The 57,671-nt window shown below is 50.3% G+C and carries 51 protein-coding genes, 3 pseudogenes and 1 CRISPR repeat array (2 of these 55 cut by a window edge); of the genes and pseudogenes, 33 read left to right on the top strand and 21 right to left on the bottom strand.

Features of this window, described 5'->3' with window-relative positions; genetic code table 11:
• Together MKFW12EY_RS22320 and MKFW12EY_RS22315 are read left to right on the top strand one after the other, a co-directional pair.
• On the top strand, window positions 1-267 hold the final stretch of the coding sequence (locus MKFW12EY_RS22320) for a hypothetical protein (RefSeq protein ID WP_157199149.1). It extends 828 nt beyond the left edge of the window; 267 of the gene's 1,095 nt are visible here — the last part of the coding sequence; its start codon lies beyond the left edge, outside the window; the stop codon is at window positions 265-267.
• A 3,020-nt stretch (window positions 268-3,287) separates the two neighbouring features.
• Window positions 3,288-4,652 (top strand): IS1380 family transposase, encoded by a 1,365-nt coding sequence (locus MKFW12EY_RS22315; protein ID WP_221053570.1) that lies wholly within the window; start codon window positions 3,288-3,290, stop codon window positions 4,650-4,652.
• 808 nt (window positions 4,653-5,460) lie between these two features.
• On the opposite strand, the pseudogene MKFW12EY_RS23370 reads toward MKFW12EY_RS22315, so the two are convergent.
• The 3 genes and pseudogenes from MKFW12EY_RS23370 to MKFW12EY_RS22305 all read right to left on the bottom strand — a co-directional run.
• Window positions 5,461-5,609: pseudogene (locus MKFW12EY_RS23370) on the bottom strand (IS5/IS1182 family transposase); the annotation flags it as partial.
• Window positions 5,610-5,721: 112 nt separating this feature from the next.
• Window positions 5,722-6,045 (bottom strand): hypothetical protein, encoded by a 324-nt coding sequence (locus MKFW12EY_RS22310; protein ID WP_221054695.1) that lies wholly within the window; start codon window positions 6,043-6,045, stop codon window positions 5,722-5,724.
• Window positions 6,046-6,121: 76 nt separating this feature from the next.
• Window positions 6,122-6,778, bottom strand: coding sequence for an SOS response-associated peptidase (locus tag MKFW12EY_RS22305; RefSeq protein WP_054759532.1), 657 nt, complete (start codon window positions 6,776-6,778; stop codon window positions 6,122-6,124).
• Between the two features lie 84 nt (window positions 6,779-6,862).
• Between MKFW12EY_RS22305 and MKFW12EY_RS22300 the strand changes: the two genes are divergently transcribed.
• Both MKFW12EY_RS22300 and MKFW12EY_RS22295 read left to right on the top strand, forming a co-directional pair.
• A complete protein-coding gene (locus MKFW12EY_RS22300) occupies window positions 6,863-7,351 on the top strand; it encodes a LexA family protein (RefSeq protein ID WP_245006539.1) in 489 nt (162 codons plus the stop codon).
• Entirely contained in the window at window positions 7,348-8,649 is a 1,302-nt protein-coding gene (locus tag MKFW12EY_RS22295; RefSeq protein WP_054759534.1) for a Y-family DNA polymerase, read from the top strand. Before MKFW12EY_RS22300 ends, MKFW12EY_RS22295 begins: the two co-directional genes overlap by 4 nt.
• 231 nt (window positions 8,650-8,880) lie before the next feature.
• On the opposite strand, the gene MKFW12EY_RS22290 is transcribed toward MKFW12EY_RS22295, so the two are convergent.
• Window positions 8,881-9,312, bottom strand: a complete 432-nt coding sequence (locus MKFW12EY_RS22290) for a DUF6933 domain-containing protein (RefSeq protein WP_054759535.1) — start codon at window positions 9,310-9,312, stop codon at window positions 8,881-8,883.
• Complete coding sequence (locus MKFW12EY_RS22285; RefSeq protein WP_054759537.1) at window positions 9,312-9,938, bottom strand: plasmid pRiA4b ORF-3 family protein; 627 nt, start codon at window positions 9,936-9,938, stop codon at window positions 9,312-9,314. Before MKFW12EY_RS22285 ends, MKFW12EY_RS22290 begins: the two co-directional genes overlap by 1 nt.
• 137 nt (window positions 9,939-10,075) lie before the next feature.
• Between MKFW12EY_RS22285 and MKFW12EY_RS22280 the strand changes: the two genes are divergently transcribed.
• Both MKFW12EY_RS22280 and MKFW12EY_RS22275 read left to right on the top strand, forming a co-directional pair.
• On the top strand, window positions 10,076-10,585 hold the full coding sequence (locus MKFW12EY_RS22280) for a DUF1993 domain-containing protein (RefSeq protein ID WP_054759539.1): 510 nt from the start codon (window positions 10,076-10,078) through the stop codon (window positions 10,583-10,585).
• A 390-nt stretch (window positions 10,586-10,975) separates the two neighbouring features.
• The gene (locus MKFW12EY_RS22275) at window positions 10,976-11,968 is read left to right on the top strand and encodes a helix-turn-helix transcriptional regulator (RefSeq protein WP_064040634.1); all 993 of its coding nucleotides are present in this window, start codon (window positions 10,976-10,978) and stop codon (window positions 11,966-11,968) included.
• 107 nt (window positions 11,969-12,075) lie between these two features.
• Here the strand turns inward: MKFW12EY_RS22275 and MKFW12EY_RS22270 are convergent, their stop codons facing one another.
• On the bottom strand, window positions 12,076-12,339 hold the full coding sequence (locus MKFW12EY_RS22270) for a helix-turn-helix domain-containing protein (RefSeq protein ID WP_054759546.1): 264 nt from the start codon (window positions 12,337-12,339) through the stop codon (window positions 12,076-12,078).
• 74 nt (window positions 12,340-12,413) lie between these two features.
• On the opposite strand from MKFW12EY_RS22270, the gene MKFW12EY_RS22265 reads away from it, so the two are divergent.
• From MKFW12EY_RS22265 to MKFW12EY_RS22250, 4 genes are read left to right on the top strand one after another with little or no spacing between them, the layout of a single operon-like run.
• Window positions 12,414-13,193: a PD-(D/E)XK nuclease family protein gene (locus MKFW12EY_RS22265; RefSeq protein ID WP_054759548.1), complete on the top strand. Its 780-nt coding sequence runs from the start codon at window positions 12,414-12,416 to the stop codon at window positions 13,191-13,193.
• A 2-nt stretch (window positions 13,194-13,195) separates the two neighbouring features.
• Window positions 13,196-13,777, top strand: coding sequence for a hypothetical protein (locus MKFW12EY_RS22260; RefSeq protein ID WP_054759550.1), 582 nt, complete (start codon window positions 13,196-13,198; stop codon window positions 13,775-13,777).
• A 47-nt stretch (window positions 13,778-13,824) separates the two neighbouring features.
• Window positions 13,825-14,019 (top strand): hypothetical protein, encoded by a 195-nt coding sequence (locus MKFW12EY_RS22255; RefSeq protein WP_157199208.1) that lies wholly within the window; start codon window positions 13,825-13,827, stop codon window positions 14,017-14,019.
• Window positions 14,020-14,077: 58 nt separating this feature from the next.
• The gene (locus tag MKFW12EY_RS22250; protein WP_064040635.1) at window positions 14,078-14,530 is read left to right on the top strand and encodes a hypothetical protein; all 453 of its coding nucleotides are present in this window, start codon (window positions 14,078-14,080) and stop codon (window positions 14,528-14,530) included.
• Window positions 14,531-14,584: 54 nt separating this feature from the next.
• On the opposite strand, the gene MKFW12EY_RS22245 is transcribed toward MKFW12EY_RS22250, so the two are convergent.
• The 4 genes and pseudogenes from MKFW12EY_RS22245 to MKFW12EY_RS22230 all read right to left on the bottom strand — a co-directional run bounded on the left by MKFW12EY_RS22245 (window position 14,585) and on the right by MKFW12EY_RS22230 (window position 19,324).
• Window positions 14,585-15,781, bottom strand: coding sequence for an RtcB family protein (locus tag MKFW12EY_RS22245; protein ID WP_054759554.1), 1,197 nt, complete (start codon window positions 15,779-15,781; stop codon window positions 14,585-14,587).
• A gap of 121 nt (window positions 15,782-15,902) precedes the next feature.
• Window positions 15,903-16,037, bottom strand: a pseudogene (locus tag MKFW12EY_RS22240) (NAD-dependent deacylase); the annotation flags it as partial.
• Between the two features lie 56 nt (window positions 16,038-16,093).
• A complete protein-coding gene (locus MKFW12EY_RS22235; protein WP_064040637.1) occupies window positions 16,094-18,187 on the bottom strand; it encodes an AAA family ATPase in 2,094 nt (697 codons plus the stop codon).
• 513 nt (window positions 18,188-18,700) lie between these two features.
• Complete coding sequence (locus tag MKFW12EY_RS22230) at window positions 18,701-19,324, bottom strand: hypothetical protein (RefSeq protein ID WP_054759562.1); 624 nt, start codon at window positions 19,322-19,324, stop codon at window positions 18,701-18,703.
• A 256-nt stretch (window positions 19,325-19,580) separates the two neighbouring features.
• On the opposite strand from MKFW12EY_RS22230, the gene traL reads away from it, so the two are divergent.
• The 16 genes from traL (at window position 19,581) to MKFW12EY_RS22150 (ending at window position 34,962) form a co-directional block, all read left to right on the top strand.
• Window positions 19,581-19,862 carry a type IV conjugative transfer system protein TraL gene (gene traL / locus MKFW12EY_RS22225; RefSeq protein ID WP_054759564.1) on the top strand — a complete coding sequence of 94 codons (282 nt, stop codon included), beginning with the start codon at window positions 19,581-19,583 and terminating at the stop codon, window positions 19,860-19,862.
• A complete protein-coding gene (locus MKFW12EY_RS22220; RefSeq protein WP_054759565.1) occupies window positions 19,859-20,476 on the top strand; it encodes a TraE/TraK family type IV conjugative transfer system protein in 618 nt (205 codons plus the stop codon). The genes traL and MKFW12EY_RS22220 overlap by 4 nt, the downstream gene beginning before the upstream one ends.
• A complete protein-coding gene (locus tag MKFW12EY_RS22215; protein WP_082881135.1) occupies window positions 20,463-21,341 on the top strand; it encodes a TraK domain-containing protein in 879 nt (292 codons plus the stop codon). The genes MKFW12EY_RS22220 and MKFW12EY_RS22215 overlap by 14 nt, the downstream gene beginning before the upstream one ends.
• 9 nt (window positions 21,342-21,350) lie before the next feature.
• A complete protein-coding gene (locus MKFW12EY_RS22210) occupies window positions 21,351-22,679 on the top strand; it encodes a TraB/VirB10 family protein (RefSeq protein WP_064023757.1) in 1,329 nt (442 codons plus the stop codon).
• An 18-nt stretch (window positions 22,680-22,697) separates the two neighbouring features.
• Window positions 22,698-23,462, top strand: coding sequence for a DsbC family protein (locus tag MKFW12EY_RS22205; protein WP_054759573.1), 765 nt, complete (start codon window positions 22,698-22,700; stop codon window positions 23,460-23,462).
• A 10-nt stretch (window positions 23,463-23,472) separates the two neighbouring features.
• Window positions 23,473-24,027 (top strand): TraV family lipoprotein, encoded by a 555-nt coding sequence (locus MKFW12EY_RS22200; RefSeq protein ID WP_157199213.1) that lies wholly within the window; start codon window positions 23,473-23,475, stop codon window positions 24,025-24,027.
• Window positions 24,028-24,140: 113 nt separating this feature from the next.
• Window positions 24,141-24,452: a TraA family conjugative transfer protein gene (gene traA / locus MKFW12EY_RS22195; protein ID WP_256360532.1), complete on the top strand. Its 312-nt coding sequence runs from the start codon at window positions 24,141-24,143 to the stop codon at window positions 24,450-24,452.
• A gap of 126 nt (window positions 24,453-24,578) precedes the next feature.
• Entirely contained in the window at window positions 24,579-24,767 is a 189-nt protein-coding gene (locus MKFW12EY_RS23365) for an RRXRR domain-containing protein (protein ID WP_054759575.1), read from the top strand.
• The gene (gene traC / locus MKFW12EY_RS22185) at window positions 24,760-27,159 is read left to right on the top strand and encodes a type IV secretion system protein TraC (protein WP_054759577.1); all 2,400 of its coding nucleotides are present in this window, start codon (window positions 24,760-24,762) and stop codon (window positions 27,157-27,159) included. Before MKFW12EY_RS23365 ends, traC begins: the two co-directional genes overlap by 8 nt.
• A complete protein-coding gene (locus MKFW12EY_RS22180; protein ID WP_157199214.1) occupies window positions 27,149-27,454 on the top strand; it encodes a hypothetical protein in 306 nt (101 codons plus the stop codon). Before traC ends, MKFW12EY_RS22180 begins: the two co-directional genes overlap by 11 nt.
• On the top strand, window positions 27,441-27,968 hold the full coding sequence (locus tag MKFW12EY_RS22175; RefSeq protein ID WP_054759578.1) for a S26 family signal peptidase: 528 nt from the start codon (window positions 27,441-27,443) through the stop codon (window positions 27,966-27,968). Before MKFW12EY_RS22180 ends, MKFW12EY_RS22175 begins: the two co-directional genes overlap by 14 nt.
• 43 nt (window positions 27,969-28,011) lie before the next feature.
• On the top strand, window positions 28,012-29,118 hold the full coding sequence (locus MKFW12EY_RS22170; RefSeq protein ID WP_221054694.1) for a TrbC family F-type conjugative pilus assembly protein: 1,107 nt from the start codon (window positions 28,012-28,014) through the stop codon (window positions 29,116-29,118).
• The gene (locus tag MKFW12EY_RS22165) at window positions 29,111-30,175 is read left to right on the top strand and encodes a TraU family protein (RefSeq protein ID WP_140911926.1); all 1,065 of its coding nucleotides are present in this window, start codon (window positions 29,111-29,113) and stop codon (window positions 30,173-30,175) included. Before MKFW12EY_RS22170 ends, MKFW12EY_RS22165 begins: the two co-directional genes overlap by 8 nt.
• 1 nt (window position 30,176) lies before the next feature.
• Window positions 30,177-32,975 (top strand): conjugal transfer mating pair stabilization protein TraN, encoded by a 2,799-nt coding sequence (traN, locus tag MKFW12EY_RS22160; RefSeq protein ID WP_054759582.1) that lies wholly within the window; start codon window positions 30,177-30,179, stop codon window positions 32,973-32,975.
• An 11-nt stretch (window positions 32,976-32,986) separates the two neighbouring features.
• Window positions 32,987-34,006, top strand: a complete 1,020-nt coding sequence (locus MKFW12EY_RS22155) for a hypothetical protein (RefSeq protein ID WP_157199215.1) — start codon at window positions 32,987-32,989, stop codon at window positions 34,004-34,006.
• Window positions 34,007-34,011: 5 nt separating this feature from the next.
• Window positions 34,012-34,962, top strand: coding sequence for a S49 family peptidase (locus MKFW12EY_RS22150; RefSeq protein WP_054759586.1), 951 nt, complete (start codon window positions 34,012-34,014; stop codon window positions 34,960-34,962).
• 133 nt (window positions 34,963-35,095) lie between these two features.
• Here the strand turns inward: MKFW12EY_RS22150 and MKFW12EY_RS22145 are convergent, their stop codons facing one another.
• On the bottom strand, window positions 35,096-35,623 hold the full coding sequence (locus MKFW12EY_RS22145; RefSeq protein WP_064023745.1) for a hypothetical protein: 528 nt from the start codon (window positions 35,621-35,623) through the stop codon (window positions 35,096-35,098).
• Window positions 35,624-35,731: 108 nt separating this feature from the next.
• Here MKFW12EY_RS22145 and traF point away from each other — a divergent pair, with 108 nt between their 5' ends.
• The 3 genes from traF to MKFW12EY_RS22130 are packed head-to-tail and all read left to right on the top strand — an operon-like array spanning window position 35,732 to window position 41,820.
• Window positions 35,732-36,679, top strand: coding sequence for a conjugal transfer protein TraF (gene traF / locus MKFW12EY_RS22140; protein WP_221054693.1), 948 nt, complete (start codon window positions 35,732-35,734; stop codon window positions 36,677-36,679).
• A gap of 33 nt (window positions 36,680-36,712) precedes the next feature.
• The gene (locus tag MKFW12EY_RS22135; RefSeq protein ID WP_054759592.1) at window positions 36,713-38,161 is read left to right on the top strand and encodes a conjugal transfer protein TraH; all 1,449 of its coding nucleotides are present in this window, start codon (window positions 36,713-36,715) and stop codon (window positions 38,159-38,161) included.
• Window positions 38,158-41,820, top strand: coding sequence for a conjugal transfer protein TraG N-terminal domain-containing protein (locus MKFW12EY_RS22130; RefSeq protein WP_221054692.1), 3,663 nt, complete (start codon window positions 38,158-38,160; stop codon window positions 41,818-41,820). The genes MKFW12EY_RS22135 and MKFW12EY_RS22130 overlap by 4 nt, the downstream gene beginning before the upstream one ends.
• Before the next feature lie 553 nt (window positions 41,821-42,373).
• A CRISPR array of direct repeats spans window positions 42,374-43,121; the repeat unit is 28 nt; unit sequence TTTCTAAGCCGCCTGCGCGGCGGTGGAC.
• A gap of 131 nt (window positions 43,122-43,252) precedes the next feature.
• Here the strand turns inward: MKFW12EY_RS22130 and cas6f are convergent.
• The 4 genes and pseudogenes from cas6f to csy1 all read right to left on the bottom strand — a co-directional run bounded on the left by cas6f (window position 43,253) and on the right by csy1 (window position 47,029).
• Window positions 43,253-43,891 carry a type I-F CRISPR-associated endoribonuclease Cas6/Csy4 gene (cas6f, locus tag MKFW12EY_RS22125; protein ID WP_221054691.1) on the bottom strand — a complete coding sequence of 213 codons (639 nt, stop codon included), beginning with the start codon at window positions 43,889-43,891 and terminating at the stop codon, window positions 43,253-43,255.
• Window positions 43,892-43,894: 3 nt separating this feature from the next.
• Window positions 43,895-44,931: pseudogene (csy3, locus tag MKFW12EY_RS22120) on the bottom strand (type I-F CRISPR-associated protein Csy3).
• 17 nt (window positions 44,932-44,948) lie between these two features.
• On the bottom strand, window positions 44,949-45,827 hold the full coding sequence (gene csy2, locus MKFW12EY_RS22115; RefSeq protein WP_221054690.1) for a type I-F CRISPR-associated protein Csy2: 879 nt from the start codon (window positions 45,825-45,827) through the stop codon (window positions 44,949-44,951).
• A complete protein-coding gene (gene csy1, locus MKFW12EY_RS22110) occupies window positions 45,824-47,029 on the bottom strand; it encodes a type I-F CRISPR-associated protein Csy1 (protein WP_221054689.1) in 1,206 nt (401 codons plus the stop codon). The genes csy2 and csy1 overlap by 4 nt, the downstream gene beginning before the upstream one ends.
• A gap of 121 nt (window positions 47,030-47,150) precedes the next feature.
• On the opposite strand from csy1, the gene MKFW12EY_RS22105 reads away from it, so the two are divergent.
• A complete protein-coding gene (locus MKFW12EY_RS22105) occupies window positions 47,151-47,438 on the top strand; it encodes a type II toxin-antitoxin system TacA family antitoxin (RefSeq protein WP_054759603.1) in 288 nt (95 codons plus the stop codon).
• Window positions 47,428-47,913, top strand: coding sequence for a GNAT family N-acetyltransferase (locus tag MKFW12EY_RS22100; RefSeq protein ID WP_054759605.1), 486 nt, complete (start codon window positions 47,428-47,430; stop codon window positions 47,911-47,913). The genes MKFW12EY_RS22105 and MKFW12EY_RS22100 overlap by 11 nt, the downstream gene beginning before the upstream one ends.
• Here MKFW12EY_RS22100 and cas3f read toward each other — a convergent pair.
• From cas3f to MKFW12EY_RS22070, 6 genes are all read right to left on the bottom strand, one after another.
• Entirely contained in the window at window positions 47,910-51,185 is a 3,276-nt protein-coding gene (gene cas3f, locus MKFW12EY_RS22095; RefSeq protein ID WP_221054688.1) for a type I-F CRISPR-associated helicase Cas3f, read from the bottom strand. The two genes, MKFW12EY_RS22100 and cas3f, sit on opposite strands and share 4 nt — an antisense overlap.
• Before the next feature lie 17 nt (window positions 51,186-51,202).
• On the bottom strand, window positions 51,203-52,162 hold the full coding sequence (cas1f, locus tag MKFW12EY_RS22090; protein WP_054759608.1) for a type I-F CRISPR-associated endonuclease Cas1f: 960 nt from the start codon (window positions 52,160-52,162) through the stop codon (window positions 51,203-51,205).
• A 282-nt stretch (window positions 52,163-52,444) separates the two neighbouring features.
• Entirely contained in the window at window positions 52,445-52,948 is a 504-nt protein-coding gene (locus tag MKFW12EY_RS23360; RefSeq protein ID WP_082409681.1) for a FlhC family transcriptional regulator, read from the bottom strand.
• A gap of 6 nt (window positions 52,949-52,954) precedes the next feature.
• Window positions 52,955-53,233, bottom strand: a complete 279-nt coding sequence (locus tag MKFW12EY_RS22080; protein WP_082409682.1) for a flagellar transcriptional regulator FlhD — start codon at window positions 53,231-53,233, stop codon at window positions 52,955-52,957.
• A gap of 2 nt (window positions 53,234-53,235) precedes the next feature.
• Entirely contained in the window at window positions 53,236-53,787 is a 552-nt protein-coding gene (locus MKFW12EY_RS22075; protein ID WP_221054687.1) for a transglycosylase SLT domain-containing protein, read from the bottom strand.
• 294 nt (window positions 53,788-54,081) lie between these two features.
• Complete coding sequence (locus MKFW12EY_RS22070) at window positions 54,082-55,050, bottom strand: ParM/StbA family protein (RefSeq protein WP_054759623.1); 969 nt, start codon at window positions 55,048-55,050, stop codon at window positions 54,082-54,084.
• Window positions 55,051-55,197: 147 nt separating this feature from the next.
• Between MKFW12EY_RS22070 and mobI the strand changes: the two genes are divergently transcribed.
• On the top strand, window positions 55,198-56,205 hold the full coding sequence (gene mobI, locus MKFW12EY_RS22065; RefSeq protein WP_054759612.1) for a conjugative transfer protein MobI(A/C): 1,008 nt from the start codon (window positions 55,198-55,200) through the stop codon (window positions 56,203-56,205).
• 657 nt (window positions 56,206-56,862) lie between these two features.
• A protein-coding gene (locus tag MKFW12EY_RS22060) for a hypothetical protein (protein ID WP_157199219.1) crosses the window boundary here: on the top strand, window positions 56,863-57,671 show its 5' portion. The gene runs 232 nt beyond the window's last position; 809 of the gene's 1,041 nt are visible here — the first part of the coding sequence; its start codon is at window positions 56,863-56,865; its stop codon lies off the right edge, out of view.

Genomic DNA, 57,671 nt, shown 5'->3' with positions numbered 1-57,671 from the left:
AACTGGAAAATGCGCAGGCAGATATCCTCAGCAAACGGTAGGGCACTTTATCGTTTCCTTTGCACCCAAGGTAACTATTATAAAAAAGAGCTTGAGTACATAGCAGATGTGATCCATTGGCATGGCGATCGCTCCCGTTTACGTCCGCGTATGGAAGCAGTATTAAAGCAACTTCGTGACCAGTTTGATTGGTGCGATTTTGTCATACACGGCACAGGAAGAAGTGAACCTTTTGTCCTTGAATTTTCAAGACGACGGAAGAATTAAATTAACGAATATTTACATTTTATCCCACCTAAATAGCATCTCTTTGTAGTGGATATGGCTTAGTCTTTGTCCATCTAGATAAAAACAGGATGAATGGCGATATCCACTCTTCAAGGACTGCTCTAGTCATAAGATTTCTGAATCTGCCAAACATTAAATCCGTCCGTTAACTTCAAACAGATAAGGGCATAGGTTATATGTTATGTGTTTCAAAGCTTTATTGACCATCTATTCGCTACTCGCGGACAATTTTCAATGCACGTAACAAATCTTAATTTATTCGAAATACTGAGTAAGAACGTTATCAACTGTAGAAGTGTCCGGTACCGGACAAAATTTTGACTTAAGAATTTCTTACATTTCTGCCCAAATTTGACCTCGTCACCAGCCTGAAGGAAAGAGCATCCCGTGGCGGTCCGGCTGTAGCAGCCGGAGTACTACTGTGGGTTCTTGGCTTAACAGCCTAATCGCACGAGAAATCTCCGGACTAGCTAATCCGGCATGTCTTACCCGTAGTGCATTGATTGCGCCGACCAGATACCCTCAAATCCTATTTCACATACCTCAATTGCGCTTGAGTTAGCCCATTCTCTTTGGCGACACGGGCCCAACATGAATAATTCCAGCGGATTTTTGGGTGGAACTCTGAACTGTCCGCTATACCAAGCGAGTTTGCTCAATTGTCGCTGGAACTCATATCAGCATTGATCTCGGTTAGCCGTGTCTGGCCCTAACGCGCTTTCCCTGTTCGTTGGGCAGTTTATGAACCTGCAGCCCTTCCATACACACTATCGCGGCATATTAGCTGTCGCTTAAAGTAACTATAAAGATGGCGGAAGCACTCTAATTGGCCACAATTTTCACCAATTTGTCAGGAAAGCAAAGCGAGAGCGAGCGAAGTTAAAGTAAATTCTGAAAGGAATAGCACCGGGCGGACTTTCGGTTGTGAAAACTAGGGGCTCGCCAAACATCGTCGAGTGGTGCGAGATACAATGCTTTAATCCACCTGCGGGGTCAAAGCCAAATTGGCGCTGATGGCTAGGGGTACCGAAGGCAGCCAATATAGACTCCTGATTTTCGATCCTTGTATGGGTGAAAATCTTATCAACTAGAAGAAGTCACTTGCCAATTTTGCTCAGTTGCTTTCTTCGTGTACTGAAACTACGGTGAAATAAAGGTTCGTTAAGTTTGGGTTAGCAGGCTGTTGAATTTGTATCTTTGGCACTTTAGGGAGTCTATATCTAGTAGCATTCTTTGCAACAGTCAGCAATATGTAGTCAATTTTGTCACTGCGCAAACGTATATCAACCATTTTTTCAACAGCCTGCTAATTAAGCATATCCTTCATGTAGCCCTACTACGGAGAAAGAAATTGAAATTTTATACTTCATCGAGCTTTATTGAGTACGTACCTTGTTGATTTTAATTCACATAGGAGCAAATTGAGCTCAATTGAAGGGGTTAGAAAGTATCTTAATGTAGCGACACTACGGAGACAAAGTAGAACTTGGGGCCTACGAAAATTCGATATCTCAAATTCCAGTACTTGTAAAATCAATTGGTTACAAGTTAATTCTTCACGAATAGAGCATTCATCAGAGGTTACCTGAGTTTGAATTTAGAAGATTCAATAATTCTTATGTGTAGCAATACTACGGAGATTTGTTGTGATCCTTAGTTAAAATGTCCGGTGCCGGACAGAAGGTATCTGTATCGATTAAATCGTACCAACAAAAAATTGCGAAGTTAAGAGGATCAAACAGAACGAATTCGATCTCGCCCCAACATTACTTTTATGTCGTTCTACTACGGAGTAAGTAGTTGATATCGCCTAAATTTGCGGGAAATTGTCGTTTGGAGGTTGAAGGTCCTAAAATTTAGCAGGGGTACATCTGAGTTGAAATTGGACATTTTTTATGTAGTGCTACTACGGTAGTAAGACAAGTAGAGGTTACTGTGCGTTATTCACGAGTTCGGCATAACTTTGGTGTCCGGTACCGGATATTGCACCAAATGAAATGTTAGATAAGTAGGGTATTGATCTTCATGTAGCATGACTACGGTAAACAATTGGCTAAACCCTCTGTAAAAAACGCAAGGATACAAATGATCCTTCATGTCGTTATACTACGGAGAAAGCAGTGGGTTTTGTCGACAATTGTTGCGTGCGGCAGGGCAGGGCAGGGCAGGGCAGGGCAGGGCAGGGCAAACATCCTAAACCGCATATAACCTATTGATTTTATTTTGGTGTAATTAAGGGAAACAGGTTTTTCGAGCTTCCCTTCGCATGAACATGGAGCGTAATTAAGGTAAGCTTGATGTCGCGAGACTACGGATGATTCTGGTCCCCAAACATTAAAGAATTTATGTGGAAACTAGAAAGTAGTGCTTTCCTTATGCTTCTGGGATGGAATCACCTTAAATGTCGAATGTGGCGTTTAACTTCATGTCGTTATACTACGGAGTAAGAAATTAGCGGTAGGGCGATTTATTCATACTGCTCAGCAATATATTCATGTCATCTTTGTATTCTCCGAAATGGGTATCAAAGTCAAATCAAATTCAATTTAACGAAATTATTTTGGTTTTATCCGCCGATGACTGCGGCGGTACTTAGAAAGACTAATTTAATACTATAGAAAGACTAAAATCTTAGTCTAGCTGGATTTCTTTATTAATTTCAGTAAGTTAACGATCGAATTCGTTTATTTCATGTTTCTTTAAAACGGAATAAACGAAGCGCTACTACGGTCTTAATGGTTAAAAAAAACGGGATTAGTGTTCGCAAACAACGAAACTAACGCAGTTTGAACACGGAATGTTGTGGATAACTATGGGTGGCTGTTGATAACTGTTGCGCATTTCTCCGCTCCATGAGCAATTTGTATCGGAACTGAATCAATATCACAATAATTCGTTTGATAGATTACTCCTTAGTCCGTGTTCCTGCGCGCCAATTGCTCTGTAATGTAATGATAAATAAGGGATAATTGGCGTTTATTTTTTCACCCTAACTGCTCATGAGTCGCTTCAAACTGAAAGCTTCAAAAAAGGAATTCACCTCGTATGCCGGGCTGGCCTTGGTCGGGCAATGCCTGGACATCATCAATGTTGAAGCGGTGGTTGATGGACGGATACCGGTCTCGCAAGGTATCAAGACTTCGGACGTGGTCAAATCAGCGACCGCCCTGCTCAGCATCGGCAAGAGCGATTTCGAGGCGATCGAGCCGTTTCGGGAAGACCGGTTTTTCAAGCAGGCGCTCAACCTGCGTAAAGTGCCGGGCAGCGTCTGGTTGCGGCAACGACTGGACCGCGTCAGTGATGCGTTGCGGGAGCCGTTGGACGAGATGTCGATGCGCTTGATTGAACGCTCCGACGCGCCGATCACACCGCACAAAGGGTACGTCTGCCTGGACATAGACACCTTTGTGATGGATCAAAGCGGCAGCAAGAAGGAAGAGGTCAGTCGTACCTATCAGGGTGTGGACGGGTATACGCCGGTAGCGGCCTATCTGGGCAACGAAGGCTGGTGCGTGGGTTTGGAGCTACGGCCTGGACGTTGGCATTCGTCACTGGAGATTGAGTATTTTCTGGAACGGCTGTTGCCGCGCGTCGAACGTCTGGTGCCCGTTGATCAAGCCGTGCTGATGCGCAAGGATTCGGGTTTCGATAGCGCCAAGTTATTGTTTGCAGCGGCGGCTGAAAAAGACCGCTGGGCGGCTCTGGGTCGGCAGTTCGAGTATTTGGTGAAATGGAACCCACGTCGCCAGGACAAAGATAGCTGGATTGCGCAAGCCGAGGCGCTCGGCGCCTTCATTGAGAAGCGTCCGGGCAAGCGCGAAGCGCTGTTCTCGATGAACGTCGAACGCCGCTTTGGCAAACAAACCCGCCGCTTCCGCCTAGTGATACGCCTGATCGAACGTACCATCAGCAAACACGGGCAACACCTGCTGTTACCGGACATCGAACTGGAAGGCTGGTGGACCAGTTTGGACGACGAGGAAGCGATGGTCATCGAACGCTATCGCGACCACGGTACCCATGAGCAATTCCACTCCGAGTTCAAAACCGACCTCGATCTGGAACGTCTACCGTCTGGCAAGTTTGACACCAACGACGCCATCCTGCGTCTCGGCATGCTGGCATACAATTGTTTGCGACTGCTCGGACAACTGGGCTTGCTCGGTGACTTGGCGCCGATCCGGCATCCAGCCAAGCGGCGGCGGATCAAAACAGTGTTACAGGAAATCATGTATCGTGCCGGGCAAGTCATACACAAAGCCAGACAGTGGTGGCTGGATTTGGGGCAGGCGTCGCCGGTTGCCCGGTTATTTGAATATCTGCAGCAACGCCTGGTGGTTCAGCCACCTGCCGCGACGGGATAAACGACGCCGCAAACCCGATGTTTCATGAACGCCCCTCCTTGCCGATAAGGCCGGGCCGTCAGGTGTTTGTCCATGCCCTGTCAAAGGGGCAGAAAATGCGCTGATGAAAGGCAACGCTAGATTTTTTTTGAGAAACACATCGCTAGTAGGACGATAAAAACAACGCAAGCCGGATCGGGTATCGAGAAAATGCGCCCCTTGCGCACTCAGGGCCGTTTAAGCTGGCGTGAGCACGGATTCAGGTTACTGATCTGACAATAAGGGCTTGTGGTGGGTGCTCAAAGTTCAAGAACAAATACTTTGCCTACTTGATTGTTATTTTCAATTTCTTATCGAGCCGTTCTGTGCTTTTTTCAAACCAACGATTTCCTATGATACGATGATGATCGGCAGTTTTCCCAAAGGCATCCTTGCTAGATGACGATTACATTAATTAGTCGACTTCAGTTCGGGACTTCGCCAGTCTTCTAAGACAAATTCCACCAATTCGGTAACGCATAAGCGAATTAGCTGAAACCCGGCGATTAGCAGAATCGCCGCAGAAAACAGAACGGTCATAGCAACTAATAATATTTTCACCAGGCCCTCCATCAAACCAGTCGTGTTGGCTGTGGGGGAGCATTGTTTCAGTTTTTATTGATATATCAAGTCGATATGGAGCAACAATCTGTTGCGTGACTGAGGCGATTTGGCACACTTCAATGGGTTGGCTAATAAACTTGATGTGAAATATTTTTGGGTAATGATCTGAGCAAGACGCAGCTTAACAAACGCTAACTTGTAGGTTGTCGATTTTCTAGGCTCGCGTAACCCCTTTGAATCCTAATTTGTCCAGGTTGAGTTGTTCAACAATGACATCAAAGACCCGAATAGGATTGTCCTCGGCGACAAGTCCTCCAGTTGCTCAGGAAATAGGTTTACCTGAGTTCGGTCTGTACTCTGAATGAAGCGCTTCATCTACACTCCCGGTTAATTGGTCGTGAGATTTTTTAATAAAGCTAGCGCTTTTACACAGCCTGGGTCGATAGCGACACAAACTCTGGAAAAAGTTTTGCTCATTCTGAGTCGTTTACAGAACGATATCCCCTTTATTGGTTTGTCCCTCTTGTAAGCGTTTTTGCATCTCGCTTTCCTTTTCGGCATCAAATATATCGATGGCAGTATTTAGCGGAACGATGTTTTTTAATACCAGATTACATAAACCAGAACGCAAGGCTACAAGCTTCACCAATCGCTCATCCTCAGGATGCTCTTTAGCTAAATTTTCGCTTTTGGTCTCCAAGGATGGATCTAGGCAAAAGTTTTTTGGTTTGTCTTCAGGCCAGAGCTTTTCATCACCCTCTGCAAAGGCCACACTGGAAAAAATCCACAGTGCCAATATTATTCTTTCCATGTCTGCTACCCGTTTCTGGCTTGCGTTGACCAAAGTGTAGTGCCAATTGTGATTGACGCCAACATTGCGCGTTAGTCTAAATCGGGGCTATGCAACGCTCATCCTCATGCCGTGGATTATTGACCCAATCGCCGACCGACGTCGCAATCATGTGGGTATAGGCCGGGGCATTGAGCAACCGATAGGCATGGTCCGCATCCGCAGCTTTGTTGAGCCAGTCGTGATAATGCTCCGGTGAAATGATCACCGGCATTCGCTCATGAATGGGTTGCATCAATGCATTGGCAGCGGTGGTAATGATGGTGCAGGAATACAGGGTTTCCGTGTCGTGCTGCCATTGCTCCCATAATCCGGCAAAGGCGAAGGGCTGACGATCATCGCGGTGGATGTGAAACGCTTGTTTGCCATTTCGGCTCTCCCACTCGTAAAAGCCGTCTGCGGGAATCAAGCAGCGTCGATGTTTAAACGCACTGCGAAAAGAGGGCTTTTCCCGTAGGGTTTCCATGCGTGCGTTGATCAGGTGCGAACTGTTTTTGCTGTCTTTCGCCCAGGAGGGCACCAATCCCCAGAACAGATTCACCGCCTTACGTGAGCCATCATCGAGTTCGACGACAGTCAAAATCTTCCGACTCGGCGCAATGTTGTAACCGGGCTGAAATCGAATCTGCCTCAACACCTGAAAATGCTCGGCCAGGGTTGCCGCGTCAGTGGTCAGGCTGTAGCGACCGCACATGGCTGACACTTGAATAAAGAACAAATATAGAACAAATGCATTTTCGACGGTAGACTATGCAGCCCTAGAAGTTGCCATGGAGCGATGATGTCGAATCTGCCGTTACAGTTCAAGTTGAAGCGTCGTGCGTTTGCCGGGTTGCATCTGGATTACCCTGCCATCTTGACGCCCAAGTGGCCGCTGTCTGCATGCCGCTTGCCGTTATTCGCCAGCAAAGTCTCGGCGGGCTTCCCGTCGCCGGCGGCGGATTATGTCGACAAAACCCTTGATCTGAATGAACTGCTGATTCAAAAACCGGCAGCCACTTTTTTTGTCCGTGCTCAAGGCGATTCGATGTTAGGGGCCGGCATTCATCCCAACGACATTCTGGTGGTGGATCGCTCGATAGAACCCGTGTCAGGCAAGATCGTGATTTGCGCGTTGAATGGTGAACTGACGGTCAAACGCTTGGTATTGGACGACGAGCAATGGAAACTACGCGCTGAAAATCCGGCCTATCCGGATTTTCTACTCCACGACGAGCTGGAGCTGGTGGTTTGGGGTGTGGTGACCAACGTCATTCATGCCGTGTGACGGAGTTCGTTACACCTCCAGCCAATCTGATCGGCCTGGTCGATTGCAACAATTTTTACGTCAGCTGTGAGCGGGTGTTTCGGCCAGACCTGATCGGTAAACCGGTGGCCGTACTCAGCAACAATGACGGCTGCATCGTTGCCCGCAGTAATGAAGTCAAAGCGCTGGGCATCAAAATGGGCGTGCCGTTGTTTCAGGTGCGGCAGTTGGTGGATCAGCATCAGATCCAGCTATTCTCGTCCAATTACACGCTGTATGCCGATATGTCGGCACGGGTGATGTCGATACTGGAAACCTTCGCGCCGACAGTGGAAGTCTATTCCATCGACGAAGCCTTTCTCGATTTCACCGAGTTGTATCTTTGTCGCCGAGACCCGATCGCTTATGCCAAACAGATTAAACAAGCCGTGCAGCGTCAGGTCGGGATTCCGGTCTGCGTCGGCCTGGGCCCGACTAAGACCTTGGCCAAACTCGCCAACTTTGCCGCCAAAAAATGGCCGCAAACCCGCGGGATACTGAATCTGTCCGATCCGCTCAGACGGGAAAAGCTGATGAAGATCGTGCCGATCGATGAAGTCTGGGGTATTGGTCGCCAGCTATCCAAACAACTCAATCAGCTGGGCATAAGCACGGTTTGGGATTTAGCCCGGCAATCACCGCAGAAAATGCAACAACGATTCAGCGTAGTCATGGCTCGAACCATCATGGAGCTGAATGGCATTGCCTGTCTGGACCTGGAAGAAATTGCCCCCGACAAGCAGCAAATCGTTTGCTCGCGCAGTTTCAGTCGCAAATTGACCACGTTAGCAGAACTCAGCCCGGCGATAGCAGAATTTGCCTGCCGCGCCACCGAAAAACTCCGCCAGCAACACTCGGTGACCGGCTATGTCACTGCCTTTATTCGCACCAATCCTTTCGCCGAACACGAACCGCAAACCCAACGCGCCGCCAGTCAAAAACTCCAATTCCCCAGCCAGGACAGTCGATTGATTACCGGCATCGTCCAACAACTGCTAAAGGAAATTTACCGCCCCGGCTATAGCTATCAAAAATGCGGCGTGCAACTCAGCCAGATTCAACCGCAAGCCGCACCGGAACAATTCGATTTATTCGGTAGCCAGCAAACCCAGGAAAGCCCTGAGCTAATGCAAACCGTGGATCAGATCAATCGCCGGTTTCCCAAAGGCATTGCCATTGCCAGTACCAAAATCGACCAGACCTGGAAGCCTAAGGCGGAGAGGATTTCACAGCGCTATACAACGAATTGGCTGGAATTGGTTACGGTGAATTGCCGCTAGCAAATCAATTTAACCTTAATGCGTGATACTTTACTATTCGCACGTGCCATATCTCCCCTATAACGTGTTTGATCGCACTGTATAACCCGCGCGACCGCGCGACGTTCAAAGCGGCTAAGAGGTCGCGGCTCGGACTGATTCACCACTGATTTTGCGGACGCTCTAGGCCGAACAAATCATGCACTTCGTTAATGGCGCTGGAGGAAATCATGCCCATAACGAAGCGATTCATTATTTGATAATTTCCGGCAAACGGGGGCTGTGAACGCCTTCATCTTCCAGGTGGCACAGGTAGAAAAAAGCCAGCTCGTTTAACGAGCCCAGCACTCGTCTGCTGTTGGTGTTGGCAAACCTGACTTCGGCAAAGTCGGTCATCAGATTTTGAATAAAGGTCTGCTCGAAACCTTCCTCGGCCAATACACAATGCAGATAGGATTTAAACAGTTGGATCAGTTGGGTAGCGTCAAGCTGGGGTACATCGGCAATCAAGAAATTGAAAAGCGTTTGGTCGTTGGCTACCAACAGACAGGGGCGACCATCGATCTCGATTAGATTGAGGTGCCACGAGCAGAAATTAGAGGTTTCGACACTCGCATCGACCAGGTCGGTTTTTTTCAGCTTGAGTGCAGTTTGCCGCTTTTTGGTACAGCGTAAAACCAGCATTATTTGCCGCCCCAACGGTTAAACAAGATACGCATGATCGCTGCGTTGGCCAATCGCCGGTCAAATCTCTCAGGGTCGAAATCGCCGTCTGCCCATTCGAGCAAATGGGCAGCTTCTTCAGAATTCGGTTCCTCCTGCAGGACTTCCAGAAAATCGGCATAACCCTCCGGGCCGCCGACATCTTCCGGAGGACCAGAGCGTGCGCCATCCAATACCCAGGCGCCGCCTTTGGGATCGTTGTCTAAGTCGTTGCGAATCTCCTCGACGGTCACCAGGTGTTCCCAGTTATCACCCAGATCGTAGCGATAGAGCATACTGTCACCGGTAGCCAGCAAGCGATTCAAATAGGCTTTACGCTCGTCCAGCATATCCAGCTCATCGCCAGGGTCCGGCAAGGCATAAAGCTTGTCTCGAATTTTAAACTGATGCAGGTGATAGTCGCTCCAGCCAAAGGCAGCCTGAATAAAGTGGTGTAACTTCGCCAAGCTGATACGGCCATCGACTTCCAGCCTTCGCCAGATCGGTGGGCGAATTTCATTGGGACGTAGCTCGATATGCAGCGTGTACAAGCACGGTTGACTGGTACTGTTGGTATGTTTCTTACGAACGGGCTTTGGCTCGGCCATCTGCGAATCTCGATAAATTAATGCGCTGTAGTTTAACCCCACGGCAACCGAATTCGAATCGATAAGATTGATCGCGCGATTTGATAAAGCGGCTTACACTACGCGCTTGACCAATTCGCCCTCACAGGAGCCTTCAGATGCCTTTGTCCATGTACGCCATTACCGTTCCTCCGATTGTTCGCAGTCTGACGCAATTACGATCAATCCTGGAAAAAGCGACTGAACATTCAGAAGCCAAAAAGATCGATCCGTGGGTTTTGGTCAATGCAAGACTATATCCAGATATGTACCCGTTGAAACGTCAGGTGCAGATTGCCTGTGATGTTGCCAAGGGTGCTGTTTCCCGTTTAGCCGGACAGGAGCCTCCGAAGTTCGACGATGTTGAAAACTCGTTTGCCGAGTTGATCGAGCGAGTTGATAAAACATTGGCGCATATCAACTCGTTTCCCGCTGAGCAAATCGATGGATCGGAAGCCAAGACAATTTTGCTGCCCTTGCATGACCGAACATTGACTTTTACTGGCTTAACCTACGTGACAGACTTTGTGCTACCCAATGTTTATTTTCACGTGACTACTACTTACGCCATTCTGCGACACAACGGGTTGGAAATCGGCAAGAAGGATTACCTGGGTGACTTAGGTTGATTGTGGATTAATTCGAAAGCTGACATCCATTTTGTTTGGCTGACGGTGACATTTCGACCCCAATTTTACCGGTTGCTTTTCTACATTGCGGCCAGTCGGGGAAATCCAGATTTTGGAAACTGGCGGACTGCAAAGCAGCCGCTGGCGACCTCAACCAAACGGCCAAAACCTGCCGGATAGGAGATTGAAGAGTTGAACCTATGAATGGCAGGTATAAGCCAGTTACCGGACGAAGTGTGGGCCAGTAACTGGCCATGACGTTTGGTGGTCTCAGTCAGTTTTTGACGGCATTGCGAGATAGGCTCGTAAGTCGGGCAATTTCCAATCGACTTTCCCTGTCACATATTCGTGCTTTAATCCGCAGCTATCAGTGAATATCGGACAACCATCATGGATTCCTTACTACGCTATTTCGACATGCTGAGCATGATCCCCAAGGCACCTAATTCCATTTCCACCCCCGATTTGTTGAGCAAGCTTGTTGATGCGGGCTACGAAGTCGATATAAGAACGGTACAGCGCGATTTAGTCAAATTGTCGGTGTCTCGTCTTTTTCCTATATCCAGCACCGCCGATACCAAACCATTACGATGGCAATGGCCCAGCAACACCAAGCGAGTGCAGCTACCGACAATGACCAGTAACGAAGCATTGAGCTTCAAGTTGGTCGAAATGTTTTTGGAGCCGTTGCTTCCACCATCGATAAAATCACTGCTGGCCGATTATTTTGAAGCTGCTGATAGGGTGTTGGCGGTTTCGCCTCTGGCTGGCTGGGTTGATAAAGTGCGACAAATTCCAAGCAGCCTGACATTGCAGCCTCCCGAAATCGACGCAACGGTTTTAGCGGTGGTTTACGAGGCTTTATTGAAAGATTTGCGTATGAAAGCCACGTATCATGCTATCGAACGGGACGCCAAAACCTATGAAGTCAATCCGCTGGGATTGGTATTCCGCCACAACGTGATTTATTTAGTCGCCACCATCAATGATTACATCGACATCAAGCAATTGGCTTTGCATCGCTTTATCGATGCTGAGCTGACCGACAAGGCTGTAAATATCCCCGGCGGCTTTAGTTTGAACAACTACATTGAACAGGGCGAATTCGATTATCCCACCAACGACATCGATCAAACTATTCCCATCACCTTCAAAATCAGTGCATTCATGAAGCAACTTCTGCTGGAAACCCCCATAAGCTCGGACCAGCAAATCAGCATTCTGGACGATGATCGTTATCTACTGCATGCTACCGTCAAAAACACCGAACAATTGCGTTGGTGGATCAGAAGCTTCTCCACCAACATTGAAGTCTTGGAGCCTCCAGCATTACGCGCTGAAATGGCGACGGAAGCACGAGCATTAATTAAATTGTATCGATAATTTTTAAAGGCCAGAATTTGTCGCTTACGTCTGGAGAATGACCTGCAACTTCTGATAACGACACCGCCCAATAACATAGTCGAGCGCAACGTCACCGATCAGAAATGTTAGGGCTTTTTGTCTGCCACTTTGGCTTGATAGGCTTCTTCGACGTGTTGGATGATAGTTGAAGCAGGTATTTTCAGCTTTTCGGCAAGGGCAAAAAGCGTGGTTAATGTGGGCTGTCGTAGCCCTCTTTCCAGCAGGCTGATAAATGTCCGATCTAAATCGCATTCAAATCCCAACTGCTCTTGAGTCAGCCCAACTTGAGTACGCAACTCTCGCAGCACACTACCAAACACGCCATGTAATTCTTTATCTCGCCCCTCCATGGACGAATAGCTTGACCGCTGCTAGACTCAGGGGCGACGGATTATAGTCTTCATTCTTTATGGAATTTTATTAGATGGCCACAGCTCTCGATGAAATAAATTTGCTGGCAAACCCTATTCCACCGTTTTACGTCTTTTCACAACAGGCAGTTCAAGACACGGCTCACCTGTTACTAGCTGAGCATAAAAAGGCTGCCAGGCGAATTTGTGAGTCATTGAAACCCATTCAACTAAACCGAGAAAATTTAAAGAGTAATTTTGAAAGGTTTTTCGGATCGCTTAATCAAAATCATGGAATTTATCCAGGGCATCGACTTGGATTCGATGCCACAGAGCCGCAAATAACTAAAGGAATTGCATCATTCCTCGACCCAGTAACTCATGGTAAAAAAGGAGAAGCAAGGCTAAAGGCCTTCTTAATAGCCTTGTTGAATTACTCATCTAAAAATAGGTTATTAGTTTCTAGCTTAAATGAAACTAATGCTCGTTCTTTTATCGTTGAATCTGAGAAATTTGTACCCAAAGCCAATCGGCGTATTGATCTTTTTATCGCATGGAATCCTATCGATTCGCATAAATATGAATATGGCGTACTAATTGAAGCTAAATTTGGCCACAAAGTGACTGCCGGGCAATTGCTGACTTATAGGCAATATGCAAAAGCGGTATTTGAAAATATTGATAACTCAGCATTGATTTTACTTACCCTTAATGGGAAACGATCAAAGAAAAACAAGGATTGGCAGGCTGTGCAATGGCTAACCTTTATGTCCCGCTGGGAACGAATACTAGATGATACCGACATCGATTTTGCACAGTTCAGACGTTTTATTTGGAAAAAACTAGGAAGTTAATTATGTCAACCTTAATAGAAATTCCCGAGTCACTTCAATTCTATTTCAGCAACGATCAAAATGCATCAGCCATTAACCAAATTCTTGAGTCTGAATCGGTTCCCCTTGGACTTTCCTGGCAGGAAATTGAACAGTATAACAAGGCTAAGGTCTCTGCCCAAGTTACGCAGCTAGACTATTGGTTGCTTTTGAAGAAAATTTGGGAGTTAACCTGGGGTATTTCGATTAACGAACTGAATATTAATGAAGTTGACCCCGATTATTATGAAGATGAATATTCGGCAGATTACACTTGGAGTGAAGATTGTTTTTATAAGACATATAAGTTTAACGATAGCCATCTATTTCTATTCTCTTGTTTTGATGAAAGAACGCTTCGCTTGGGTTTTTATGTTGAATCAAAAAATGGAACTTATGAGATTTCAAACGCTTTAGAGCTTTCAGAAGAGTGGGGCGATGCTGATAATGAAACACGCAGGACACTTACCAATTTTATTGATTTACGAGGCAAAGATAAAGTCGATATCGAACCATTTCCAAAGCTAGCTCATGATGCAATTACAAAGCTTAAGATAGTCCCATGAAAGTTTTATTTTAAATAATATCTACGAACAAGATCAGGAGATATAAAATGTCAGCAAAAACTAAAATGTTAATTGATATAAAAGTCCTTGGAAACGATGATGCCGTGAAAGGACATTTAAGTCTTTCCTCTGGAAATGTTTATTACTACCGAGCAAATGCCAAAGCAGAGACCGCTAGGTACACATATCAGCAATTGATTGATTTAATAGAGAGAGACTTAGAGGCGCAGGATAAATCCTAGTTTTTGTGCGCAATTACTTGTTTTCAAAATATGATCAATAATAAATTGTTGGGCAAGTATGTCTGGAATCACAAAAAAACGTTTGGTAAATCAAAAAAAAGCCGGCTCCGAAAATACTTTCCCTAATAAAGACTGGCTGTATGATAAATTTGAGAATCTACGCCAATCATTACTTAACTATCGAGAACTAGCTGATCAAAATGCTTCGTTGAAAAACCATCAAGATTGGATTGTCGATATTTTTTCTGTCTTGGTGAAAGCCGATACCATCTTGAATGAATATGAGGCAGGCATCAACTCAAACAGTATTTCTGCTATCACTGTTTATGATCTTCTTGGAGAACAGGCTGATTTATTGGAGGAAATGGCCTCCATGCCTGCCGTAAAATTCAGTGCAAATAATTCAGCGGATGAAACGTTTTTGGCTGATTTAGAAACGAACCTTCATGAAGCGTATCTGAAAGTAAGGGACGCGATCTTTCAAGTGCATACCGCACTTCTAGGAGCCTAACTTGACGGCGACTGTGAATGGATTGCCCAGTCGCTGTTGACAGAAGATTTGCTATTACCCCTTGATGCACACCACCTGCTTCAATGTATGCAGCACCTCAACCAAATCCTCCTGGTTGGCCATCACGGTATCGATGTCTTTATAAGCCGCTGGTATTTCGTCGATCACGCCTTTGTCCTTACGGCAGATAATACCCTCGGTTTGCTGGGCTAGATCAGCTGTGGTGAACTGTTTCTCGGCAGCGGTTCGGCTCATTTTTCGACCAGCACCGTGAGCGCAGGAATGAAAGCTTTCCGGATTGCCCTTGCCGCGCACAATGTAAGATTTCGCCCCCATGCTGCCGGGGATGATGCCCAGATCACCTTCGCGGGCTCGAATCGCGCCTTTACGGGTCACCCAGACATTGGCATCAAAATGATGTTCGTGGGCGACATAGTTGTGATGACAGTTGACCGCTTCGGTGGTGATTTCAAACGGTGGCAAATGCCGTTGCAACGCGGCAATAATCAAATCCACCATCGCTTGCCGGTTTGCAAAGGCATAGCGTTGCGCCCAATCGACGGCGTCAGTGTAATCGTTGAAATGGTCGCTGCCTTCGGGAAAATAAGCCAAGTCGCGATCAGGCAAATGGATAAACCAGCGTTCCATATCTTTCCGAGCGAGTTCGATAAAGTAATCGCCCAAGGCATTGCCAATGCCGCGGCTGCCGGAATGCAGCATGATCCACACCCGGTTTTCTTCATCCAGACACAATTCGATAAAGTGATTGCCGCCGCCCAAGGTGCCCATCTGGCAAATCCAATTAGAGAACTTGCCAAACGCCTTGAGCAATTTCGGATGCTTTTCGGTCATCGCCATCAGTTGCGGCTCGAACGGTAACGCTCTATCGGTAAGCGCACGCTCTTGCTTATGCTGGTTTCTGCCGACCGGCACGTCACGGCTGATTTGATCGAAGATCGTCTTCAACCGTTTTTCGTCGAGATCGTTAGCGGATAGCGACAAACGGCAGGCGATCATCCCGCAGCCAATATCCACGCCGACAGCGGCGGGAATAATGGCTTTATGACAGGCAATTACCGAACCGATGGTCGCACCTATGCCGCAATGCACATCGGGCATCGCCGCGACATGATGATGGACAAACGGCAAGGTGGAGATATTGTTGAGCTGTTGCTGAGCACGCTCTTCGATTTCATCCGTCCAGACTTTAACCGGGATGCGTCCTTGATTGAGCACTTGTTTGATAGGCATGGTGATGTTGATTGTCAGTGATGGAGTACAAAATTAAGGGACTGTCGCCGCGTTAACCGACATCGGCGAGATTTGATCTAGCCACCGGATAGTTAAACGCTCTTCGCAAGCCCTGCTCGGCATCGAAAATTTCCCACAACCCCGTCAACGCATCGCGAAAGGTTGGGATACCGGATTCCGCTGATACCCTTGTACCGGTGAGGATAGTCAAGTGTTTCGCTTGTCGTAGTTTTCCGATCAGTTTTGCGGGAATCATGTTCAACTCTGCTCAAAGATGTTTTTGCCAATTTGGTATATGGAGTGTCAGTGTAATCAAACAAACCCAATCGGCTGCCGTTTATGGGGCTCCTTCAATACACATTCGGCGGCTAGCGCCTCGATCATGGCTCTAACATCGTGAATCGGGCGAAACTTATGCTGTCGTGCCAACACGGCAAAATCCCCCGGCGTCAAACCGTCCAGTTTGTGCATCGCGGCTTGCCATTCGGCATCGGGCTCCGGCAGTCCTAATGACTGACAGTAGTTGAGCAGCAGTTTCCAGGCTTGGTGCGGTTTCAGCGCATCGAATTTCACTTTCAGATCGAAGCGACGCAAGGCCGCGCTGTCGATACCTTCCAGCCGATTGGTCGAGGCAATGAAGACGCCGTTGTAAGTTTCCATCCGCGCTAGCATTTCGTTGACACCGGTGATTTCCCAAGCATGTTGACTGCGATTGCGATCTTGCAGAAAGCTATCGACTTCATCGATCAGCAATACGGCGCTATCTTCCTTGGCCTCCTGAAATACGCGAGCAATGTTTTTCTCGGTGCCACCGACCCATTTACTGAACAAATCGGCGCCACGTTTTATATGCAGCGGTTTTTCGAGTTGTTCAGCCAGCCAGCGCGAATAGGCGCTTTTGCCTGTACCAGGAGGGCCAAACAAACACAGCCTGGCACTGCTATGGCGTTTGATGCCTTCGGCAATCCACAGTAAATCGGCATCGCAGTTGATCAACCCGGGGTCGTAGCCATCCGGCAACCGTTGTGCGTCGTCTTGATTCAGCCCGGCGTAGCCTTGGGCGATCAAGGTTTTGTTCATCATCTGCTGTAGCGCCGATGACAACTGCTCCGTCGAAAACCGATCCTGCAAACTACCAATCACTTGCGCGGCGCGAGTGATCACAGCCGGAGCCAACTCTTCGCACGACGCCAAACGCTTAATGGCCTGATCGGTCAAGACGCTGCCGCAACTATGGCGAAGAATACGTTCGCGCTGCGCTTTCGGTGGCACCGGCAATTCGATGACCCAGTCGAAGCGACGAATGAAAGCGGGATCGACGCTGTCAATGCGGTTGCCCAACCAGAACGTTGGAATGGGATTTCCTTCCAGTACCCGATTCATCCAGGCTTTCCGCGTTTGCGCGGTGCTTTTGCCACCAAAATAACCATCACCATCGTTGAATACATCTTCGACTTCATCGAACAACAATAACGCATCGGTATTTTTAAAGAAGGCTTGCGCTGCTCGTAGAGTCGAAAGCCGCTGTTCGCCGTCCGCGGGATCACCGTCGTCGTCTTCACTAGCCACTTCATAGAGGGGACATGCCAAATGCTCCGCCAACAACCGAGTTAATTGGGTTTTGCCGGTTCCAGGAACACCGTAGACAAATACATTGACCCCATGTCGTTTATCGCGAACCGCCTGCTGTAAATAGGGCAGCAAAAAATCCAGTTGATCTTGGATATGCGGGTAATTGGATAAGGTCAAATTCGGTGCCGGGCTTGGTACGATCATGTCGCGCAACCAATCGACCGGCGAAGTCGATTCGCTCATCAATCGATCGGAAAAGCTGCTGGAGAGTATTTCCAGTTTGCTGCTGAGTACGTTTTTGAAGTCCCTTTCGATAGTCAACAACCCAGACTCGGCCAACAGTGCGCGCGATGACAAGGCCTCTTGCACGGCCTGCTGCGGAACGTCCAACAGCACGGCAAGTGTGTACGTCAATTTGAGCATCGACAATTCGGTGCCTAAACAGTCACTGGCATCGTTGAGCAATCGATTCTGATTCAGCATCACGGCAAAGCCCAGCAACTGGCATTCAGTTTCGTTGAGACCGACCAAGTGCGTCAGTTTCTGAAGGTTTTCGCTCAAAGGCTGCGGAAAAACCAGTTCTTCACTGTATTCTTCAGCTTTGAGATGACACTGTTGCAACAGTTTGCGGGCTGAGCCTGGATCATATTCCCCCTCAAGACCGGTTCCCGGCAAAGCGAACAGCGTGGCAATTTCATCGTTGTCATAGCCATGTTCCATAAAGAATTTGCGATGACCTTGCAAGGGAACCAGAAGACGAAGTATCCAAAGGCGAACCAATGGCTCCAGTTCGACTTCGATGGCACAACTGTTACGAAAGCGTTTTCTGCGCATGTCATTCTCCCGATTGCTCTTTAGAGTGAGTGAGAGTATGCATGAGCAATGCGACATAATTAGACGCTTAAAGAGGAATTTAGAAAACGCCCGGCTTTATTTTTAGAGGTTAATGCAATTACAGCGACTGGCAAAGTTGCTTCGGAAATCAGTGGCGCGAATCATTGACCTGTTGGAATCTGGTTCCCAAGTTATTTTACAGTTGCGGTCTGCGTTTATCCGAGTGCATGAACTTTCGGGTGTAGGATTTTAATTTTGACATGAAGGGCTAGCCCGATGGATTTCTAAGGGAAATTGCGCAAAGCCGCTGGCTGGTTATGGCTGAATTACTGTCGTTCACTTTAAGGCTATGTCACCGGCAGCTTAGGGTCGCCTTGTGACTGCCAGCTATTCAGATTGATCGGTCGAAAGCCGTCATTGAATTCCATTACCCGGAGGTTCCCTTTAGCGAAATTCCTAGCCTAGAATGCAAAAAGCCATTTTTTCCAAAGATATCGGAATTAACATTCCGAATCATTTTGGCGTGATTGAGATCGATATTTTCTCGAATTGGACCGGTAGCTTTTTACCCACTTCCTTACCAAGTTCAATAACAAGAAGTGGAATGTTGGGAAATCGATTCCGAAATCGGTTGATTGAGTATTCCGTGCAAGTCGAACAACAATTGATCTCCGTTACTAAGGTGACAGAAGCGAGGTCGTCAGGGCTCTTTACGTGTTGCGAATGCCAAATAGCTCGTTCGCGCTGACTTTCGAGAACCGATTTATAGAAAGTGTTTATAGGGAGATTACCGCTAAATACATTCTGGCGGATGCCGGGAGTTGCAAAGAGATAATTGAGCAGCTTCGGTTCGGTATGGAACTGCGCCATTCCATCGCAGCCAAAAAACTCTGTTTTCGGCATGAAAGCATACAAATTCGGTATCAAGTTCAATCCGAGCCTGATCGATTCTGGAATTGCGCTGTCATTAGAATATGCTGTAAGCACATCTATGGTATTGTCTTTGAAACGTATTAGCGCTAGGCAGATGTTATGTCCCTCGGCGTCATAATTGACTTTATAGCTCAACGCGCGATTTAACTCGGCGCGTTTCAAAGCAATTGCCATCTCGGCATCTTTTCGACCCCATTCCGCCATTGCCAATTTTCCCCGTCCAAATTTCCGCTACTCTAGCATTATTGTCTCTGGTGCCGTTGACTTTGGCAAAATAAATATGGTATGACCTTACAGGTGGAGGGAGTGCTTAAAATCATGGGCGACCTCTTCAAACAAAAAACCTGTTTATCACAAGCCTGATCCTCAAACCCGCTGGCAAAGTGCATTTTAAAAGCATTTAGCCAGCGGGTTTTAATTTGCGTTTTGTGCACAATAGCCACCAACACAGGAGGCTAGCATGGAACCTACCAAGATCCCCCGCTTTATCGATGATCCACCTATTCTGTTGATTTGGACCGCCCACGACTTGGTCATTGTGGTGGCCATGATGTTGCTTGGCATCTTCATCGATCATCTGTTGTATTGCTTGATCGCATCGTACTTCGTGATCAAGTTCATCCGCCGATTCACCGATAACCGGCCGAACGGCTTTTTGGTACACGCAGCTTATTGGGTCGGTTTACTCCCAACCAACGCGATATCGGTCCCTAACCCCTATATCAGGAAGTACTACCAATGAAGCTGAGTGTATTTTTACAGTCGTGGGGTTTTGTCCAAGCGGAAAACCGCCTGCACAGAATTTTATTGATCGGTTTGCTCGCAACCAACGTCATCACAGCGTTCGCCGCGTTACGAACGGAACGGACAGTGATCATGATCCCACCCAATCTGACTGAGAAGGTCGAGATTTCCCGGCAGGAGGCGTCTGCCCAAACCAAGGAAGCGTGGGGTCTATTTCTAGCGCAATTACTTGGCAACGTAACCCCCAACACACTGGATTTCGTAGGCAACGCGATATCCCCATTACTGTCATCGGAGATCCATCGCGAAATCATCAATGCAATGAACGATCAGATCAGTGCGTTGAAGATTGACAAAATATCGACTTCTTTTACGCCGAATCAAGTGTATTTCGAACAAGAAACCAACAAAGTGTTCGTGACTGGCCAGCTCATAACCAAAGGTCCAAACGATAAACCCGAATCATCCTTTCGCACCTACGAGTTTCAAATCGCGATTGTTAACTACAACCCGGTGGTGAGCGACCTCAACGTCTATCAAGGGGAACCGAAAACCAAAGAGTTTTTAGAAATGCAAAAGCAAATGGAGGCGTCCACACATGCAAATCCGTAAATGCGCGTTAATGATTGGCCTGTTTGGGGTAGCTTGCTGTGCCGTCGCCGAACCTCAGTCGTTAGACTTGTTAGCGGTTCCAGCCGATGTATTGAAAACCGTTCAATCCGCGGAAACGGCGCCCGCCGGCGGCATCGCCCCGCAAACCATCAAAGTCTCGGCCGGGATCAATGAGATTATCACGGTGGCGCAAAACCATCTGAATCGAATTGTGACGCCGTTTCCCAGTCCTCGCGTCAGAACGGTCAGTCGCGCCGAAACGCAAGTGGAGGGCAATGTGGTCTATGTCGCCAGCAATAGCGAAGATCCGGTCACTCTATACATAACGCCGGGCGAGAACGAATCGCTTGCCATATCGCTGACGCTGGCGCCGAAACTGATTCCGCCCCGTGAGATTCGGCTTGAACTCGCCGGCGTCGAATATTCTCGCCTGACTCAGACGCAACCGGCAGCCAAAAAAAGCGGTAACGTCGACGATACGGTTCAACAAGAGCATGTCGCGCAACTGAAAGCCACCCTGAGAGAACTGGCGTTAATGCAAAGTCCCAATGGATTCAGTGGCCGCCCGGTATCGGCGAACGAAACCGTTTATTGCGACCAGCAGGGCATTCAAACTACCGTCGGCCAAGCCTTTGATGGACGCAATACGACGATCTTAATTGCAAAAACGGTCAATACCACCCCTCAGCGCATCGAACTCGACGAGCGTTCTTGTATTGGTCAGGGAACCGGGCTTAGCGACATTGTGGCGGTGGCGGCCTGGCCGGATGTGTGGCTGGAACCCGGACAATCGACCGAGTTGTTTGTGATAGTGAAGCAACGAGGCCTAGCCGAAGAACAGATCAGACCGTCGGTCTTGCGATAAGGGCGGATTATGAAGAACACGCTACTTGAAAAATGGGACGCGCTCAATCCTTCTTATCAACGAGTAATTGTCGTCACTACGATTGTTGCGACGCTGATGGTGGCAATCAGTTTGATGTTGGGCGACGCCCCGCCGCCGGTACAAAATGCCTCGAAAAAGGACGTTGCTCGGCATATTTTCACCGATGCAGATCCCAGGTCTTTAGGAATCGACGGTCTTGGGGCACAAATTCGCAAACTCCAGGAGGATCAACATGCAATACGCTCGCTGCTAGACGGCGTAGTCGCCCAAAATAATCAATATCAAGCGTCAGATCAGCAACGGATCAAACAATTGGCCGATCAAACTGGTCAAACCGCTCAAACACAAATCGAAGCGCTGAAAGCGGAAATCGATCGCTTGAAAACCGAAAACAAAGCGGAACCTTCGGGGGCTCAGACAGTGTTGCCTCCCGATGCCGGCGCAAAGTCTCACCAAGCCAAGGAGCGAGTCACCAACGCCGACAATTTGTTTAATCCGCGGGCCTATCAAGACCCGGCGGCGATGCCTGTTGATCCGATTGCATCGAACCCGGCGCGGGACTCGGAGCGAAATGCTCTGCAAATCCGAGTGATCAAGCAAGCTGCCAGCACCGATCCTGAAACCAAGAAAAAGGTCGAAGTCGCGGAGACCAAAAAAGCCGAACAAGAAAGCGTCCTCATCCCGGCAGGCAGTATTTTATCGGGCAACCTGTTGAACGGTATGGACGCTCCAACCGGGAGTAGTGCACAGAAAAACCCATTTCCGGTGTTAGTGCGCTTAAAAGCCGACGCCATCCTGCCGAATCGGTATACGGCTGACGTCAAAGAATGTTTTGTGGTCAGCTCCGGATTCGGCGACTTGAGTTCGGAACGCGCCTACATTCGGGCGGAATCCATTTCCTGTGTACGCCAGGATGGCGGTGTTATCGAAGTTCCCTTGGATGCGTATGCGGTGGGCGAAGACGGCAAGGTTGGTATTCGCGGACGCTTCGTCAGCAAACAAGGCGCTTTACTGCGCAATGCACTGTTGGCCGGCTTTCTGCGCGGATTCTCGGATATGTTTGGTCGAACGCAAACCCAGGTGCTGGCGTTGGCCGGACCCGCTGGCGTGGCCACAACCCCGTTTCAACGCTCCTTTAGCCAGGATTCGATAGAGGGAGGGGCCTTACGGGGAACCGGGTACGCCATGGAGCGCTTGGCAAATTATTACATCGATTATGCGGAGAACCTGTTCCCGGTGATCGAGATCGATGTGACCCGCAAGATCAATTTAGTCGTGCAACGCGGCACCAAGTTGCGGTTGCTTGAAAAAAGTTAATCAATGAATGGAGACCCCATGAAATTACTCCCTGCAATTTTCCTCTTAGTGGTGTCCAGTCTGGCTGTCGCCGGTCAGCCACCCGTGGCAAGTCCTGAAGTCTCGACACCGACCGAGGCCGCATTGTTTGCGAAAGGGGCCATTAACGCGATGAAGGCCTTGCCGATTGATGGCTTCAATATGGTAGAGGCGGGCGGCGAGACCTACTTCATATCCCGCAACGGCCGATTTGCCTTCAAGGGCCAATTAATGGATACCTGGTCGAAAACACCGATTACCCGGATCGAACAAGTCGATTCCGTGATGAATCGGATTCCGCTAGCCGACATGAAACTCAACATCGACGAACTCGGCCCGGTGCTGGTGGGCAAGGGCAAAACCTCTGTTGTGGTATTCGTCGATCCGCAATGCCGCTACTGCAAAAAGTTGCAGCAGCAGCTACCGGCACTCGCCGATCGTTACACCTTCAAGATTATCCCGATCGCGGTATTGGGACAGGAGTCGACGATTCTGGTCAACAAAATCGAATGCCTGCTCCAAACCAAGGACAAGGAAAAGGCGACGACCGCACTACTCAATCAGGACTACGCTGGGTTGCCGGAACAGCTTCCAGGCAACTGCGACAAGGAGCCCATGCAGAAAGCGGTGATTACTTCGGCCATCTTGGGATTGACCGCGGTGCCGTTTGTAATTGCCCAGGACGGTCGTACCCACAAAGGCGCCCCGGACGATTTAGCCGGTTGGCTGAATAGCACTCAAAGCGTCTCAACTGCAAAACAATAAGGTGAAACGCATGTTCAGATCAGTTTTGTTGATCGTGTTGGTACCACTACTCGGTGCTTGTACGCTGATTCCGGATTCGTATGGTTGTAAAGGGATGCCAGATGATCCGATTTGTATGTCCACCGAACGCGCCTATCAAGTTACCGATAATGCGTTGCCTTCCGGTGAGGGAACTGCACCCAGCGAAGCGACCAAGCCGCAACCGGTGACCCTGACCGGCAGTGGCCGGGAACAATCGCCAGTGCCGCATATCGAGGATCCCACCCCGATACGCACGCCATCCGAAGTCATGAGAATCTGGATCGCGCCCTGGGAGGACAAAGACGGCGACTTGAATGTATCCGGTTATGTGTTTACCGAGATAGAGCCGAGACGTTGGATGATCGGCAAGAAATCTGTAACGCAAAATCCGCAATTGCGTGCCCTGCAAGTGGAACAACGTGAACCGCCTAAAAAGGACAAATTCGATCTCGATGGACTGGTGGACGGTAAAAAAATGGGGGGAGGGGGCGGCAAAATGCCGGAAGGATTCGAGTCGCTGTTAAAAGCAAAATCGCCGTTTTAGCAATCGGTTAAACCACCAGAAGGTGAGTCAGGCGTTAGATCGCCAACCGGGCGTTGCCGCGCCCGAGATTTGGGTTTAAAGCCTATTTACTCACTTTTCTGAAAGGTATAACCATGAAACAAATGAAAAATCTGGTACAGATCAAAATGTTGGTCGCCCTTGTCGCCGTGGCGGGAATGTTTCTGTTTTCCTCCGAATCGTTTGCCGGTACCGGTAGTACCGAATTCAACGCCGTGTACACCTTGTTGACCAACTGGATGCAAGGATCGTTGGGCAAATTGATTGCGGCGGCGTTTATCGTCGTCGGGCTGATTGCCGGCGTATTGCGCAATTCCCTGATGGGTTTTGCGGTCGGTGTCGCCGCCGGTCTGGGTTTGTTTACCGCCCCTGGCATCATCAACGCCGTCGTTACCGCGACGTGGTAATCCTATCGATTCCGTAATCGATAGACCGTGATCTGGGTTTGGAATTGCAATCCTTTAAGTGATTGTGATCACACCTTGGATAACGAGGTCCGGCGGGAAACCGCCATCTGACTTTCAGGATGGGGCATGAAAGTGAGTCCTCGGAATAACCAGAATGGCCGGTTAAAGGTCCAGGTTTTTAGCAGCGATGGCACCGAGCTGGTGCCGTGTAATGCGGCAAGAGCCAGAAGGCTTATCAAAAACAAGCAAGCGAAGGTCCGTACCGTTAACCCTTACTCGATAGAGTTAAACAGAAGCGTAAACCCCGATGCCTAAACAAAGTTACCACAGAATCGACAATTTATTCTCCGTGTTGGCGTTCGATCCCGATACCAATCTGTTTTTGGGAGAAGACGCCAGCTTGGGATTCGGTTTTTTGTGCGAGCCGCTCTTCGGAAACGATCCGTCGATCGCCGATCGCATCAACGTCTTGTTGAATCAGGAATGGCCGATCGACACCTTGCTCCAGGTGGGTTTGTGGGCGTCGCCCGATATCGACACGGTGATGGCCACCTTGAAGACGCGCCGAATGGAGCAACAAAATCCGTTGTATCAAGCCTTGGTGGCTTCCAATGTGGACTATCTGCGTGGGGCGACTCAGCATCCGATCGATAAAGCCTTGCCGACACGGGTTAGGCGGTTTCATGTGCTGGTGACTGCAAAGATACCGTTGTCGGGGGCAAAACCCACTCAGAAAGAATTGAGACATGCGTCGGAATTGCTCTTGGCCGCGTTTCAAGCGTTAGCGACGAGTGGATTAAGGCCAAAGACATTGACGGCCGACGTGTATGTCCGTCTGTTGAACACGATGTTGAATTGGCACCCCGAAGCCAGCTGGCACGATCTGGTGGTGCCCGAGTGCGATCCGCGTAAATTGATCCGCGAACAATTATTCGATTTCGATAACGAACTGGCGGTCGATCAGACCGGCGTGACTCTTGGCAACAAACGGGTTAAAACCTTATCGGTCAAACGGCTGCCGGATCAAGTGTATTTTGGCTCGGCCCTGAGCTATTTGGGGGATCTACTGAGCGGAGCCCGTGGTATTCGCGACAATGTGTTGATCTCCGTCACACTGCATTACCCGGATTCGGAAGCCACACGGATGAAATTGGAGACCAAGCGTCAATTCACCGCCAATCAGGCGGTGGGACCGCTATTAAATATCGTTCCGCAGTTAGCGATCCGAAAACACAATTTCGACTTACTCTTCGATGCGCTGAACGATGGTGATCGCCCCATCCGCACTTATTTCGGCATGGTGTTGTTCTGCGATCCTCATGAAGAATCCCAAGCCGTGTCCAATGCACGCACCTATTACCGGGAGCTGGGTTTTCAGCTGCTCGAAGACCGGTATTTTGGTTTGCCATATTTTCTGAATTGCCTGCCCTTGGGCGCGGAACTCAGCCAAGTGCAAGTGAGTAACCGCTATATCACGATGGCAACCCGTCACGCCATTCCGCTGTTGCCGATGTTTGCCGATTGGTCGGGGACTGGTTCGCCGGTACTCAACTTTATTTCGCGCTCAGGACAACTGGTCAATGTCTCGTTATTTGATTCCGGATCGAATTTCAATTGCTGCATCGCCGCGCAATCGGGGTCCGGTAAATCGTTTCTGACCAATGAAATTATCGTCAATTATCTCACCGAAGGGGCGCAGATCTGGGTAATTGACGTCGGCCGCTCCTATCAGAATCTGGCCGACACGCTGGACGGCGAATTCATGGAATTTACGGCGGACAAACAGATTTGCCTGAATCCCTTCGAGTTGGTGCAAAACTGGGAAGATGAAGCCGATGTGGTGGCCGGACTGGTCACCGCGATGGCGGCACCCACCGAAAAACTCAGCGACTTTCAGACCGCCGGATTAAAGCGGATCTTAAAAGGGCTATGGGATGAAATGGCGCAAAAGATGACCGTCGACGATATCGCTCAGCGGTTGCGGGCGGAATCCGACCAAAGACTGAAGGATGTCGGCGAACAGCTTTTTCCCTTCACGTCGACCGGCGAATATGGCCGGTTCTTCAACGGCGTCAACAATGTTCGGTTTCAGAATAGTTTTACCGTGTTGGAGTTGGAGGAATTGAAGGGGCGCAAACACTTACAACAAGTCGTGTTGCTGCAATTGATCTATCAGATCCAACAGGAAATGTATCTCGGAGAGCGCGATCGGCGCAAGATCGTGATCATCGACGAATCCTGGGATTTATTGAGTATGGGGGACGCAGCGACCTTCATTGAACATGGTTATCGACGGTTCCGAAAATACGGAGGTGCCGCGGTGACGATTACCCAGTCGGTCAACGATTTGTATCGCTCGCCGACCGGCCGAGCCATCGTCGAGAACTCGGCCAATATGTATCTGTTAGGTCAAAAACCGGAAGCGATCGACACCATTAAAAACGAGAATCGTCTGCCGCTCTCCGATGGCGGAATCCAATTGCTCAAATCGGTTCACACTATCCCCGGCGTCTACTCGGAAATTTTCTTTATCACCGAATACGGTCAAGGCATCGCCCGTCTGGTGGTCGATCCCTACAAACGCTTGCTGTATTCCACCAAGGCCGAACACGTCAACGCGATCAAAAATCTGAAACGGCAAGGCTATTCGACCGATGCCGCCATCCGCCATTTATTGCTACAACAGGAAACACGCCATGTCGCTTAAATCATTGATTGCCGTTGTTTTGGCCGCCATTGCCGTCAGTGTGGCGTCCAGCTATTGGCTGGTAAGGCATTCGCTATCGACCGAGTTGGAAAAACTGAACTTATTGACGCCGGTGTTCGTGATAGACCGGACCGGGTGGACCCGAAATCTGTCGAAAGACGCCAGTCAAGATGCCATCAAGCAGGCCATGAATGAATGGCAGGCCAAAATCTCGCATTTGGTGGATTCCGGTTTCGTGGTGGTCGATGCGAACATGGTGGTCGGTGCGCCGGAGGATGTCTATGTCGGTGAGTAACCCCCTCGATCAAAAAGTATTTTGGTTTAAAAAAGCCCTCCCGACGCTGATCGCGATTGTGATTGGCGGTGCTTATCTCGAAAATCGGTTTCGCATTGGTATCGACGATCAGAAAGATCGGTGTTTGCCCGGCAATCACCGCTGGTTCGTGGTCGACACCTACGCCAAAGACATTCGCCGAGACGATCTGGTGGCGTTTGCCGCGGATCAACGCATGGCCATGGCGCCCTGGTTTTCGTTTACCCACATCGTGATCAAGATCGCGACCGGTGTGGGTGGCGACACCGTAACGGTCGATACTCAAACCGCGCGAGTGAACGGTAGCGTGGTCTCCGAAGGGTTGGCGTTGGCGGGTAAATTAAAGCAACCGGCCGCCGCGTTTATTCGGACCGAGATTGTCACAGACGGCGAATTGTGGGTGACAGGCACAACCGAGAATAGCTTCGACTCCCGCTATTGGGGCGTGGTGCATCCCGATCAGATTATAGGCAAAGTCTATGCGTTGCCATTTTAAGCCCATAGCGGTGGCGGCGGTATTGATCGGTGGGTCGGTACCAATGGCCGGCGCCGATACCGATTGGCTCGAGCGTTCGAAGGCGTTGATGCAGCACGCTCAACAAGGACCGCGTCCGGCCTGGTTGGATGCCAATCCGCACGCGGCGAATGCCAAGGCGCTGGCCTTGGAAACCTTAAAGCATGCGCCTTCACCGCAACCCTTCGCCAAGCCTAAGCGTGATCAACGCCGGCATTATGTCCTGTACGCTTCGACGTCCTTGGGTCGGACCGGCCTGCTCAATCTATTCGAAGCGGCCGCCGGCCGAGACGATGTGTTAGTGGTTTTCAGGGGTATTCGCGACGGTCAGCGGGTGCAGGAATTTATTCGCGAAATTCATGGTTTGGCGCAAACGCTGGATGCTCAGAGGGTTCCGTCTATCGAACTGGATCCGACCCGTTTTCAGAATGCCCACATTCAGGTGGTGCCGAGTTTGACGGTGGAGGAGGGCGACCGTGTTGTGGCCAAGGTGGAAGGGGTTACCGATATCGCCTGGTTGGAGGCACAGTTAAAATCGCGTCCGGCGCCGGATGATCGAGTCGTGGATCTGGGCGTACACGGCGATACTCAGGCTATCGCCGAGCTGGACTTGATCAAGGTGATGAAGACGCGAATGGCCGGCATCGATTGGACCGCCAAGAAACGTGAAGCACAGGCCCATTTCTGGCAAAAAGCCGAACTATTATCGCTCGCAGCGGCACAGCAAGATCGCGAGCGGTTGATTGATATCACCGTGACGGCGCCAAGAGACGTTGTCACCCCGGCAGGACAGATCATCGTCCGACAAGGGCAGCGCATCAATCCGCTGAGTCAACTGCCGTTTACCCAGCGTCTGGTGGTCTTCGATGCCACGCAACCCGATCAAGTCGCGGCGGCTGAGCGCGAGGGGAAGGCGATGACAGGTCGTCCGGTGACGTATTTGATTACCAGTCTGGAACGGGACAAAGGATGGCAGGCGTTTAATGCGCTCGAAGAGCGGTTGGGACAATCGGTGTTCTTACTCACCGCCGACGTGCGGCAACGTTTTAATCTCGAAGCGGTTCCCAGCGTCGTCGAACAAGACGGCATGCACATCAAAGTTAGAGAAATCGCGGTGGCAGGCCATGACTAAACCAGCGACGTGGTTGCAACTTGTATTGCTGTGTGCGTGTTTGTGTTCGGGCCAGTCAAGTGCTGCGGACGCCCTATGTCCGGACGCGGAACTCTGGTCGGGGAAATTGATTACCGATATTTGCTGGGGATGTTTGTTTCCGATTCGGCTGGCCGGCGGTGTGCTGGATTTTCGCGCACCGCAAACAAAAGGTAGCGGCGATTCGTCCGTGGGCGACGATTTGGTTCCGTCGTCCGCCGCCAGTAATGTCTACTGCGTTTGCGACGGCAAAGAGCTTATCCCGGAAGTGGGTATGACCATGGGCTATTGGGGTCCGGCCAGGGTCGTGGAGTTGGTGCCGAATCCTTGGTGCGCGCCGACGCTTGGCGGCACAAAAATCAATCAGTCGAATGTGCGATTGTGGGGCGGTTCGTCGCCTGTTGTGTACGACACTGATGAAATAGTCTTCCTGAATTATCACTATTACGCATTCCCGATATACGTCATGCTCGATCTATTCTGGGAAGATCGGTGCTTTGCCGACGGATACAAAGATTTCGATTTGCTGTATGTCTCGGAACTGGATCCGACCTGGAACAACGATGAATTGGCATTCTTCACCAATCCGGAGGTCGTATTATTTGCGAATCCGGTGGCATTGGCGGCGTGTTCGTTCGATGCTGTTGCGGCGTCCGCCGGCCGGCCGATTGACGAAATGTTCTGGTGCGCCGGGGCCTGGGGTGGCATCTATCCGTTGTCCGGTCACGCCCATCCCGGTGAAGGCATTGCGCCGCGTCAAAGCAGTTTATTGATGACAAGAGCTACGGCCGCACTGCATCGGCGCGGCCTAGCCCATAGAACCGTTGGCGATGATCACGTCTGCGGCGGGACGATTTCCCCGTTTATTCCGAAATCCCAATACGCTACCACCATGTTTTACCCAGTGGCCGATACCCAGAGCAAACATGCGATTGGCGAAAGTGATTTGCTATGGGGAGCAGGCCATTCTTATCCCGGTTCCGGCGAATACCACGTCTACATATTGTGGCGATGGACTGACTGCTGTCTAGGATTTTAAGATGGCTATCGAATTTTCCGAGCGCACATCTACCCGAGCCATTTGCCATTTCTTGATGGTGTTGTTGATTTGGGTGCCGACCCATGCGGTGGTCGCTGACACTATGAGCGAATCAGCCAAAATTGGACAACAAACCGGGGAAAGCGCCGTCAGCGGGTTTGTAATGCCGACACTCAGCGCCGATCAAAAAAGCTTGGTCCTTTTTCCCAATACCGGTAAGGACGTATCGGTCCCGATCAGCGAATTGTATCCGGATTCAGAAACGGGTAACGCCACGACCTTCACCCAGTTGTACGGCAAAAACGCAGCGACCATCAAAGCCGGCAACGACATGCAAACGAGCATGGAAAGCCAAACTAGCCATACCGGCGAAGCGTACCGGACTCTAATCAAGTCGGCGAATCGGGCGCATCCCAATCTATTCGATGATCCCATCTGGGGAACGACGGATTATGTCATGCAGAACCATGATTTGTTCTCGCAATATTTCACCGACTGTAATAAGGAGGTCAAGGCGACACTCACCCCCGGTAAAGGCACGCAACCGGACTACAAAACCTGTCGGCGTAACCCTCCCATTACCAATACCTGCGTCGCCAGTCACGATGTACTGCTAGAGCCGGTCATTCTACCGGCCCAAGGCGAAACCAAAATTGCATCCTGTGGGGACGGATGCGTGGATCTTTGGGTGGGCATTGTGGGTGACAACTACTGGTGCGACGGCGGCTGCGCCCATCCCACTGTGTCCAGCCAATACATTGTGAAGCATCCGGAAGCGATCATTTCCGCGACCATCCTGTATGCCCAATGGGATGACTATATGCGGGTTCATATCAATGACCAGCTGGTCTGGACGGGTTACAACGGCTGGGCACCGTCGCCCAAGTGCGAAATGTCGACCAGTTGGCAGGCCTATCCCAACATCAATGTGACAGAACCTTTTGTCAACGCCCGGAAGAATTCCATCCTGAAATTCAATGCGGAGGCGTTGGTCTCAGGATGCGGCGAAGCCTTTGCGCAAATCCGACTGAAATACGATCCGCTGAAAATTATTATTCGGGACGAATGGACCATGAACGACAAGTCCTGCCAGAACCTAATTAAGGCGGCGGACGACGGAATTTGCAAAAACGTGAAAACCACATGTGATATCAACGCCGGGATCAAGATCGGCGACAAATATTGCATGGCCATCACCACTTCGGTGGGGCAAATGTGGGTGTGCGAACCGAATTTCAAAGACGCACCTTTCAAAAATATTCCGGAAACCTGCACCAAAGCGACCATGACCGCGACGTGCAATTCCAACGATATTCCGTGTTGGACAAAGCCGGACGGAACTAAACAGTGCGTCAGCGATATTGAAGCTCAGGTGCCGGAGACCTGCGCAACCCTGGAAGCGCGCGGCTGTGCCTTCGTCCGATCCGAGTGCGTCGACGGGACGATTGGCGCTAGCGGAAAGTGCTGGCTGTATCAGGATACCTATGATTGCGGAAAGGAATTCGGCGTGATAAAGGCGACGGCGTCCGTGAAACCGGACTGCGGCGAAACGGTACGCTGTATGGGCGAAGATTGTGTTGATATTACCCGTACACAAAGCCAGGATTTTACCAATGCCTTGGCCGCGTTGAATTCGGCACAACAAGCGGCGATGGATAAAACCTGTAGCGATCCGAAAGATGTGACCACCTGCAAGGTCTTCGAGGGCAAGGGAGGCTCATGCAAAGTAGTCAATCTGACCAGTGAAATCGATTGCTGTAAATCGCCGACCTCCATCGGCATCGGCGAGTACATCGATCTGATGTACAAGGTCAGTAAAACCCACAACATTGTCATGCGCTTGGATAAAACCAACCCGATTCGCGGGGCATGGCAAACCTTAAGCGACCCTTTGATCGATGCCGGTGAGGCGGTTTATACCCCCATTAAAACAGCCTGGGATAATGTGTTGCTTGAGCTCGATTCTGTCGTCGATAACATTGGCTCCGAGTGCACGGCCACCTTTTCTAAATCAGCGTATTTTAATGTGGTCAGTTCATTGCGGAATATGGCTATGGAAAAAATGGTTTCCTGGACTGCTGATATTTTTGGTCCACAAGCAGCGAATGCGCTATTCAGTGTTGCAGGTAGTCAAGGGGCGTCCTCAGCTGTGGATGCGGCCGGTAATTTGCAAGGGACTGGTGCGAACCTCCAGTTAGGAGGAGGGGCGGCTTATATCGGGACGATGCTCAACGTCATCATGATCGCCTATGCCATCTATCAAATTCTGAATATGGTCGTACAAATGATCTACAAGTGCGAGCAGAAGGAATACGATTTGATGGCCAAAAACGCCGTGAAAGCCTGTAGTTTTGTCGGGCAGTATTGCGGCTCCAAAATACTGGGGATGTGCGTACAACAGAACTACGCCTATTGTTGTTTCAACTCGCCGTTGGCCAGGATCCTGCAGGAACAAATCCGGCCGCAATTAGGCAAGGATTTCGGTCCGCCTAAGTCGCCCCAATGCGAAGGCATTGCAATCAGCGAACTGCAAAAAGTCGATTGGAGCAAGGTCAACCTGAGCGAATGGATCGGTATTCTCACCAGTACCGGGCGCTTACCGACGGCGCAAACCCCGGAAAAACTCAATTTGGATGTCTTGACCGGCGCCAGTTCCGATTTGAATTATAAGGGCGACCGTCGCAATACGGCGGACCGCAATGTTCTGCGGTTGCAAGGCATCGACATGAATCAGACCCGGCAAGACGCGGAGGAGCAAGGCTGGTCCATGGGTCCAGGTCTCGCTCCATCTCAACCTTAAGGAAAACTGCCATGACATCAACCACCGCTCGATCGCTCGCCGTCGCCATCGTGTTGTCCTTGACGGCGTGCGCTCCGGCCTCCCGACCCATTGTGATTTCGGAGGCACACCGCAAAGTGCTGCCGGCCGAGGAAGCGCATCAAATTTCGTTTTTAATTCGCGACGTACTCGGTAGCCGGAGTAAAAGGCAAGATGTTCAGGATTTAATGAATCAGCAATTCCAGGCCAAGCAGTTTAAGACCCGCAAAGAGGCAATGGCTGCGATACCAGCCGGTGCGACCAATCCGATACGGAATATGGCCGAAGACGCCAGTTTCGTTGGGGCGGTAGCCACTGGCGCACCGTTGTCCCCGGCCGGAATGGACGTCAGCACTGGCATCGGGATGGCGGGATTGGCACTGAGCCTGTTAACACCCTCTGCAAAGCCGGCCGACTTGTACAAAGTGTATGGCCGCTTGTATATGGACGAGAGCTATGCCAATTCACTCAGCATCCCGGTCACTGCTCGCTTGGATATGATTCGCCGCTTCGAAACCGCTGTGCGGCAAGCCGGATTGACGGCGACGTGTCAGGATAACTGCGGCGATGACAAAAACGTACGCTGGCGGGTGTATAGCCTGACGGGTGGCGCCGAACCGTTGTGGGCAGTGTTGCGTCTCGCCGATATGGAACCGGCGCCCCGCGATCCCGCGCGCGACGAAATCTTAGGTTACCCGGTAATTTTGCAAAGTGCCACGGACAAAGACGATAGCGTGGCCACCGCCCACAGCCTGGTAATCCGCCGGGCGCCACCGGTACCGGCCACCTTCGATCCGGCGAATCAGTTTCAGGATGCGGGACAAACCGCGTGGGATAACCCGAAAGCTCGTCAAGTCTTGCGCGGCATGACGGCCGACGGCCATTGGTTATTCGCTTGGTGTCTCAGTGAAGGACAACACCTCGCAGCCTGGAAAGGGCGATTATTCGCGATATCGCAGCCGAGCTATTGGGTGGATATCCGAAATTCCATTGACTATGAAATTCTGGAGTGAAAACAATGACCGAAAACTCGACTACCGTAAACGCCTTGCTAGAAATCGTCAAAAGCAACGCGGATGTCATGCGCCAAACCCAGCGCATCAATACCGCATTTAGAACGCTATCGCTATTGGCGGTATTGAGTTTTTTAGGACTGTCCGTCTACTCCAATTGGTCGTCTCTGACTAACCGGAATCGACCCCATGTCGCGATGGTGCGTATTAGCGGCGAAATCGCCCCGGACGGCCAAACCAATGCCGATAGCGTGATTGCCAGCTTGCGCACCGCCTTCGAGCAGAATCAGGCGAAAGCTGTGATGCTGGAAATTAATAGTCCCGGCGGGACGCCGGTACAAGCCGGCATGATCTTCGATGAAGTGCTACGCCTAAAAACAAAATTTCCGGATAAGAAAGTAGTGTCCGTGATCAGCGACCTTGGCGCCTCCGGCGGATACTACGTAGCAGTGGCCGGTGATGAAATCTATGCCAATCGGGCCAGCATGGTCGGATCGATCGGCGTGCGAATGGACTCGTTCGGATTTACCGGCATCATGCAAAAACTGGGCGTTGAGCGCCGATTGTATACGGCTGGAAAATTCAAGGGCGTCGGCGATATGTTCTCCGACCCGGAACCCGAAGCCGTCGAACAGCTGCAAACCATGTTGTCTCACGTACACCACCAATTCATCGAGGTGGTGAAAACGCACCGCGGGAATCGGTTGAAAGACGATCCGAATCTCTTTACGGGAATGGTCTGGAGCGGAGAAGACGCGTTAGGACTTGGCTTGGTCGATGGTATGGGCGATCGCCGCAGCGTGGCGGAACAAATCCTGAAGTTCCAGAAAATCGTCGATTACACTCAGCCGGCCGATGTGTTCAGTAAATTGAGCCAGATTCAGGCCACCGCGAGTTCGGCGATATCCACCGTGATGGGTCTGGTGTCAATGCTTGCAGCTATGCCGATGACCTAGGGGATGACAGAGAGATTGCCCAAATATTACACAGTTTTCTAACTGGTTGAATTGTGGGGGCGTTTGCCGATGATTGACTGATTTGTCACAAGCTTGTCCACAGATTTTGTGGATAAGTCGGTGATTGCCGCGCTTAATTGATGTCGGATCGGCCTTTTGGGCTCACCACGTCGAATGCCGTCGGAGCGCGTAACTCTAAGCGGCTGAGGCCGTTCCGGAGCAATTCGTTACGCCATTCGAGGAGTTTTTCGGCCAGCTTGAACAGGCGCATTTCATCCAATTCGGTTTGTCCGGGTGAGCTTTGGGGCTGAGAAGGAATCGCGCCTAATTCGGCGTCGACGTCTCTTACTGCCAGAGCATGGGCGAGTTTCAACCAGAATTGATCCTCATTTAACGACTCGCTGAAGATTTTGTAAATGAGTTTTGATTCTAAGGAGTCGGACACCATTCGGTGAGGGAGTCCGGGGATATCGACGACCAAATCGGCACATTGGAACCGTTCGGCGTAGCTCAAAAGTTTTTCGATCAGCGCGCGATAAGGCTCGGTGGACTTGAGGTTCTTCCGTTCTGCACTGAGCACGCACCTGTCAGCCAAGAACAAAAACTCCAGTAATAACCTGTATTCATCTTTCGAAATAGAAATTTCCATGTCATCGATCATCAGGGTACTCGTTGAAAAGGGATTGAAACGGCCAGGGGGCCTGAGTAGGTGAATTTCAGAGGCATTTAGCCAGCGGGTTTGAATTTTTAAAAACGAGATAATGAAACCATGAATCCATGTCTGCTCCTATTGCTGTGCCTGCTGCTCCCGTTGACGGCTCGATCCGATGGGGGAGAGCCGTCTTTTTTTCTGGACAAACAGCGGGGATGGTTTTGGCGTGAAACAACTCCTGACACTAGTATAGAGCAAACTCCCAGTCCGCCTCAGACAGAGGAAAAGATTTCATCAAATCCTAATCCTCCCTCTGAACCCCCTCGGCCGCCCGAATACCTCTCTGCTGAATGGTTTAGAAAAAATCTCGAACACTACAAGGACGCCGCCGTCGATAACCCCACTGAAAAGAACGTGGCGGCTTACTACTACTTGCAACGGGTAATGATGGATAAAGCCCAGAAGTTTGCCTCTGTGGCGCAACGAGTAGTTATGAGCGATCCGCGGCTGGACGAGAATAACCGGCGGCCGCTGGCCACCTTTGCGTCCAATGCCGCCAATCAAATGGCGACACAGGCGAATGAACAGGCCATGTCGACGATATCCAAACAAGCGGGCCTTTTGTTTTTTTTCCGTTCGGATTGCCATTTTTGCGAAGCGCAAGCGCCCTTGTTAACGGTGTTGGAGCAGCGTTTCGGTTTCAAAATTTATCCGGTGTCTTTGGATGGCAAGCCGATGCCGTCGGGATTCTATAAGCAATTCAGATCGGATACTGGACAGGCAAAGGCGTTAGGCGTGATGTCTACTCCGGCTTTGTTCTTAATGAAGCCCCCAAACGAAATCTTGCCGATTGCCCAAGGCGTTGTGTCGCTGGACGATTTGACCTCTAGGGTATTGCTGTCGGCCAAGAATGCCGGGTGGATATCGGACCGGCTGTTTAGCACGGCGCGCGGGGTGACAGATTCAACTTTTTTGATTCCGGAGGCGGGGACATTGACCGAGCCGGTAATGAACGATCCTGGCCGATTGGTTGAGGCATTGCGCGCGCAACCCGTGCTGCCTTAACCGTTTCTATTCATTAGCCTACTAGGAGCTGTTATGGGGCACTTGCGTATTACTCGAATCATCGTTCTGGCGTGGATGCTAGTGCTGCCGGCCAGTGGGTTCGCTGACTTGCAACAGGAAATGGACGCGATGTTCGGCACGATGACCAATGTCACGACGCCAACCGCACACCTAGGCCAGAGGCGAGGGGTCATTACAGGTGGATCCGTAGTCTCCCGTAATAAGATTGTGGAAACTAACTTGGTTTCCTTTCAACCCCCTTCGTTTAGCGCCGGATGCGGGGGTATCGATTTATTCGGTGGCAGCTTTTCTTTCATTAATAAGGACCAGTTCATTACCTTGATGCGCTCTGTCGCTGCCAACGCAACGGGATACGCCTTTCAATTGGCTATCGACGCGATGTGTAATCAGTGCGGAGTTCTTATGTCCGGCCTGCAAAAACGGATCCAGGACCTTAATCAAATGTTCTCGAATTCGTGTCAATTGGCTCAAGGCATTGTGAACGATGCCACCAGCTTGTTACCGGCATCGGTCACCGAGAATATGAAAAAATCGAAAATCTCCTTTTCCAAGGGGGTTACCGATGTCTTCGGGGCGCTGACCAACACTTCGACACAAGGCGACCCGACTAAACAAGTCTCCAACAACGCGCCTACCGAAATGAAGAAGATTATTCAGGGGAACCTGGTGTGGCGAGCTTTAAACGAGAAAAACGCGAAAAACTGGTTCCAATTTGGCGGTTTGGATTTACTCGAAGCGATGATGAGCATCAGCGGCACGGTCATTGTTAATGAGCCCTCGGCGGCCAGCGATGGACAGGGAGATACCAATCCTGTCATTGTGTTAAACGGCATTATCGGGATGAAAGAGCTGTTAAACGGTTCGGGTAGTGGCAGTTATAGCAAAGTCAAAATCTACGATTGCGATACGACCGAAATCGACGGTTGTTTGAATCCGGTCATTAAAGACGTGACCTTAGTCGGGCTGCGTAAACGAGTGTCCGACTTGTTGATTGGTAATAGCGTCAAACCGGGTTTGGTTTACAAATTCGGCACCAATACCGGCGACTTAACTCCGGATGAAATGGCATTTATGGAGTTGGTACCAGGGGCCGTCGCCGCGATGATCCGGAACATGGCCAGACAGGATTACGGTATGGCCAGATTGTTTGCGGAAGATGCGGCGCCAGCAATCGCGCTGGAGTTAGCACAAGCGATGGTCCAGAACTTATACGATGCCGCCCGCTATGCTTCCTCACTTGAAGATAGCGCGTACGCCGCGAAATTGGCCGATACCTTAAGCGTGGCTAGGCAACAAATCGAAGACGATTCCACTGAATTGGCGATGCGATACGGCAATATCAAAGCCGTGGTCGATTTTTATTCGAACATCATGAAAGCCACTCCAACCCGTAACTACGCAGCATTCGATCAAACCGGCGCTAGCGCCGCCAATTATCCCACTCAGGAGGAAACCAAGTGATTTACGAAATATTTTCGATTGGAGACTCCCAGTTCCTCGCAGCGATACTGAATGCGATCGCCATGATTTCTTTAACCGACGATTACAAAGGAGCTGCTGCAGTCGGCGCATCACTGGGAGTGACGATGGTGATGCTGCGAGGTTTGACCCAATTCAATGCGAGTGGCATTCGCTATCAGGATGTCTTTGCTTCTATGTTGATTTATACCGCGCTCTTTGCGCCGGGTGTAGTCGTCAAGGTTGAAGACGCCTATTCTGGTAACGTGGTTGTGGTCAACAATGTGCCGTTTGGGCCGGCGGTAGCGGGTTCCATCCTGTCCAATATGGGTTACCGCTTGACGCGTTTGTTCGAGCAAGGATTTTCGGTACCGAGTATGACTGAACACGGGTTCGCGGATCCGCTCAATACCTTAATTGCTGTCCGAAAAAACCTGTTATCACGGATAACTCTGGGAAAAGCCAATTCACCGAGTGCCAAGGTCGATCTGGAAGCTTCGTTCGTCAATTACGTAAAAGAATGTACGTTAACCGGGGTCGATTTAAATCAGACCACGTTAGACGCGATCATGCGTACGGCGAGCGTGATGACGGCGATACGTTTCAATTCCAAAATCTACACCACAGAAGTCTACTTGGGCGCCGGTCCGACTGTCTTGACCTGTACCGATGCCTATGCGGCGCTGGATGATTACATTACCAAGTATGGCATTACCGGTTTAGAAGACTTACTGCAGCAAACTTTGAATCTCGCAAGGTCGGAGGACGTGTCCACGCGTATCAGCGATGCGTTAACAGCCTTGTCCAATAGCACTATCAGTGCGAACGATTACATGCTGGCGAGCCTGATCGTGCCAATGTTCGAAAAAGGTATCGTCGGGCGCTACGAAGATGGCTTGAAGTGGAACAAAGCGGCCATGGTCCATCAATCCATCCAGCAACGCAACATGCAATGGGCCGCAGAACAGACGCTGTTTACCCGGATCGTCCGGCCAATGATGACCTGGATAGAGGGTCTCAGTTACGCCATTACCCCGCTCATGGTCTTCGCCGTCATGCTGGGGTCTGCCGGGATTTCGATGGTTGGCCAGTACTTCAAAATGCTGTTATGGATCCAACTGTGGATGCCGATCATGGCGGTCATCAATTTGTACATCACCATGTCGGCTCTCGGAAAAATGGACGCCCTGGATGCGCAAGGCTTCAATATTCCCTCAATCGAAGGGATTTACCAAATGGATATGGTGTTGCAAGATTGGGTGGCAATCGGCGGCATGCTGGCGTCTTCGACGCCGGCGATCGCCTTGATGCTGGTCTACGGCGGCTCGGTCACCGCCACGCATTTCATGGGCCGCATGCAGAGCGGAGATTATATCGACGAGCGTGCAGGATCGCCTGCCGTGTTGGCGACGGCCCCGGTGTTTGCCAATCAGTCGGCCTATCAACACTCTCCGCTGAAAGGCACCCACCGAACCGGCGCGGAAAATGTGCTGCCGACCTTCAATGTGTCTCGCGAGGCTTCCGAAGCCGTCTCGTCGTCATCGAACTATATGCGCCAGGCCGGCGCTCAATTTATGAGTTCACTGGCGAATTCGGCGGGCAACAGTTTTGCCTCGAATCGCGACGCCTCGACAGGACAATCATTTTCTCGCCGGCTAAACAGCAGTTCGTCGGAAACCGACAAGCTGATGCGCAGCGAAGGGTCATCATACGCACAGCGCTATAGCGATACCAATATGACCTCGGATCAAATGGCTTCCGTCTTGTCAGGCGCCGTGGCTCTGGGCAGCGGACTGGAAAGAAAAGAGGTCGATGGAAAAGATGTCGATGGAAAAGATGGCGATGGAACCCAGAGTAATTCTAACGGTGGCTCCAGGAAGGACATGCTACAAGCCAATATCAGTGATCGACTCCAAAGCCAATTCGGCTTGAGCAGCCAACGTTCGAACGAAATCGCACACGATATGGCGACGCGGCTCACCGAAGATGCGGGATTTCAAACTGACTTAGCGCGCAGCGTGGCAACCGATGCGCATTCCGATACCCGCGAAGTTGTGTCGCTGGGTCTTAACAACCAAACACTACAAAGTTTGCAATCGTCTGCCAATGATGTGTTGTCCGCTTCGGAAGCCTATAGCGCCACGGCGTCGATGCAAAGCCGCCTCGGCACGAATGCACAATTCGGCGCATTGGAATCCGGACAGGCGATCAGTACAAAACCCGGTTTAATGAGCCGCCTGAATAATGAGTTAACGCGGTTTGGGTTAATCGGCGACGCCCAGACACTAGCCAGTGACTGGCGAGCGTCAGGCTTAATTACGGATAAAGATCAAGCGTACGCGGCGGCCGGCATGTCATTACTCACCGGCCATTCGCCGGCGAGATTCAGAGCTATGAATCCAAGCGAATCGCAACAGGCAAAAACCGCTGGGTTCGAATTACTGCGCGAATCTTTCACAGCGGAAACCGGTCAACTCTCCGATCCGAACAGGAACGCCGGTCTGCGATCCGATGCGCCGGCTTACGGCACCGCACATTCGGAATTCGATCGAGCCGGCGTCGCCAATCCGCGAGGTGCCGCGGGCAATTTGCCGCAGCAGGTGGATGGACGGATGGCCGAAATCGGGAATGAAGTGCACAACGGCGACGAAAGCGTCGACCGGTTTCACGACAAAGAAACAAGCGAACTCAATGCCGGTACCCGATCTGAATTTTCAGAAATGGCGGGGGCTAAGGCTGAATACTTTGCCAAAGAGATTGCGCATCTCGCCAGAGGCGAAAAATCGGTTGGTGAGATGAATTACGATGGAGTAGCTGGGACTCTTTATAGTGCTAGAAATTACGTTGAAAAAGTCGGTAGTTCGGCCTACGCAGGTGCGAATTCATTCTTTGAAAGCATGTCGGCGTACATAAATCAAGGCGATAGCTATTGGAATGCTGCTGAAAAGGCTTTCAATGAATCAGGCGAAGCGGGTGCTCAAGCGGTGGAAGCCTGGCGGGATATGAAGGGTAACGAGATTGCCCATCAGCTTACACCGAGCCAGCTCGAGTACTACAAAGCTGCTTTGACAGAAACATTCAGCGGCATACAAACAGCGGATTACGGCCTGAGCGACGGTTTCGGGACAACAGCCGCGCGAGAAAAATTAGTTGCTGAACATGGCCAGATAGTTGGTGATGACATCGCTAAATTGCTCAATCGCGCTGCGACACAGAATAGACCGGATCTCGCTCACTCGATTGGTAATTACAACGACGCCGTAAAAAAAAACAATAGTGCTGGATCAGTAGAGGTGCCGAAGCCGTTGCAGCCGATTTTCGATCAAGTGGAAAGCCGATACGGGCTGCCTGCCGGGATTTTAAGCAAGATGGCGTCCGCTGAGTCGGCGTTCGATAATGATGCACGGTCACGAAAGGGTGCGCAAGGCATCATGCAGTTGATGCCGGACACGGCGGAGCGGTTTGGTGTTAAAGATCCGAATAATCCAGAGCAAGCCATTGATGGCGCAGGGCAATATATGCGCTTTTTGCTTGACCGTTATGACGGCAATTTAGAACTAGCAGTAGCGGCGTATAACTCGGGGGAGGGCAATGTCGATAAACATAATGGTGTACCGCCATTTAAAGAGACGCAGAAATACGTGCGTGACGTGTTGGGCTAATATCCCGTAACTTTTGTCAGCCCTAAAACCGTGTAGAGGCTGGCGTTGTAGCGCTGGTACTATAGCGCTTAGCGTTTACCTGAGAATTTATACATGAGTCAAGGGCCACTAACCCAGTGAGAAAGAGCAATATACGTAAGAGGAGCCCTGGTAATGTCATCGATTTATGGACTTTGAAAACCTGAACAGTCCCACCACACAACTTGCAGACTGAATGCATGGCCACGCCGTATGAAAAATACACATACGGCACAATTCTTCGATGGCAATGCGGGCAAGCAATGCGGCCGTCATCGATTTTACGTGTGTGAGTTCTTAGGGCAGCGGACTTATTCGTACTCAGTCTTAGCATATCAAATGAGTGAGGTTACGATAATTAAAATAGCTTTACTTAACGTCTTGCAGTATCAGCATACACCTTGGGCGGAGGTTAGCAAATATTGTCCGCCGACTATGCTCCCTGCCAAGTGTAACTATCTCTAACCGGGCCATTTTAAAAAGCCACCTGTAAGGCGGCGAACTCAATTATTTGGCCAGAGGAGAGAAATCAGTTTTTCTAAACCGCCTATACGGCGGCGGACATCGACGGCATCACCACCTTCGACGCATTGCTTTTCTAAGCCGCCTGTGCGGCGGTGGACAAAAACGCGCCGGCACAAAATTGGCGGTAACTTTTCTAAGCCGCCTGTGCGGCGGTGGACTGGGTTGAACGTCGATTCCACTGCGCCCATACTTTCTAAGCCGCCTGCGCGGCGGTGGACGGGCTTTGCCGGCGCATCGATGCAATGGCAGATTTCTAAGCCGCCTGCGCGGCGGTGGACAAAGACTTGCAGAATCAGCTCGACAAGCTGACTTTCTAAGCCGCCTGCGCGGCGGTGGACGAGACGCCAACGTCACGGGCTCGGCCAACCTTTTTCTAAGCCGCCTGCGCGGCGGTGGACTTTGAAAACGAAGCGGACATGATCCGCGGGCTTTTCTAAGCCGCCTGCGCGGCGGTGGACCAAACCGAACCCCCGGCAGTCGGTCACAATCATTTCTAAGCCGCCTGCGCGGCGGTGGACGCCGGATCGACGGCACCTGACGCGGTTCCGATTTTCTAAGCCGCCTGCGCGGCGGTGGACCAAAATCGCCACGCTGCGCGATGCGATTCATGTTTCTAAGCCGCCTGCGCGGCGGTGGACAGGTGACGATCACGCGCACCGCATCGGTCGACTTTCTAAGCCGCCTGCGCGGCGGTGGACCCGAGGAAGAGCAGTTAACCCAGTTGGTAGAATTTCTAAGCCGCCTGCGCGGCGGTGGACTGATTTTAAATAAACGGGAAGCCGGTTGCGGCAAGGGGTGCGAATGGATAAAGCCATTATCACCATCCGCAAGAGCCCCGGCCGTAACCGGCCGATTTAGTTCACATTGTTAAAGAGCAAAAAAAATTGGGTCAAAATTCCGGTACGGTGGCAACGCTGCTCAGGCCATAGGCACTAAAACTGCCTACCACCGGATCGGCGGTTGCGGTTTTGCTGATCCACAAACAAAAGGTTTGACCGCCGCTCAAGCTTTGCAAGCGAATGAAAGGCAAGGCCACAGAAGGCTTGAGCATGTCGCAATAGCGGAACGATAGCGGGTAAGCCGGGTTCTCGCCCGCCGCCCTCAGTTCCACCGTCATGTTCAACGCGGTCGCCAAATCGACGCCGTGACGCTTGGCGTAGCGCCGGGCCAGACGTTTGGGATTGGTTTTGGGCTGCACCCGCCGGTAAACCGCATACCCGAGCAGCTTGTCCGGCACCGGTCGGATGCCGGTGCAATGCACGTAGTCGCTCAGCCGCGCCAAACGCTGCGGCGCGGCGAAGCGTTCCAGCGTAGTTTCATCCTCGGCGAACAGGCGGCATTTGTCGCCCAACCCCAGGCGCTTACCATCCGCGCTGTGTTTGGGAAAACCGACACCAATAGCGCCGCGTTTATCCGCATCCAGCATCTCTACAAAGCCCAGATGGAGCTGCTGGAATACTTTGGACCACAGAAAATTCAGCCCGACTTCGGGATTGGGCAGCAAGGTGATTTCCAAATAAAAGCGCATGGCTCAATCCTTGCCGCTTTCGCCGAACACGCCGCCGCGCACCAATACCGCCATCACGTAATGCTGTTCGGTCTGGCTCGCGAACCGCCTCGGGCGAAACTATCGAACAAGGTGTAAAAATCGACCTTGGCTTTGGGGGTTCTAAAAGCCTTGCCCAAGTTGGTGACCGCGCCGTAGGGTTCGATGGCGATTGGCCCGATGTAAGGGCTGTCTTCATCCACCGGATACCAGGTGTCGATGCTGCGCAAAGCGTTGCCGATTTTTTGCGAGTGCATGCCGGCGTGGCCGTCGATGTGATAGAGGATTTTGCTTTTCTTGGATTTGCTGTTGCTTTTGTCCAGCACCAGTTCTTCGCTGGGGTAAACATCTTGCGCTAAACCGACTTGGGCATAGGCCGTAACCGACAGCATCAAAAATTCGCGGCGGCCGCTCAACGCATCGGCGATCAGATCGGCAAGTTCCAACACGCCAGCCGGCAAGTTGTCGAAGTCGCGGACGCTGAAAGTTTTGGCATTGAAGGTCCAATCGCGCTGTTCGCCTTCGTTACAGACCCACACCCGTACTTCGATATTTTCCGCGCCAACCCGGTTACGCCATAGGAAGCGGCCGTTGGCGAGGTTGGCAGCGTAGCGCTTAGCCAGTTCTTTAAAACCTTCGGCTTGGATGTAAGCATCGGCGGCCTGCTTGTAGCTGGCGGCGAATTCCGCGCTGTTGCAGGCGGAAGGCTGTTGGACGCCACTCAGCACTTTCAGGGTAAAGCTGAGTTTCAACGTGTCTTGTTCGCTACCTAAAGCACAACTGTCCACGGTTTGCAGGTTGGGCTTTTCGATTTTTGCATTCAACTTGATAGGATCTTTGTCAGCTTCTTTCGTAATTCGGTTGGAAATGGTGCCGCGCACCGATTTTTCTTGCAGCTTGAGCACTGTCGCCGATTCATCGCGCTTATCCCACTGGGTGCCGTAAAGCCGTCCATCCGAGGGCACCAGTTTTTTCTCGAAGGCCAGTACCGAAGCGGTGGCTAATTTGTCTGTTTTTGCCATGGTGATTTTCCTTGCTGTTAAGCGTTGCGGGAGTGTTGTTCGATGAGATACAGATAGTTGTCTGCATCGTAGCGGCTGCGCCAAAGCAGGTCGTCCAGGCGTTTCAGCCGATGCGGCATGACGAATTCGCCCAAAGTGACCAGGCTTTCGGCAAACCGATGCGGCGTAATTTGATCGCGCTGGTGTTCGGCGTGGCCCAATGCGCTGACGCCATGAAAACCGGCTGCAATCGGCACGATCCAGCCCTTGGCTTTACGCTCGGCCGTCCAGGACACATGGCCGTCATCGTCGGTGCGGCTTTGGTAGTGAACCGCCAGATAATCCAGCAACGCGTCGATGGCATCCTGGCCTTCGGTCATGGCTTGCGCCATCAGGTCGCGGCGCTGCTTCAACACGTAACTCGGCATCAGTTTTCGGGTCAGATTCGCCAATTCATTGTCGCCGGCTATTGCCAGCCACTGTGGCGCTTTATAGCCGAGGCTGTCGCCGCCGGCCCATTTCAGTTTGGGTAGATGCCGATTGACGGCGGCCAGAAATTCGTCTTCGTTGGCTTTGCCTATGCCTTGAGTTTCTATCGCCAGACTGACGTCGAGGTGGCAGCGGGCTTCTTCGATGAACGACGGGCGCTCGCCGCTTTTATCGAGCGGGTTGCCAGTACCGACAATGGAATACAGATAATCGCCGGCATGTTTGTAGGTCTGTAAATCGATGCGGTGGCAGGCAACCGCCGTGCGCGAAAAACTGAGCTGCGGCAAGCCGTCGGCATTAAGTTTGCGTTGCAAGGCATGCACGCCGCCCAACCAGGCCGTCAACGCCGGAAAACCGATGGTATACGGGCTGGACAAGGCATTGGCGTTGTGGATGCGCAAGCGCGGAATCAACAAAATGCGGTTCATCGCAAGACCTCCCGATGGTCGTCCAATAATTGCCGAAAATGTTTAAGCTCGGCATCTCCCAAGGCTTTGGCCTGGCGCTCGCCGATGGCGTGTTTATAGGTAATCGCCAACCAATCGGCCAAGGCGACGATTACGGCGTCCAGCCAATCGTCGGCTTGCTCGCGTTGTTCGGCATGGTCTTGATCCAGCCAGATTTTCTGCGTCGGAGGCAGTTGTCCGTGTTCCGACCAACCGCCAGGCAGCTCGCGCAACGCCCAAACGGTTTCCATCACCTGCTCGGCGATTTGAAACAACCAATAGTCGCGGCCTTCCCGCACGTGGATGTTGGCAGGCACGTTGTCTTGGAACAAGGCATGCAAGGCCTGAAACTTTTCCAGGAAATGCTTGGCGTATACGCTTTGGAGAAAAAAATCGGTCTTCGGTGGCTGCAGCTTGTTTAGCGTGAGCGGCGGCGGCAAAGACGGCAACAGATAGGCGGTTCCGCCGTTTTGGTTGTTCAGCACGCTGATGTTTTGCGGCTTGGTGCCGCCAAAGCCGATTTCGGTCAAGCCATAGAATTCCTGGTAACCCGTGTCGTGATGCTGTTGATTGCGTCGGGCTTCGCGAGCCTGCTTGGTGGTTTCGGCAAAGCGGATCGAGTTGATTCGTTCCTTGAGCTTAAACATCAGGCCGGACGGCGTCAGTAGCGATAGCAAATGGTAGCCGCCGTCCACCGGGAAATAGACTTGTTTGATCTTGTCCGAAGTGCTTGTCCTATCCGGTAATTGATTGATCTGCAATAGACCCTGCCGAATGTCCGTATAGGGTAGCGACGGCAGTTCGAGCTGTTGCTTGACCAGGTCGCTGTCGTTTTCGAGATGGGCCAAAATGGATAGGCCATCCGCCAATTTCAGACTCAAAAATTTCAAAATCGGAATGTTGGCGGCGGTATCGAACACCATGTCCGGCTCGACCGCGACATTGCCGCTGCGCAGAAAACCGTCGGGTTTGCGTTCGGCGCTTACACGAATTTCGCTGGTATTTTTGACGTCGGGATGGCTGAATTTGACGGGGTGGGTCACGCGAAACAGCTTATGGGTTTTAGTTACCGCCGTCGGTAACCAGTCATTCAGTTCTTGCTGTAATTCCGCTTCGTTTGGCGCAGATGAAGTTTTCTTCTTCAGCCGTTCGGATAAAAATTGTTGCAAAGCCGGGTCCATCATTTTTAATATCCTTGATGAGTTATGGCGCAGCAGAGTTTAAGCTAGAACCTATCAATATTCAATTTGTACCCTAAAGTTAATAAAATTGTGGGTACAATGAGTACTTTATCGGGAGAGAATTATGCCTATCGAAAACGGCAAACAAGACGTCCTAAAAGTTCGTATGGACTTGGCAACCCTGCAAATGCTGGAACAAGCGCGCCAATACGTTGGCCTGGACAAAAGCAAATTCATTCGGCAGAGCGTTCGGGAAAAGGCGGAAGCCATAATCGCCGAGCATCAACAAACCCGATTCAGCCAGGAGGACTGGCACATGTTTTTCGAGCTGTTGGACCACCCTCCGGAACCGACCGAGCGGATGAAAAAAGCACTGCAAACCTATAACCGCATCGTCGGCGATGAAGTTTGAGTTATTGCAACCCAAGCTTCACGACCGGCAAAACTTCGATTGCGGCGACAGCGTTTTAAACCGCTATTTGCGCCAATTTGCGCAACAGGACCAAAGCCGCGACCTGAGCCGGGTCTATGTGTTGGCCGATACGCAACGCATCGTCGGCTATTACTCGATCAGCGCTTGTTCGGTGAACCGCGACGAATTGCCCGATGCAACCAGAGTTACGGCTTACCGGGAATTGCCGTTCATTTTGCTGGGCCGCCTGGCAGTAGATAAACAGTTTCAAGGCCAGGGGTATGGCGATGCACTGATCATGCATGCCTTTAAAACCACGAACGAGGCCGCCGAAAAAATCGGCATCTTCGGCATGATCGTCGACGCCAAACATGAACGCGCCGCCGAGTTTTACCAAAAGTTCGGTTTCAGACGCTTGAACGCCACGCCGAATCGTTTGGTGTTGCCGTTCTCGGCGATCAGAAAAGCAATTTAGTCGCCGCCATCCCGCCAAATCCCTAGTTGTTCGCAATAATTAAACTGCGTTTGCCGTTGCCGGTCGGTATCGCTGATCCGCACATTGATTTCGCCGTAATACAGCGCGGCATATTCACGACTCCAGCCGTGGCGTTCCGCCTGTTCCTCCAATAACTCGGAATAGTCACGCCATAGCCACCAACGCTGTTGCTCCATTGAAGTTAGCGCAACGCGCTGGATTTTGTAACTATTCTCGATCGGATTGATACCACCTTGAGGAAGTTTTTCGACAAATCGAAACTCACCGTCTTGGTCCGGCACATCGAACAGGGTTTGTTGCGGGTCTTGCCGGCGAAACGGCTTCAGCCGTTGCGGCAAGGCCGTCAGCCACCAATGGCCGCTCAGCCAGCCTTGCAAGGCTTCCGGCCCTGTCGCGGAATAATCGTTCAGCAATTGCCGGATGCAATGGTGTTCCAGATCGGCCAAATTGGCGGTTGGCTGTAATTCTTGGGATTGACGGATGCGCGGAATCGCGTTGATGGCCGCCAACTGCTCGGACGGAATCAGCCTGGATAAATCGTGGCTTTGCAGCATGTTTTCCGTGGATTCGAAGCCTGGCCGGCGAAACGCCGGCACATTGTCAGCCTGTTTCAGCGCCTTCAGGTTGTATTGCAACAAGCCAATATTCGGCGCATCCGGGAGCTGTTGGCGATGCCGCAATACTCGCCCGGCCAACTGGATGATGGAGCGGTAGGACGACGGCTCGACCACCGCCCAATCAAAGTCGTGATCGCGCCCGACTTCCTCGACCGGTGTGGCAACCAGGATGAAAATCAAATTTTCGGCTTGGCACGCGTCGACATGCCGACGTATCGCTGGGTTTTCGTAAACCGCTGCCGGTTCAACGCGTTTGAGGACTTGGTCCAGATGCTTTTCCTGGCTGTGTCGCAACAGCAACACTTGCTGACTGTGGTAGGCCATGATGCGGATGTCCACATCGGCCGGCCAGTCGGTCGAATGCGCCAAGTAGCGTGTCAGCGCGATGCACGGTGGAATATTGGCCATCCGCACCACGCCGAACGAAACACGCTTGCCGTTGTGAGGGTCCGCCGAGGCGTGGCGCCGATGTTGGCGGATGACAGCAGCCTGAATGTTCGAAAAATAAGCCGTCTCAATATCGTTGGCTCCGGCCTCTGGCTTGGCGACTTCAATCAGTTCGCCTATGCGTCTGGGCGGATTAAGTTTGGTGTTTTGTAAAAACGTACAACGCTTGGCGATGAAGGCTTGATGCTCGGCGCGGTAGGTTTCGATAGCATCAAGCGGAAACGCGGCAACCCGGTTGTCGTTCTCGTCGAACCAAGCGCAACCGATAGCCGGTTTGGCTTCGCGAGCCGCGGCGAACAAGCGCCAGCCGGCTTGATAGGCATTGAAATAGCCTTCGGCCAAAGCCGGGGTAATGGTGGCCGACGAGATCATCACTTTACAACCCAGCATGGCGGTCAAATTAATCAAGCGGCCAATTGCCACCAGGTCGTCGCCATCGAAATCGTCGATTTCGTCGATCACCAAATCCGACGACAATAAACGCAAACTCGGCAGGATGTGCCGGCCGCCGCGCGCGGTTTCGGTAGCGGCCATCAAATGATCGATGGTGCAGGCAAGTACCGGTGCATACAACAGCTTTTGTTTTCGGCTATCGACCTGGCCGGCGCGATTGGTCCACAAGGTGCCGAGCACGCTGAGCGCCTGCTCCGGAATATCGAAATCGATGTCGTTATTTTCGCCTACCGATACTGCCGATTCGGAACCCAGTGGCGAATCTTCTTGTGTTTGGCGGTGCAAATCGCTGACCGCTTGCGAGCCGATCATCACAGCCAATTCGCCGTTATCCAGCCCGATGCGTTCGCGGTATTCGTCACCGGTTTGCAGGGTTAACGTACGTAATCCCAAGGCCAGCACGTAACGCAGGCTATCGCCGTCCGGCGATAACGCCCGCATGATTTTGGCATTGGCCAAGGTTTTGCCGCAACCGGTGCTTGCCATGTTGACCGCAAAAAAGCCGTAGCGCGGCGTGGTTTGGGCGCTCTCCGTTCGCCAACGCTGAATCGCCGCGACGGCTTGATCCTGCCAGCGAAATCGCGGATCGCTGCTTTTTTGCTGGAGCTTTTTTAAATCGTAAGCGGCGGGCGGTTCGCTTTCCAGGCGCGGCAGGCGCCGCGCCAACGTGGCCGAGCATTGCGCAACCTTGACCAGATGTTCGTCCAGCCATTGTTTGGGCTGGCCGTCGGCATCGGTATTGGCATACAGCGCAACCGTTTGCCGCCATTGCGGATCGGCGGCTTGCGACGAATATTGATGATCGCCCAACATCAAGCTGAGCCGGGCAAAATGCAACACCCAGCGGTATTCGCCGTTGTGCATGACCTGTTCCAGCAACGGCAGGCATTTCAACAGCTTGTTGGCGGCGGTTTGCAGTTGTTCAAGCCAGGGTTGCGATTGTCTTAGCAACCCTTGCGGGAATTGGAAGCATTGCTTGTCATCACCTTCGTTGCGATAACCCCAATCGGCGGTGATGATGCCTAAGGCTTGTTGCAATGTCTCAACTGGCTCGCCGCGCCACTGTTTGGCATTATCCCAAGTCAAATCCGGCAATTTGTGATGCGTGACGATCAGCCAAGCCAACAATCCGGCACCATCCGGTAGTTTTTGCAACGGCTTTTTTACGTTTTGGCCGGCCGCCGACATGAGTGGTGTTTCATCCCAAACACCCTCGGCCAGCCGCTGCAACCACGTACTGTCGTTGTTGGCATCTTGGATCAACGCGCGAAACAGTAATAGCGATACCCACTCGTGCCGCAACGGATCGGGCGGCTGCTTAACTTGCAATTTGCGTTGGAAACACAGCGTCGCCTTACCCCAATCGTGCAACAGCGCCGCCATGACCGCCAACGCCTTGATCAGCGGCAAATACAACCATTGGTGCTCCGGCTGGAACGTCGGCAAGGTCTTTTGGCTGCGATTGACCGGCACGATGCCTTCCGCATTAAAACAGCGCCGATTTCCCACGATCCAAACCAACTCGCTCCTACTCCTGGACCTGAGCCAATGGCAGGCTACCGCCGTATTTTTAGTGGCGGTTTTGCGCAGCAGGGTTTTGACCGCGAACAGGCCTTCTTCGGTAATGACGGTTTGCCAGGTGTTGTCGCCGATGCGGTTGGCGAAGGCGTCGAGGACGCGACGGGTGCGGGCCAGGGCTTTTTTCTGGCATTGGCTGACGAAGGTGACCATCATGGGTTTATCCCCTCACCCTAACCCTCTCCCTCAGGGAGAGAGGAAATAAGTGCTTGCCGCTTGACCTGCTCGAACATGAAATCCAGCGCTTTGTGGTCGGTGAATTTTTGCAGGATTTGTTGGCGGAACTCCTGCTCGCTCATTTTTTCCTTGGCGCAGACGAAGGCCCAGGGCAGGACGATAGCGTCTTTGACCAAGTCGGCGACGTCGAACACCAGCGCGCCGCGCCGGGTTTTGCCGTGCATCACTGCGAAGCCATGCGGGATGCCCAACACCCATAACGTGGTCGCGGCCAGGCCGTAAGCCAGGTAGTTGCCGTGGTTTAAAAAGCCGTTGGCCAGGTCGCTGGCGTCGTGGTCACGACTGAAGTCGTTGTGCTGAGTAGCCTTGGCGGCACAGCGGTAGAGTTGTTTGGTCAACAGGGCTTCGCGTTGTAGCAGGTCGCCGACCTTGCCGGCTTGCTCGATTTGCGTGGCGTAACCGTCCAGCGCGGCGGCTATGGCGCTGTCGTCGACGAAGATGTTTTCGGCTTGCAGGTCGCGGTCCTTGCTCCAGACCTTGCGGATATAGTCGATGCGAGCTTGCTGAAAGGTTTTGGCGACCGCCAAGCGTTGCGCGTCGTCGAACCAGAATTGCAGCCAGCCCTGCACGTATTCGGTGGGCCGGTATTCGCTTTGAGGCGTCAACCATTCGATTTCGCAGCCGCTAAACAAAGGTGTTCCTCCGCCGCCGCAAAAGCCGACCAACACGCCGGCGCTGGCCAGCATGCGTATCGCCGCCTGGGTGATGGAGGTGCCGGTGCCGAGCAGGATCACCGTGGTGTTGGCGATCGGGATGTTCCAATACAGGTTTTCGTCTTTGGCCTCGGTTAGATACAACACGCGGCCGTCTTTTTGCATGACCCGGCATTTTTCCAGGTAGTAGATGTTGGCGCGTTTGGAGTGGAGGATTGTTTTTAATTCTGTAAGTTGCTGCATACCAGGCTGTAGGCGCCAAAATGATCGGGATTTGGGATATTAATAAATTGCATTAGAGAGCCTTTGATTAATTCGACACTTCATTTTATAGTGCTAATTAAATCAAAGATTTGAATTTAGATTATGCAGAAAACTTGATTTAAACACAGATTCCTTAGCGTATTCAAAGTTCTTACAGCATGCCTACTAAAACACCAATAATTTATTCAAATTTAGTAACACCGTTAAGTATTATTCAGTTTTCAATTGTTTTGGCTATATTTTATTTAATCGAGTTTAGAATTAATTTGATGAATTGCAAAACGGGCATTTTTTCGCTAGTCGGCTGTCATCGCAGGCCAAATATTGCTGACTACATTTAGGACAGGTTTCAAAATAATTTGTCTCACATCGAAAGTCCCTTGTCAATGTCCACGCCTCATTGATCGATTTAGGATGTATATCGAGCTCATTATATTTTGGTACCAGCGTTTTAAAAATATCCCAGGAGTCGATCACAATCCGTACGTCCACAGAATTTTTTTGTTGTCCATTCAATTCTGAGTATATTCGCATGAATAAGGTTGCGTAGAGCTGGTTCCTGCGATTGGACAGGACATAGGCAGATGATGACAGCAACCCAGAGCTTGGTGATTTCAAATGCAATTCTTTGTAAAGTCTTCGCAGCAACAGTTTTGATAATTGTGTATGAATAAATACGATAGACGTCCGAAAACCTGCTCTAATCATTGTGAGAGCTAATTCATGTCTATTGAAAACCGTAATCGCCTTGTCGTTGTGGCTCATAAATAACTATCCATTACTATTTATAATATCTATTAGTGTTTTTGGATCAGGCTCTTTTGATTCCAATATTTTTCTAAATCCGTCACAGTTTATTCGAGGAGAGAACAACAAAAATCCTGATTTAGATAAAGTAATTACTTCTCCAATACTGATACTGCGTATTAGCCTTGCTGTTTCATTGTCTAATCCAAGTAAAATCTTCAATTTGTTAGATTGATCATCAGTCATGGACTCTCTAATGAACAATAAAAGCTTTAGGTTGAACGCCTCGATTTCCTCCGTCATTTTTAGTCTCCAAAATACTTCCTAAGCTTATTGGCAATTAACGATATTCTTCTTCCATAGGCATATGCGCGTGCCAGTCGATCGGGCTCGTTGCCATAACCTGCATGATAACGACCTAATCCGAGAGTTTTGTTATGCGGTTCCGAGCGAATGGCTTCAGCTAGTATGTCGGCGCCGACCCGAAGGTTAACTTCTGGATCGAATAGATTTCTAATATCGCTGACACGATAGCCGTTCCATTTAATATTTATCTGCATCAATCCGACATCAATCGATGTAATTCCTTTTTCGAGTTCACGTGCTAAGGTATTTAAAGCGTCCCCACGGTTTCGCGGAAAAATAGCCGTTCCCGCTGCGTTGATGGCCAATGGCCATGGTGTTATGGTGTTATTTGCACTGTATTTCGATGACTCCATTAATGATACGGCATACAATTCAAAGGGGTCTAGCCCTTTTTCTGCGGCAATTTTTCCCCAATTCGAGTTTATCAGTGCATTCGAGTAAGCATTAGCTGACAAAGAAACTAGGTACAAGATAAGTAACAATTTCCGCATATGTTTGGCTTACTTATTAAGAAATCACAAAAATATAAAAATGCAATAGCAAAAGTTTTCAATCTTCGGTGGCTAAGCTCGATTTGAGTTTTGTTAAGGTTGACTCAGACGCTAAATCACTAGCTGTTATATAAGAAACGGCGGACGAGTTTTGTAATCCGAGTTGTGAGATGACAACAGCCATGGTTGCTAGCGTCCGTACTCGTTCCGCCCGATCTCGGGAGTTTATTCTTTCGATATCGGCGTAAAGCTCTGGGTTGGCATTCGGATTGATTGTCACCAATACTTTCACCGTCACCCCCTCCCGAAATAGAAAAAGCCTAACGCGTTGGCAAGTGTTGGCTGCGATGGCGTAAAGATGGGGTTCAAGGGGAAAAATTCTTTAGTTGCGTTCTGATAAAGGGATGCGCCACCACCGGCCAGTAAGACGATATCAACAGAACCCTTCTCTCGGCGGAGAGATTGTTTCATGGCTTCTAATGCGATCATCGAGATCGATTGTGCAGCCGCGGCCAAATAATCCTGGAGAATGACCTCTTGGCCTAGCAAGAGCACATTGCTGCTTCCGGATCTTAAAGCATCCTCAATTTTTTCAGGGGTCAATTTGCCTCCATGGTCGTCGCAAATCAATTCACTTGTCTTGTCTAGCAACACTGACATAGCTTCTAAGCTGGTTCCGGACGACGCAGAAACAATTTCACCTTCGTTCAATAGCACCCAATCCACCGAAAAATAACCTGGGTCGATCACTAATACCCGGCCATCGCTTAAACGTCTGTCTTGCGTCGTAAATAGTTGTTCGACGAAGGCGCCGGTTGGCTGCGGAACGACGTGAACCTGTTCTACAGCGACTTGCCGTTTCGGGGTAATTTGGTGAACACCTTTGAGCTGATTGGCCAATGCTTGCCGCGCTGACCTGTCTTGCCATTGTGATACTGGGAGACCTGTAACCAAGACGTCGATAACAGAACGTTCGGATGATAGTAAGGCGGCATAAAACAGCGCTTTGTAAGAGGAGGTGTTTGTATAGTCCTGATGTAGAGCACGGTTCCAATTGCTCAGTTTGCTGACACTTATGCCAGCGCCCCACGCGACGCCGTCGAGCGTGACACGTAAAGTATCGCTCGCCCGATCGATTGCTTGGGGCAAGTGTTCAACGGGTGCAGCCCCGGCGGGAAATAATTTTGTGGTTGGTGGTGCAAGTTGATCACCGAATGCGAGCTTAACGTTCGAATAACCAATATCTAAACCGAGTACAAACATGAATATAGTCCTGATTACGTAATGGAAAGGTCTGGCGACTGATGATAGACGCGCGTCGATCTTACCAAGATCGATCAAAGGAACCCGCTGGCTAAATGCATCTGAAATGCACTTTGCCAACGGGTTTAGATTTTCAAATACGCTAGCATGGCAGTTTTCAACTCAGGCAAGGAAGGTGAGGCCATGGTCGAGACGGGATCCTGTAACTTGACCGGGACGGTTGCATACCATCATTATCAAACTCCGCCCGAAGTATGCGCGTGGATATTCAAGCAGCTTGACCAGTTGCGTGAACAGGCCAGTTTAATCATCGAACAATATACGGACAACTATTCTGGTTTGGTTAGAACAATTGTGGGCGTCGATCGTTATCCATTGGGTATTAAGCTAGAGCCAATGACAAACGATAGATTCGCTGTTACATGGGGTATCGGTAAGTGGGAACAAAACAAATTCGTTCAAACGAGAAAATTCAATCTACAAAGTAATCGATTTCGTATTTATTATATAGATGATTATTTGGTCGAAGCACCCATAGAGTTAAAGAGCTTGGCGAATGAGACGGAAAATAAAATCGAGCGCATCAGAAAGCTGCAGCATTATTTGCTAAAAATTATTGCTCATATTGTTAGATATGAGTCAACCTCTTCTTATGGTAATGATGATATAACCCAGTCGATCTTAAAAGAGAGGGGGCAAGGTTCTGAAAATATATGCATGCCATTGAATCAAAGTGACAGGCAATCATGTAATGAAGTTAATAAATGGATTATCAATCAGAGAGCAATTCTTCATAAAGAGGCAGAATATTACGTGACTTATTATTGGAGCAACAATCGAAAGAGCGTCGCCTTAGAATATCCGTCAATTTCGCTTGGACTTAGGATAAAAAACAATCGCAGCAACTCGATTAGCATAGAGTGGTTTGAGGCCAAATTTGTTGGGAAAAGGGTATTCGAAAAAAAACGGTTCAAAAAGCCGCGAAACATTAATACTTATACAATTTTAGAAAAAATAATTATGTCTGAGCCGGAATGGTTTGCACAACTTGTTCGGGACACAGAAGAAGAACTGGTTCGAATCAGGAAAATGATTTGCATTCTATCCGGCATAAAAGAAACATTATTGAATTACCAAAATATTGACTGCTCGTAAGCGATAGTTGATGGCGTATTTGTGTCGATGGATGCCGTCTTTGCCGAATGTTACTCCCACACCGGTCACCCTCGACTGTCTCCGAAAAGCCCCTACGCGCCTTATTTTTACAGGTACTGTACACAGATCCGCTGTGAAGGCCGGTGAATGTTTTCTTCTCGGATTTTTTGACATCTTCTGCTCCATTGCTTTGTCCTCACGGACGAACAAAAGTGTCAGAATTTTTTACAAAACTAAGATTGTAAACATGGTTCTTTTAAGAAGATATAAATGAAATCATATAAATAGATAATATGGTGCAGATTTTGCTGAAAGCTCCTAGGTGCCACAGCAGCCTAGGAGCTAGTTAGTTCTTGGAAAAAGATTGGCAACCGATGTGTCTATGCTACCCATTTTCCAAGCAGGGTTTAATCACGAAAAACTGTAACGCCAAGTCTGAAATAGTTTAATTTTACGACCTTATATCAATAACTAAACCAATGGATGGGATAAAGAGGAATGAAGCGTAGTTTAAAAATACAAATTTACGCAGTTTCGTTGATCTTTAATTTAGTTACAAAATTAGAGTAGTGTTTTTAGTTGCTTTTCCGGATTGCAGACCAATCGGTTGCTCTGTAATGACTTGCTTTGGTAATGGTTTTTCTCCAACGGACAAATATGCGTTATTCCGCCGCTAAAAGATATTCAGGTTCGATATGCAAAACAGCTCGGCAGAGAAACATCTGTGCTTTTCAAGCGATCATACTGTTTACTTTTTACGGATTGCCCTCGTTTTGTTTTGCTGAAATATATAATATAAGTTTCAGCGATGTAACGCCGCGCGCATTTTCGGTTGTTTGGGTTTCTAGTGAAGCGGTCGATTCGGCAAAGTTGCACGTTTATGCTGACAGCCAAGGGCAATATGAGATAACCAACAATTTGACGATTTCCACCGTAAGCCCTCTAGATGCTTTGCAACGTGGAATTGTAAAAATTGACGTAAAAGGTTTGTTAGCCGATACCGACTATTTTGTGGCTGGTGAAACCTTGAGTAAATCCGGTAATAGCAGTACATTTCCAGAGGCAGCTATCTATTCCCAAGTTCACACAACATTGGAAACTACCCGCATCGGTGATGATGGAAAGCCTATCGCCAACGACTTGATAAAGCAGACAGTGTTTGAGCCGGATGGAGTTTCTGCCGCACCTGGCGTTTTGGTATTTTTTTCTATACCAGGCAAGTCAAAATATCCTGTTTCGTCATTTGCCGTTCAGGAGCAAAGTTCTTCTACTGTTTTAGTTGATCTAAATAATCTCTATTCGAAATCCACGCTAAAAAGTCTCAATCTTGTTGGTGGGGAAAGTGTCGAAATCAGTCAACTCGATGGTTTATCTTGCGAGGCTAATACTCAAATTCCACTAAAGGTTCGAAGGTTGGCAAAGCAATTCGATAACCCGCCTCTGGCGAAAATTGAAGCACTGGAGTC

The sequence above is a fragment of the Methylomonas koyamae genome (assembly GCF_019669905.1).
Classification (GTDB): Bacteria; Pseudomonadota; Gammaproteobacteria; order Methylococcales; family Methylomonadaceae; genus Methylomonas; species Methylomonas koyamae.
Note: the sequence above shows the minus strand (reverse complement) of the source record. Positions and strands in the feature narration are given on the sequence as shown.

Coding starts and splice junctions, on each gene's coding strand:
- MKFW12EY_RS22315 (WP_221053570.1), top strand. CDS start 3,288: ATGAGTCGCTTCAAACTGAAAGCTTCAAAAAAGGAATTCACCTCGTAT.
- MKFW12EY_RS22310 (WP_221054695.1), bottom strand. CDS start 6,045: ATGGAAAGAATAATATTGGCACTGTGGATTTTTTCCAGTGTGGCCTTT.
- MKFW12EY_RS22305 (WP_054759532.1), bottom strand. CDS start 6,778: ATGTGCGGTCGCTACAGCCTGACCACTGACGCGGCAACCCTGGCCGAG.
- MKFW12EY_RS22300 (WP_245006539.1), top strand. CDS start 6,863: ATGATGTCGAATCTGCCGTTACAGTTCAAGTTGAAGCGTCGTGCGTTT.
- MKFW12EY_RS22290 (WP_054759535.1), bottom strand. CDS start 9,312: ATGCTGGTTTTACGCTGTACCAAAAAGCGGCAAACTGCACTCAAGCTG.
- MKFW12EY_RS22285 (WP_054759537.1), bottom strand. CDS start 9,938: ATGGCCGAGCCAAAGCCCGTTCGTAAGAAACATACCAACAGTACCAGT.
- MKFW12EY_RS22280 (WP_054759539.1), top strand. CDS start 10,076: ATGCCTTTGTCCATGTACGCCATTACCGTTCCTCCGATTGTTCGCAGT.
- MKFW12EY_RS22275 (WP_064040634.1), top strand. CDS start 10,976: ATGGATTCCTTACTACGCTATTTCGACATGCTGAGCATGATCCCCAAG.
- MKFW12EY_RS22270 (WP_054759546.1), bottom strand. CDS start 12,339: ATGGAGGGGCGAGATAAAGAATTACATGGCGTGTTTGGTAGTGTGCTG.
- MKFW12EY_RS22265 (WP_054759548.1), top strand. CDS start 12,414: ATGGCCACAGCTCTCGATGAAATAAATTTGCTGGCAAACCCTATTCCA.
- MKFW12EY_RS22260 (WP_054759550.1), top strand. CDS start 13,196: ATGTCAACCTTAATAGAAATTCCCGAGTCACTTCAATTCTATTTCAGC.
- MKFW12EY_RS22255 (WP_157199208.1), top strand. CDS start 13,825: ATGTCAGCAAAAACTAAAATGTTAATTGATATAAAAGTCCTTGGAAAC.
- MKFW12EY_RS22250 (WP_064040635.1), top strand. CDS start 14,078: ATGTCTGGAATCACAAAAAAACGTTTGGTAAATCAAAAAAAAGCCGGC.
- MKFW12EY_RS22245 (WP_054759554.1), bottom strand. CDS start 15,781: ATGCCTATCAAACAAGTGCTCAATCAAGGACGCATCCCGGTTAAAGTC.
- MKFW12EY_RS22235 (WP_064040637.1), bottom strand. CDS start 18,187: ATGCGCAGAAAACGCTTTCGTAACAGTTGTGCCATCGAAGTCGAACTG.
- MKFW12EY_RS22230 (WP_054759562.1), bottom strand. CDS start 19,324: ATGGCGGAATGGGGTCGAAAAGATGCCGAGATGGCAATTGCTTTGAAA.
- traL (WP_054759564.1), top strand. CDS start 19,581: ATGGAACCTACCAAGATCCCCCGCTTTATCGATGATCCACCTATTCTG.
- MKFW12EY_RS22220 (WP_054759565.1), top strand. CDS start 19,859: ATGAAGCTGAGTGTATTTTTACAGTCGTGGGGTTTTGTCCAAGCGGAA.
- MKFW12EY_RS22215 (WP_082881135.1), top strand. CDS start 20,463: ATGCAAATCCGTAAATGCGCGTTAATGATTGGCCTGTTTGGGGTAGCT.
- MKFW12EY_RS22210 (WP_064023757.1), top strand. CDS start 21,351: ATGAAGAACACGCTACTTGAAAAATGGGACGCGCTCAATCCTTCTTAT.
- MKFW12EY_RS22205 (WP_054759573.1), top strand. CDS start 22,698: ATGAAATTACTCCCTGCAATTTTCCTCTTAGTGGTGTCCAGTCTGGCT.
- MKFW12EY_RS22200 (WP_157199213.1), top strand. CDS start 23,473: ATGTTCAGATCAGTTTTGTTGATCGTGTTGGTACCACTACTCGGTGCT.
- traA (WP_256360532.1), top strand. CDS start 24,141: ATGAAACAAATGAAAAATCTGGTACAGATCAAAATGTTGGTCGCCCTT.
- MKFW12EY_RS23365 (WP_054759575.1), top strand. CDS start 24,579: ATGAAAGTGAGTCCTCGGAATAACCAGAATGGCCGGTTAAAGGTCCAG.
- traC (WP_054759577.1), top strand. CDS start 24,760: ATGCCTAAACAAAGTTACCACAGAATCGACAATTTATTCTCCGTGTTG.
- MKFW12EY_RS22180 (WP_157199214.1), top strand. CDS start 27,149: ATGTCGCTTAAATCATTGATTGCCGTTGTTTTGGCCGCCATTGCCGTC.
- MKFW12EY_RS22175 (WP_054759578.1), top strand. CDS start 27,441: ATGTCGGTGAGTAACCCCCTCGATCAAAAAGTATTTTGGTTTAAAAAA.
- MKFW12EY_RS22170 (WP_221054694.1), top strand. CDS start 28,012: ATGGCCGGCGCCGATACCGATTGGCTCGAGCGTTCGAAGGCGTTGATG.
- MKFW12EY_RS22165 (WP_140911926.1), top strand. CDS start 29,111: ATGACTAAACCAGCGACGTGGTTGCAACTTGTATTGCTGTGTGCGTGT.
- traN (WP_054759582.1), top strand. CDS start 30,177: ATGGCTATCGAATTTTCCGAGCGCACATCTACCCGAGCCATTTGCCAT.
- MKFW12EY_RS22155 (WP_157199215.1), top strand. CDS start 32,987: ATGACATCAACCACCGCTCGATCGCTCGCCGTCGCCATCGTGTTGTCC.
- MKFW12EY_RS22150 (WP_054759586.1), top strand. CDS start 34,012: ATGACCGAAAACTCGACTACCGTAAACGCCTTGCTAGAAATCGTCAAA.
- MKFW12EY_RS22145 (WP_064023745.1), bottom strand. CDS start 35,623: ATGATCGATGACATGGAAATTTCTATTTCGAAAGATGAATACAGGTTA.
- traF (WP_221054693.1), top strand. CDS start 35,732: ATGAATCCATGTCTGCTCCTATTGCTGTGCCTGCTGCTCCCGTTGACG.
- MKFW12EY_RS22135 (WP_054759592.1), top strand. CDS start 36,713: ATGGGGCACTTGCGTATTACTCGAATCATCGTTCTGGCGTGGATGCTA.
- cas6f (WP_221054691.1), bottom strand. CDS start 43,891: ATGCGCTTTTATTTGGAAATCACCTTGCTGCCCAATCCCGAAGTCGGG.
- csy2 (WP_221054690.1), bottom strand. CDS start 45,827: ATGAACCGCATTTTGTTGATTCCGCGCTTGCGCATCCACAACGCCAAT.
- csy1 (WP_221054689.1), bottom strand. CDS start 47,029: ATGATGGACCCGGCTTTGCAACAATTTTTATCCGAACGGCTGAAGAAG.
- MKFW12EY_RS22105 (WP_054759603.1), top strand. CDS start 47,151: ATGCCTATCGAAAACGGCAAACAAGACGTCCTAAAAGTTCGTATGGAC.
- MKFW12EY_RS22100 (WP_054759605.1), top strand. CDS start 47,428: ATGAAGTTTGAGTTATTGCAACCCAAGCTTCACGACCGGCAAAACTTC.
- cas3f (WP_221054688.1), bottom strand. CDS start 51,185: ATGATGGTCACCTTCGTCAGCCAATGCCAGAAAAAAGCCCTGGCCCGC.
- cas1f (WP_054759608.1), bottom strand. CDS start 52,162: ATGCAGCAACTTACAGAATTAAAAACAATCCTCCACTCCAAACGCGCC.
- MKFW12EY_RS23360 (WP_082409681.1), bottom strand. CDS start 52,948: ATGAGCCACAACGACAAGGCGATTACGGTTTTCAATAGACATGAATTA.
- MKFW12EY_RS22080 (WP_082409682.1), bottom strand. CDS start 53,233: ATGACGGAGGAAATCGAGGCGTTCAACCTAAAGCTTTTATTGTTCATT.
- MKFW12EY_RS22075 (WP_221054687.1), bottom strand. CDS start 53,787: ATGCGGAAATTGTTACTTATCTTGTACCTAGTTTCTTTGTCAGCTAAT.
- MKFW12EY_RS22070 (WP_054759623.1), bottom strand. CDS start 55,050: ATGTTTGTACTCGGTTTAGATATTGGTTATTCGAACGTTAAGCTCGCA.
- mobI (WP_054759612.1), top strand. CDS start 55,198: ATGGCAGTTTTCAACTCAGGCAAGGAAGGTGAGGCCATGGTCGAGACG.